The sequence below is a fragment of the Pseudoalteromonas maris genome, from assembly GCF_049257235.1.
Lineage (GTDB): Bacteria > Pseudomonadota > Gammaproteobacteria > Enterobacterales > Alteromonadaceae > Pseudoalteromonas.
In genome coordinates this window covers 268456-325945 of the sequence record NZ_JBMMUF010000001.1, presented here as the reverse complement: position 1 = coordinate 325945, position 57490 = coordinate 268456, and the positions used below count along the sequence as shown (strand labels likewise).

Annotated in this window: 51 protein-coding genes and 18 tRNA genes (1 of these 69 cut by a window edge); 27 read left to right on the top strand and 42 right to left on the bottom strand. The window is 45.5% G+C overall.

Translation table 11 applies throughout. The annotated features are described in order from the left end of the window. The 4 genes in view from nadD to leuS are tightly spaced (at most 15 nt apart) and all read right to left on the bottom strand, a layout consistent with a single transcriptional unit that may run on beyond the window. On the bottom strand, positions 1-606 hold the 5' portion of the coding sequence (gene nadD / locus AAEU32_RS01570) for a nicotinate-nucleotide adenylyltransferase (protein WP_421968774.1). It extends 39 nt beyond the left edge of the window; the window shows 606 of its 645 coding nt (coding positions 1-606); the start codon lies at positions 604-606; the stop codon falls past the left edge of the window. A gap of 15 nt (positions 607-621) precedes the next feature. After that, a complete protein-coding gene (gene holA / locus AAEU32_RS01565) occupies positions 622-1656 on the bottom strand; it encodes a DNA polymerase III subunit delta (RefSeq protein WP_421968773.1) in 1035 nt (344 codons plus the stop codon). Beyond that, positions 1656-2150 (bottom strand): LPS-assembly lipoprotein LptE, encoded by a 495-nt coding sequence (locus tag AAEU32_RS01560; protein ID WP_421968772.1) that lies wholly within the window; start codon positions 2148-2150, stop codon positions 1656-1658. Before AAEU32_RS01560 ends, holA begins: the two co-directional genes overlap by 1 nt. 1 nt (position 2151) lies before the next feature. After that, positions 2152-4734, bottom strand: coding sequence for a leucine--tRNA ligase (gene leuS, locus AAEU32_RS01555; protein WP_421968771.1), 2583 nt, complete (start codon positions 4732-4734; stop codon positions 2152-2154). Between the two features lie 281 nt (positions 4735-5015). Between leuS and AAEU32_RS01550 the strand changes: the two genes are divergently transcribed. The 3 genes from AAEU32_RS01550 (at position 5016) to bamJ (ending at position 8410) form a co-directional block, all read left to right on the top strand. Next, complete coding sequence (locus AAEU32_RS01550) at positions 5016-5474, top strand: zinc ribbon-containing protein (RefSeq protein WP_421968770.1); 459 nt, start codon at positions 5016-5018, stop codon at positions 5472-5474. A gap of 61 nt (positions 5475-5535) precedes the next feature. Beyond that, positions 5536-7944 carry a Lon protease family protein gene (locus AAEU32_RS01545; RefSeq protein WP_421968769.1) on the top strand — a complete coding sequence of 803 codons (2409 nt, stop codon included), beginning with the start codon at positions 5536-5538 and terminating at the stop codon, positions 7942-7944. Then, positions 7937-8410 (top strand): BamJ family beta-barrel-assembly machinery protein, encoded by a 474-nt coding sequence (gene bamJ, locus AAEU32_RS01540; protein WP_421968768.1) that lies wholly within the window; start codon positions 7937-7939, stop codon positions 8408-8410. The genes AAEU32_RS01545 and bamJ overlap by 8 nt, the downstream gene beginning before the upstream one ends. Before the next feature lie 106 nt (positions 8411-8516). Here bamJ and lnt read toward each other — a convergent pair whose 3' ends face one another. The 5 genes from lnt to miaB all read right to left on the bottom strand — a co-directional run bounded on the left by lnt (position 8517) and on the right by miaB (position 13978). Then, the gene (lnt, locus tag AAEU32_RS01535; protein WP_421968767.1) at positions 8517-10070 is read right to left on the bottom strand and encodes an apolipoprotein N-acyltransferase; all 1554 of its coding nucleotides are present in this window, start codon (positions 10068-10070) and stop codon (positions 8517-8519) included. Beyond that, positions 10042-10920: a CNNM family magnesium/cobalt transport protein CorC gene (gene corC, locus AAEU32_RS01530; protein ID WP_421968766.1), complete on the bottom strand. Its 879-nt coding sequence runs from the start codon at positions 10918-10920 to the stop codon at positions 10042-10044. Before corC ends, lnt begins: the two co-directional genes overlap by 29 nt. A gap of 60 nt (positions 10921-10980) precedes the next feature. Then, the gene (gene ybeY, locus AAEU32_RS01525) at positions 10981-11442 is read right to left on the bottom strand and encodes an rRNA maturation RNase YbeY (RefSeq protein WP_421968765.1); all 462 of its coding nucleotides are present in this window, start codon (positions 11440-11442) and stop codon (positions 10981-10983) included. Beyond that, a complete protein-coding gene (locus tag AAEU32_RS01520; protein ID WP_421968764.1) occupies positions 11439-12470 on the bottom strand; it encodes a PhoH family protein in 1032 nt (343 codons plus the stop codon). Before AAEU32_RS01520 ends, ybeY begins: the two co-directional genes overlap by 4 nt. Positions 12471-12541: 71 nt before the next feature. Beyond that, positions 12542-13978: a tRNA (N6-isopentenyl adenosine(37)-C2)-methylthiotransferase MiaB gene (gene miaB, locus AAEU32_RS01515; protein WP_421968763.1), complete on the bottom strand. Its 1437-nt coding sequence runs from the start codon at positions 13976-13978 to the stop codon at positions 12542-12544. Positions 13979-14245: 267 nt separating this feature from the next. Here miaB and AAEU32_RS01510 point away from each other — a divergent pair, with 267 nt between their 5' ends. After that, entirely contained in the window at positions 14246-15406 is a 1161-nt protein-coding gene (locus tag AAEU32_RS01510; protein WP_421968762.1) for an FAD-dependent oxidoreductase, read from the top strand. Between the two features lie 230 nt (positions 15407-15636). Here AAEU32_RS01510 and AAEU32_RS01505 read toward each other — a convergent pair. The 17 genes from AAEU32_RS01505 to lolB form a co-directional block, all read right to left on the bottom strand. Next, a tRNA-Leu gene (locus AAEU32_RS01505) sits at positions 15637-15721 on the bottom strand. A gap of 123 nt (positions 15722-15844) precedes the next feature. Next, positions 15845-15919: transfer RNA gene (locus tag AAEU32_RS01500), tRNA-Gln, on the bottom strand. Between the two features lie 46 nt (positions 15920-15965). Next, positions 15966-16050: transfer RNA gene (locus tag AAEU32_RS01495), tRNA-Leu, on the bottom strand. 5 nt (positions 16051-16055) lie between these two features. After that, positions 16056-16130 (bottom strand) — tRNA-Gln (locus tag AAEU32_RS01490). A 37-nt stretch (positions 16131-16167) separates the two neighbouring features. Beyond that, a tRNA-Leu gene (locus AAEU32_RS01485) sits at positions 16168-16252 on the bottom strand. Positions 16253-16292: 40 nt separating this feature from the next. Continuing rightward, a tRNA-Met gene (locus tag AAEU32_RS01480) sits at positions 16293-16369 on the bottom strand. 1 nt (position 16370) lies between these two features. Further along, a tRNA-Gln gene (locus tag AAEU32_RS01475) sits at positions 16371-16445 on the bottom strand. 37 nt (positions 16446-16482) lie between these two features. Further along, a tRNA-Leu gene (locus AAEU32_RS01470) sits at positions 16483-16567 on the bottom strand. A 5-nt stretch (positions 16568-16572) separates the two neighbouring features. Then, positions 16573-16647, bottom strand: a tRNA-Gln gene (locus AAEU32_RS01465). Positions 16648-16684: 37 nt separating this feature from the next. Then, positions 16685-16769 (bottom strand) — tRNA-Leu (locus AAEU32_RS01460). Positions 16770-16809: 40 nt separating this feature from the next. Continuing rightward, positions 16810-16886, bottom strand: a tRNA-Met gene (locus AAEU32_RS01455). A 200-nt stretch (positions 16887-17086) separates the two neighbouring features. Continuing rightward, the gene (gene ychF, locus AAEU32_RS01450; protein WP_421968761.1) at positions 17087-18178 is read right to left on the bottom strand and encodes a redox-regulated ATPase YchF; all 1092 of its coding nucleotides are present in this window, start codon (positions 18176-18178) and stop codon (positions 17087-17089) included. A gap of 28 nt (positions 18179-18206) precedes the next feature. Then, on the bottom strand, positions 18207-18791 hold the full coding sequence (gene pth / locus AAEU32_RS01445) for an aminoacyl-tRNA hydrolase (RefSeq protein ID WP_421968760.1): 585 nt from the start codon (positions 18789-18791) through the stop codon (positions 18207-18209). Positions 18792-18810: 19 nt separating this feature from the next. After that, positions 18811-19434: a 50S ribosomal protein L25/general stress protein Ctc gene (locus AAEU32_RS01440; protein WP_421968759.1), complete on the bottom strand. Its 624-nt coding sequence runs from the start codon at positions 19432-19434 to the stop codon at positions 18811-18813. A gap of 231 nt (positions 19435-19665) precedes the next feature. Further along, positions 19666-20613, bottom strand: coding sequence for a ribose-phosphate pyrophosphokinase (locus tag AAEU32_RS01435; RefSeq protein WP_421968758.1), 948 nt, complete (start codon positions 20611-20613; stop codon positions 19666-19668). Between the two features lie 133 nt (positions 20614-20746). Beyond that, complete coding sequence (gene ispE / locus AAEU32_RS01430; RefSeq protein WP_421969041.1) at positions 20747-21601, bottom strand: 4-(cytidine 5'-diphospho)-2-C-methyl-D-erythritol kinase; 855 nt, start codon at positions 21599-21601, stop codon at positions 20747-20749. Then, positions 21598-22182: a lipoprotein insertase outer membrane protein LolB gene (lolB, locus tag AAEU32_RS01425; protein ID WP_421968757.1), complete on the bottom strand. Its 585-nt coding sequence runs from the start codon at positions 22180-22182 to the stop codon at positions 21598-21600. The genes ispE and lolB overlap by 4 nt, the downstream gene beginning before the upstream one ends. A gap of 215 nt (positions 22183-22397) precedes the next feature. Between lolB and hemA the strand changes: the two genes are divergently transcribed. The 8 genes from hemA (at position 22398) to kdsA (ending at position 30596) form a co-directional block, all read left to right on the top strand. Beyond that, the gene (gene hemA / locus AAEU32_RS01420) at positions 22398-23654 is read left to right on the top strand and encodes a glutamyl-tRNA reductase (RefSeq protein ID WP_421968756.1); all 1257 of its coding nucleotides are present in this window, start codon (positions 22398-22400) and stop codon (positions 23652-23654) included. Between the two features lie 7 nt (positions 23655-23661). Next, a complete protein-coding gene (gene prfA / locus AAEU32_RS01415; RefSeq protein ID WP_421968755.1) occupies positions 23662-24747 on the top strand; it encodes a peptide chain release factor 1 in 1086 nt (361 codons plus the stop codon). Between the two features lie 10 nt (positions 24748-24757). Next, on the top strand, positions 24758-25597 hold the full coding sequence (gene prmC / locus AAEU32_RS01410; RefSeq protein ID WP_421968754.1) for a peptide chain release factor N(5)-glutamine methyltransferase: 840 nt from the start codon (positions 24758-24760) through the stop codon (positions 25595-25597). A gap of 50 nt (positions 25598-25647) precedes the next feature. Then, entirely contained in the window at positions 25648-27198 is a 1551-nt protein-coding gene (locus AAEU32_RS01405; RefSeq protein ID WP_421968753.1) for a DUF3369 domain-containing protein, read from the top strand. A gap of 9 nt (positions 27199-27207) precedes the next feature. Next, positions 27208-27579, top strand: a complete 372-nt coding sequence (locus tag AAEU32_RS01400) for a SirB2 family protein (protein ID WP_421968752.1) — start codon at positions 27208-27210, stop codon at positions 27577-27579. 83 nt (positions 27580-27662) lie between these two features. After that, positions 27663-28460 (top strand): tetratricopeptide repeat protein, encoded by a 798-nt coding sequence (locus tag AAEU32_RS01395; RefSeq protein ID WP_421968751.1) that lies wholly within the window; start codon positions 27663-27665, stop codon positions 28458-28460. Positions 28461-28477: 17 nt separating this feature from the next. Next, complete coding sequence (locus tag AAEU32_RS01390; protein ID WP_421968750.1) at positions 28478-29731, top strand: DUF819 family protein; 1254 nt, start codon at positions 28478-28480, stop codon at positions 29729-29731. 10 nt (positions 29732-29741) lie between these two features. Next, positions 29742-30596, top strand: coding sequence for a 3-deoxy-8-phosphooctulonate synthase (gene kdsA / locus AAEU32_RS01385; protein ID WP_421968749.1), 855 nt, complete (start codon positions 29742-29744; stop codon positions 30594-30596). Positions 30597-30602: 6 nt separating this feature from the next. On the opposite strand, the gene AAEU32_RS01380 is transcribed toward kdsA, so the two are convergent. Continuing rightward, positions 30603-31493: a hypothetical protein gene (locus tag AAEU32_RS01380; protein ID WP_421968748.1), complete on the bottom strand. Its 891-nt coding sequence runs from the start codon at positions 31491-31493 to the stop codon at positions 30603-30605. Positions 31494-31738: 245 nt separating this feature from the next. Here AAEU32_RS01380 and AAEU32_RS01375 point away from each other — a divergent pair, with 245 nt between their 5' ends. Genes AAEU32_RS01375 through rlmM form a run of 4 tightly spaced genes read left to right on the top strand, consistent with a single transcriptional unit; the run spans position 31739 to position 34719 of the window. After that, the gene (locus AAEU32_RS01375) at positions 31739-32638 is read left to right on the top strand and encodes a transcriptional regulator GcvA (RefSeq protein ID WP_421968747.1); all 900 of its coding nucleotides are present in this window, start codon (positions 31739-31741) and stop codon (positions 32636-32638) included. Then, positions 32639-33262 (top strand): alpha/beta family hydrolase, encoded by a 624-nt coding sequence (locus AAEU32_RS01370; protein ID WP_421968746.1) that lies wholly within the window; start codon positions 32639-32641, stop codon positions 33260-33262. It abuts the gene before it with no gap. Then, positions 33259-33624 carry a DUF423 domain-containing protein gene (locus AAEU32_RS01365; protein WP_421968745.1) on the top strand — a complete coding sequence of 122 codons (366 nt, stop codon included), beginning with the start codon at positions 33259-33261 and terminating at the stop codon, positions 33622-33624. Before AAEU32_RS01370 ends, AAEU32_RS01365 begins: the two co-directional genes overlap by 4 nt. A 9-nt stretch (positions 33625-33633) precedes the next feature. Continuing rightward, entirely contained in the window at positions 33634-34719 is a 1086-nt protein-coding gene (rlmM, locus tag AAEU32_RS01360) for a 23S rRNA (cytidine(2498)-2'-O)-methyltransferase RlmM (protein WP_421968744.1), read from the top strand. A 48-nt stretch (positions 34720-34767) separates the two neighbouring features. Here rlmM and AAEU32_RS01355 read toward each other — a convergent pair whose 3' ends face one another. The 4 genes from AAEU32_RS01355 to AAEU32_RS01340 form a co-directional block, all read right to left on the bottom strand. After that, positions 34768-35172, bottom strand: a complete 405-nt coding sequence (locus tag AAEU32_RS01355) for a VanZ family protein (protein ID WP_421968743.1) — start codon at positions 35170-35172, stop codon at positions 34768-34770. Positions 35173-35190: 18 nt separating this feature from the next. Next, entirely contained in the window at positions 35191-35916 is a 726-nt protein-coding gene (cysZ, locus tag AAEU32_RS01350; RefSeq protein WP_421968742.1) for a sulfate transporter CysZ, read from the bottom strand. 250 nt (positions 35917-36166) lie between these two features. After that, positions 36167-37180: a M48 family metallopeptidase gene (locus AAEU32_RS01345; RefSeq protein ID WP_421968741.1), complete on the bottom strand. Its 1014-nt coding sequence runs from the start codon at positions 37178-37180 to the stop codon at positions 36167-36169. Between the two features lie 6 nt (positions 37181-37186). Then, complete coding sequence (locus AAEU32_RS01340) at positions 37187-38293, bottom strand: YjgN family protein (RefSeq protein ID WP_421968740.1); 1107 nt, start codon at positions 38291-38293, stop codon at positions 37187-37189. Between the two features lie 165 nt (positions 38294-38458). On the opposite strand from AAEU32_RS01340, the gene AAEU32_RS01335 reads away from it, so the two are divergent. The 7 genes from AAEU32_RS01335 to AAEU32_RS01305 all read left to right on the top strand — a co-directional run bounded on the left by AAEU32_RS01335 (position 38459) and on the right by AAEU32_RS01305 (position 46832). After that, entirely contained in the window at positions 38459-39205 is a 747-nt protein-coding gene (locus AAEU32_RS01335; RefSeq protein WP_421968739.1) for a TrmH family RNA methyltransferase, read from the top strand. A gap of 59 nt (positions 39206-39264) precedes the next feature. Then, on the top strand, positions 39265-42660 hold the full coding sequence (locus AAEU32_RS01330) for an AAA family ATPase (protein ID WP_421968738.1): 3396 nt from the start codon (positions 39265-39267) through the stop codon (positions 42658-42660). 29 nt (positions 42661-42689) lie between these two features. Continuing rightward, positions 42690-43448: a cell division protein ZipA gene (zipA, locus tag AAEU32_RS01325; RefSeq protein WP_421968737.1), complete on the top strand. Its 759-nt coding sequence runs from the start codon at positions 42690-42692 to the stop codon at positions 43446-43448. Between the two features lie 88 nt (positions 43449-43536). Next, positions 43537-45555: an NAD-dependent DNA ligase LigA gene (gene ligA / locus AAEU32_RS01320; protein WP_421968736.1), complete on the top strand. Its 2019-nt coding sequence runs from the start codon at positions 43537-43539 to the stop codon at positions 45553-45555. A 4-nt stretch (positions 45556-45559) separates the two neighbouring features. Continuing rightward, on the top strand, positions 45560-45904 hold the full coding sequence (locus AAEU32_RS01315; RefSeq protein WP_421968735.1) for a DUF3392 family protein: 345 nt from the start codon (positions 45560-45562) through the stop codon (positions 45902-45904). After that, the gene (locus AAEU32_RS01310) at positions 45901-46395 is read left to right on the top strand and encodes a DUF2919 domain-containing protein (protein WP_421968734.1); all 495 of its coding nucleotides are present in this window, start codon (positions 45901-45903) and stop codon (positions 46393-46395) included. The genes AAEU32_RS01315 and AAEU32_RS01310 overlap by 4 nt, the downstream gene beginning before the upstream one ends. Then, positions 46395-46832, top strand: coding sequence for a hypothetical protein (locus tag AAEU32_RS01305; RefSeq protein WP_421968733.1), 438 nt, complete (start codon positions 46395-46397; stop codon positions 46830-46832). Before AAEU32_RS01310 ends, AAEU32_RS01305 begins: the two co-directional genes overlap by 1 nt. Before the next feature lie 22 nt (positions 46833-46854). Here the strand turns inward: AAEU32_RS01305 and AAEU32_RS01300 are convergent, their stop codons facing one another. Both AAEU32_RS01300 and AAEU32_RS01295 read right to left on the bottom strand, forming a co-directional pair. Continuing rightward, a complete protein-coding gene (locus AAEU32_RS01300) occupies positions 46855-47190 on the bottom strand; it encodes a zinc ribbon domain-containing protein YjdM (protein WP_421968732.1) in 336 nt (111 codons plus the stop codon). 135 nt (positions 47191-47325) lie between these two features. Beyond that, positions 47326-47826: a lactoylglutathione lyase family protein gene (locus AAEU32_RS01295; protein ID WP_421968731.1), complete on the bottom strand. Its 501-nt coding sequence runs from the start codon at positions 47824-47826 to the stop codon at positions 47326-47328. Positions 47827-47918: 92 nt separating this feature from the next. On the opposite strand from AAEU32_RS01295, the gene AAEU32_RS01290 reads away from it, so the two are divergent. Further along, positions 47919-48788, top strand: coding sequence for a LysR family transcriptional regulator (locus tag AAEU32_RS01290; protein ID WP_421968730.1), 870 nt, complete (start codon positions 47919-47921; stop codon positions 48786-48788). Between the two features lie 20 nt (positions 48789-48808). Beyond that, the gene (gene msrB / locus AAEU32_RS01285) at positions 48809-49249 is read left to right on the top strand and encodes a peptide-methionine (R)-S-oxide reductase MsrB (protein ID WP_421968729.1); all 441 of its coding nucleotides are present in this window, start codon (positions 48809-48811) and stop codon (positions 49247-49249) included. Between the two features lie 33 nt (positions 49250-49282). Here the strand turns inward: msrB and AAEU32_RS01280 are convergent, their stop codons facing one another. From AAEU32_RS01280 to AAEU32_RS01240, 9 genes are all read right to left on the bottom strand, one after another. After that, positions 49283-50566 carry a diguanylate cyclase gene (locus AAEU32_RS01280; protein WP_421968728.1) on the bottom strand — a complete coding sequence of 428 codons (1284 nt, stop codon included), beginning with the start codon at positions 50564-50566 and terminating at the stop codon, positions 49283-49285. A 355-nt stretch (positions 50567-50921) separates the two neighbouring features. Further along, positions 50922-52778, bottom strand: coding sequence for a DUF885 domain-containing protein (locus AAEU32_RS01275; RefSeq protein ID WP_421968727.1), 1857 nt, complete (start codon positions 52776-52778; stop codon positions 50922-50924). A gap of 88 nt (positions 52779-52866) precedes the next feature. Continuing rightward, complete coding sequence (locus tag AAEU32_RS01270) at positions 52867-54498, bottom strand: response regulator (RefSeq protein WP_421968726.1); 1632 nt, start codon at positions 54496-54498, stop codon at positions 52867-52869. Positions 54499-54853: 355 nt separating this feature from the next. Continuing rightward, positions 54854-54929: transfer RNA gene (locus tag AAEU32_RS01265), tRNA-Val, on the bottom strand. 120 nt (positions 54930-55049) lie between these two features. Then, a tRNA-Val gene (locus AAEU32_RS01260) sits at positions 55050-55125 on the bottom strand. A 123-nt stretch (positions 55126-55248) separates the two neighbouring features. After that, positions 55249-55324, bottom strand: a tRNA-Val gene (locus tag AAEU32_RS01255). 131 nt (positions 55325-55455) lie between these two features. Beyond that, a tRNA-Val gene (locus AAEU32_RS01250) sits at positions 55456-55531 on the bottom strand. A gap of 214 nt (positions 55532-55745) precedes the next feature. Beyond that, positions 55746-55821 (bottom strand) — tRNA-Val (locus AAEU32_RS01245). 32 nt (positions 55822-55853) lie between these two features. Further along, positions 55854-55929 (bottom strand) — tRNA-Val (locus tag AAEU32_RS01240). Between the two features lie 357 nt (positions 55930-56286). On the opposite strand from AAEU32_RS01240, the gene AAEU32_RS01235 reads away from it, so the two are divergent. Together AAEU32_RS01235 and AAEU32_RS01230 are read left to right on the top strand one after the other, a co-directional pair. Continuing rightward, positions 56287-57024: a DODA-type extradiol aromatic ring-opening family dioxygenase gene (locus tag AAEU32_RS01235; RefSeq protein WP_421968725.1), complete on the top strand. Its 738-nt coding sequence runs from the start codon at positions 56287-56289 to the stop codon at positions 57022-57024. A gap of 185 nt (positions 57025-57209) precedes the next feature. Next, a tRNA-Ala gene (locus AAEU32_RS01230) sits at positions 57210-57285 on the top strand. The last annotated feature ends 205 nt before the right edge of the window (positions 57286-57490 follow it).

Genomic DNA, 57490 nt, shown 5'->3' with positions numbered 1-57490 from the left:
GTTTACGGCATCAGGAATAAGGGCCGAGCAATCAAGCCCTGCTTTAAGACGCCCTCGAACATCAGTGGATGACTCGCTGCGCTGTGGCCCAGCTAAAAAATGCACCAAGCCTGCGGGCGTTGACCGCAATTTATGTACATCTTCGCACTGATTGCCATTGAGGTAGCGTTTAAGCGTTTCACTTACACATAAGACCTCATGAGGGCGCTGGTACACCACTAAATGGCACAGCTTTAAAATATCTTGCCACTGATACCATGTATCGAAGCTATTAAATGAGTCCATGCCCAGTAAAAAACAGATTGATTCTTGATGTCTGCCTTGCTCATCAAGTTCAGCACGTATTTCTTGTAAGCTCAGCAGTGAATAAGATGGACCTTGGCGATTGAGCTCGCGCTCATCAATAACAAATTGCGGATAGTGGGTGATTGCTAGTTTGAGCATCGCTAACTTGTCTTCGTTGCGAATACCACTGTCACGCTTGTGCGCAGGCACGCGATTAGGCATCAAATAAAGTACATCTTCACTAAAGTGTTGCAGGCATTGATGTGCCATATTGAGGTGGGCGTTGTGCACGGGATCAAAAGTACCACCGAATAACAGCATAACTATTCCTTAGACCTAGTCCTCGAAGCAAGGAGCAGCAAATTCCAATGAGCGACAAAAGCTCACACTAATGTGCGCTAGCATAGGATAGGGTGAGGTAAGTCTTCCGCTTTTGTAGGCACTGTCAAATTGCGCCAACAAATCCAAAATAGTGTGTATGTGTGCACCATTGATGCGATGCAACGCTTGGCTGTATAGCCCCTGTTGGTTTTTCCAAATGGCGAGCTGCTTACAGGCGGCATCAAATGACATGCCAGAGCTTTGCAACGACTGTAACTTTTGCAGTTGTTGCGCTTCTTTGGTCAGCGCCCACGCAATGGCCGTGGCTTCGGTGTTGTCGTTTTGCAAACGCTGTAATACCTGCATGGCTTTGTCAGCGTCACCGCTTAACACCGCATTGGCTAGGTCGAATATATCAAAGCGATTTTGATTTAATAACATACCAAGCAAGGTGCGGCCATTAATCGCGCGCTGGCCAAACAATAAGGACAGTTTTTCTAATTCTTGATGACAGGCCAGTAAGTTGCCTTCTGTGGTGTCGAGGAGGACTTGTTTAGCGTCATTATCAAGGTTGAGATTTAAGCGCCGACAATGGCCATCTAGCCAACGTCTCAGATGATTACCTGTAAGTGGATAACACGGCACGAATACGCCGTTTTTATCTAATGCCTTGAACCAGGCACTGCGTTGAATCTCTTGTGATGCTTTTGCGCCATGAATAACGATGACGCAATCAGGGTTTGGGTCTTGCGCATATTTTTTTAAATGCTCAGCACCCGTTTTGCCAGGTTTGTGGCCCGCCAAATCGATATCAATTAGGGTGAGTGCGCTGAACAATGACATGCTTTGGTAATGAGCATCCACTTCTTGCCAATCAAACTGCGCGCCTGGGGTCAGCTTGATGATTTCATCAAAACCTTGTGCTTTGGCACACTGCCTTATTTGTCCAATACATTCACTGACTTGGAAAGGCTCTTCCCCGAACACCATAAAAAAAGGAGCGAGGCCTTTTTGCAGTTGTTGTGGTAGTTGATTGGCATATATGCGCATTACAGTTGAGCTAGCTCCCGCACGATACGACGACTTGCTTGTTTACGTAACTCGTCGAGCAAAATGTTCATTTCATTTGCTTTAGCGAGTGCGTTGTCTGGGTCGTCTTGATAGTTGCGATACAACTCAAAAAATTGGTCAATCGGCTTGTCACCGGCACGCTCAATGCGATACGAGACTGAGTAAATAAGCTCATACTCGGCAACCTGACCGTTTTTAAATAACGATAATACCCGTCTATCTAGCGCATCTGACTTGAGTGTCAGCGTGGGTGAATTTGCTCTGAGGTTTTTATTCACCTGCACATTGCTGATCTCGAGCTCAGTAATGAGCCTCTCTAATAACGCTGAATTAGGGTCTGTCGCAGTGACCTCCATGACCATCAAGTCGGCCGGTAAATCTGACGCTCGTTTTAGGTGAAAGCCACAGCCGCTTAGTGCAAGCACTAAGCAACTGATTATAACCGCGAGGGTAGTGCGAGATGCGGCGAACATTTTAGTTCGCCACCACGTTAAGTACTTTACCCTTGATGTAGATTACTTTACGCACTGTCAGTCCATCCGTAAATTTCTGTACATTTACATCTGCGAACGCTGCGGCTTCAACCGCTTCTTGGTCTGCATCTGCTGGTAAAGTTAGCTTAGCACGTACTTTGCCATTTACTTGAACAACAACAAGTTTTTCGCTCTCAACCATGGCTGATTCATCAGCAACAGGCCAGCTCGCATCAAGGATATCACCGTCTTTACCCAAGTCTTGCCAAAGCTGGTGAGATAAGTGCGGCGTGATAGGCGCAAGCATAATCAACATTGCTTCGAGCGCTTCATTCGCCACGGCTTTATCACCATCACTTTCAAGCGGCGCTTTGATCAACTTGTTTGACAGCTCCATTACGGCAGCAATTGCGGTATTGAATGTTTGACGACGCTCTAAGTCATCAGTGATCTTAGCGATTGCTTTATGTAGCTCACGGCGTAGTTCTTTTTGCTCTTTAGAAAGCGAGGCTACATCCAGTGCCACAAAGCCTGCGTTTTTCACATCAACCGCGTATTTGTATACACGCTTGATAAAGCGGTGTGCACCTTCTACACCAGAGTCTGACCACTCAAGCGTTTGCTCAGGTGGCGCTGTAAACATCATGAATAAACGCACTGTATCGGCACCGTACTGGTCAATCACCTGCTGCGGATCGATACCGTTATTTTTAGACTTCGACATCTTGCTCATCCCTGCGCTTTGAACAGGTTGACCATCGTCTTTGTGCCACGCTTTAATGATGCGGCCTTTGTCGTCTTTTTCTGTTTCAACGTCGGTAGGTGAAATCCAGATATCACCGCCTTTTTCGTCCTTACGGAAGTAAGTTTCCGCAAGTACCATGCCTTGGCATAGTAGGCGCTCAAACGGCTCGTCTGAGTTCACAAGACCAAAATCACGCAGCAGCTTGTGGAAGAAGCGCGCGTAAAGAAGGTGCAAGATAGCGTGCTCAATACCACCAATGTATTGGTTTACTGGTAGCCAATAGTTGGCAGCACCAGGCTCAAGCATACCTTCGTCATAACGAGGGCTGCAGTAACGTGCGTAGTACCAAGAAGACTCCATAAAGGTATCGAAGGTATCCGTTTCATGGAAAACCGTTTCACCGTTTACTGTGGCTTTTGCCCACTCTGGATCAGATTTAATTGGTGAAGTTACACCGTCCATTACCACATCTTCTGGTAGACGCACAGGCAGCATATCTTCAGGCGCAGCAAGTTCTGAACCGTCTTCTTTGTTCAACATAGGGATTGGTGAGCCCCAATAACGTTGGCGGCTTACACCCCAATCGCGTAGGCGGAAGTTCACTTTGCGCTCACCCACACCCAGTTCACTCAGCTTGTCAGCAATGGCGTTGAATGCACCATCAAAATCTAAGCCGTCAAATTCGCCAGAGTTAACTAGCGTCCCTTTTTCTGTGTAAGCTGCTTTTGATAAATCGCACTCATCGCCTTCATTTGCTGCGATAACTTGTTTAATCTCAAGGCCGTATGCAGTAGCAAACTCAAAGTCACGTTGATCGTGCGCAGGCACAGCCATAACGGCACCTGAACCGTAATCCATCAATACGAAGTTGGCTATCCAAATTGGTACTTCTTCACCAGTAAGCGGGTGAATGGCTGTTAAGCCCGTTGCAATACCTTTTTTCTCCATAGTTGCAACGTCCGCTTCTGCAACCTTGGTGTTTTTGCACTCTTCAACGAATGCGGCAACGTCAGCATTGGCAGCAGCTGCTTCTTGTGCAATTGGGTGACCTGCTGCAACTGCAACATACGTTACCCCCATAAAGGTATCTGGACGTGTGGTGTAGACACTAAACTCGCCTTTGCCATCAGCACGCTTGAAGGTGATATCAACACCTTCTGAACGACCGATCCAGTTACGTTGCATGGTGCGAACCTGCTCTGGCCAATGCTCTAGCTTGTCTAAGTCGTCAAGAAGCTCTTGCGCGTAGTCAGTGATCTTAATGAACCACTGTGGAATTTCTTTTTGTTCAACAATTGCACCTGAACGCCAACCACGACCGTCAATAACCTGCTCGTTAGCGAGTACAGTTTGGTCAACTGGATCCCAGTTTACGGTCGACATTTTCTTGTACACTAGGCCTTTTTCGTAAAGCTTAGTGAAGAACCATTGCTCCCATTTGTAATACTCAGGGTGACAGGTTGCAATTTCGCGATCCCAATCATAACCAAAGCCAAGTAACTTAAGTTGATTGCGCATGTAATCGATGTTTTGGTATGTCCAATTTGCTGGTGCAGTGTTGTTCTTGATTGCTGCATTTTCAGCCGGTAGACCAAACGCGTCCCAACCCATAGGTTGCATCACGTTCTTACCTTGCAAGCGCTGGAAGCGAGATACTACATCACCGATGGTGTAGTTACGCACGTGACCCATGTGTAGTCGACCACTTGGGTAGGGGAACATAGATAGACAGTAAAACTTCTCTTTCGAGTCGTCCTCTGTCACTTTAAATACCTTGTTTTCGTCCCAGTACGACTGGGCTTTCGCTTCGATTTCCTGCGGGTTATATTGCTCTTGCATCTACTATTCCAGACTTCTTGCAAAATGATGACAAATTTGCCCGATAGCATACCCCAAATCAATGCTTAATCACAGCAACCAACGGGCTTTTTTATTGTTGCGACTGAGGTGCTAATGAATTGCGCGTGAGTGAGGCACAGCACAGTCTCTTTTGTGTTCACAACCGCGGTCATTGATTGTCAATAAAAGCAAAATATAAATATGGCAATAGGCGGTATGGAATTGTTCACAAGCAGTCTATAGTTAAAGGTATCAACTCGTATTTTTCACAAGGAATTCAAATGGCTGATTATCGTCAATGGTTATCAAAGTTCAGTGATTGGCTCAAAGATGTGAATGACCATGAAGTGAAAGAAATGGTGCAAACCTTTGTTGAATCTAAGCAGGCGCTAAAGGATTTAAGTAAGGATAAATATGAGCAATACAAGTTGTATTTACAGCGTGATATTGACCACTTCATTGAACATGAAAAGCACTACAATGCTCTGGCATGGGAAGAGCTCAAGGAGTCGCTGTGGTATGAATTGGCGCATATTGAGGACAAATCGCAATTGGAATGGCTTGCGCTCAGCCAAGACTTTAAACACAAAGGTGTATACCGCAGTGGGGAATGGATAGCCATGGGCACCTTAGTATGCCAGAATTGTCATTACCAAGAAGACGTTTACCATGCCAGTGAAATTAAGCCTTGCCCTGAATGTGGCGGCGTTCACTTTAATCGTCAAGCACTGCAACCATAAACCTTAAGGCAGTGTGCAAAATAACAAGGGCTCATGATGAGCCCAACATAAGACGTGTAGTATGAATAAAAAAAACTCTGTTGCTGTTAGTACTTTGAGCGCTGATGCGCTTGCACCACAAATTTCCGACAATCACATTCGCACTTGTCTTAGTCACCCGTACCCTGAAGAGCTTTCCTTTATCGGTCAGCAGCGTGCTGACAGTGCACTTGAGTTTGCACTTGGAATGCAATTGCCTGGCTATAACACCTATGTTATGGGTGAGCCTGCATTAGGACGCTTTACCTTAGTGCAGCATAAACTCCAACAACATGCCAAAGACCGCGAAACTCCGCGTGAGTGGTTGTACGTAAACAACTATCAGGATCACCGTGAGCCTATAGCCTTGTTGATGAACCCGGGCGAGGGGCAAATACTGGTTGATGATATTGATGCTATCCTCGAGGAAATTCTCGATACCTTCCCAGCTGCTTTTGACAACCCGGGTTATCAGCGCAAAAAGAAATCAATCGACCGTGAATTCGAAGATAAATATGAAGACGCACTGGCAGCGGTTGAAGAGTTGGCGAATCAGCATAACGTTGAATTAATAGAAGATGATAACAATGTTGGCTTTGTACCCATTGTTAATAATCAACGTTTGAGTGACGAGCAATTCAGCGCATTAGATGAGCAAACGCAAGAGCGTTTTATTGAAGCAATCGGTGAGCTTGAAGATGCACTTATTGATTCTTTAATTGAGTTACCAAAATGGAAGCGTGAGTCCAGCGAAGCGCTGCGTAAACTTAAAAAGGCGACCGCTGAGGCTGCGATTAAACCATTGCTCAAAGAACTTGAGCACAAGTATGCGACCCATATAGGTGTGCTGAGGTATTTGAAAGACTTGCGCTCTGAACTCGTTGATACCGTGCTTGAGTGGCTTGACGAAGAGCAAAGTAACGACAAGAACGAGGAAGAGTACGACCGCAAAGAGATGCTCACTGAGTTCTTTGCGCCTAACTTGCTGGTACCTTACAAAGAAGACGATGCAGCGCCAGTGATTTATGAGCCGAACCCAACATTTGGCAACCTATTTGGCAAGATTGAGTATTCAACATCGCAAGGCTCGCTTGTTACCAGTTATCGCAGTATTCAACCCGGAGCATTACACCGCGCTAATGGTGGTTATTTAATCATGGATGCGGAAAAAGTAATGTCTAATGCGCAGGTCTGGGATGGTTTGAAGCTATCGCTAAAAACGCACCAGATTAAGAATGACTTACCCTATCAAGACAGTTCAGTAGGCAGTAGCTTTACTTTGCGCCCGCAGCTTATTCCACTTGATGTTAAAGTGATTCTACTGGGTTCACGTGACTTATATTACGCCCTCAATGAGTATGATGAGGAATTTGCGGAGCACTTTAGGGTGTTGGCTGATTTTGATTACTATCTGCCAGGTTCGGACAAGTATCAGTACCAGTTTATTACTAAGGTTCAGGAGTACTGCAAAGAGACACTTAAAACTGAGCTTAACTGCGATGCCATGAAGCTACTATTGCGCTTTAGCCACCGTCAAGCAGAGCATCAGAAAAAGCTCTCAGCGCGTTTTGCCGATGTGCTTGAGTTGATTGCTGAGGCAAGCTTTTATGCCCGCCAAGACAAAAGTGCAGAAATTAGTGCTAGCCATGTGCAAGAAGCACTAGCGGGTAAAGAGTACCGCACAGGGCAAATGAGCGAGCACATGCTGAGCGATATTCGTGAGGGTCATATCCTTATTGCCACGCAGGGACAAGCGGTAGGTATGGTTAATGGGTTAACTGTGCTGCACGTGGGGGACACCTCCTTTGGTACACCTGCGCGGATCAGTGCATCGGTATATGCCGGCAGCGATGGTGTTATTGATATCGAGCGCGAAGCAGAGCTTGGTAAGGCAATTCACTCAAAAGGAGTCATGTTGCTTACGGGGTATTTAGGTAGCAAGTATGCGCAAGATTTTAGCCTTACGCTAAGCGCTAATATTGCCATAGAACAAAGCTATGGTTATATCGATGGAGACAGTGCCTCTCTTGCTGAGCTATGCGCTTTGGTTTCAAGTATCACTCAAGTACCTATTGACCAAGGTATCGCTTTAACTGGGTCTATCAACCAACGCGGTGAAGTACAGGCCATAGGCGGAGTGAATGAGAAAATTGAAGGTTTCTTTAAGCTGTGCCAAATGCGTGGCTTAACAGGCCAACAAGGGGTGATCATTCCACGTTCAAACTGTGTGAACTTGGTGCTTAATCAAGACGTAATTGATGCAGTTGAGCAGGGGCGATTTAATATCTATCCAGTCTCAAGCGTTGATGAGGCGTTGAGCCTATTAACAGGTAAAGAGTGTGGAGTGCTGAGCGATGGAGCGTATCCACAAGGCAGCATACATCATCTGGCAATGGAACGATTACGGGCAATAGCGGCCATTGTTGGCGGTGAGGAAGATGACAATGCTTAATGCTATTTTGATGATCATCATCGCGGTGTTGATCGTGTTAACTATTCGTGGGCATTTAAAAAATCGCGAAGTCGCAGCACAAAATAAGCAAAAAGAAGCACAATTTTTCGCTACCAACAAAGACGAAGAGGGGATTGAGGTGCTCGATTGTGGTGTGCATATGCGTTGGCACAGCCGTAATGAAGATGCACCGCAACCGAGCGCGACAGATAAAGTGCGGGTGCATTACCGCGGCACTTTGCTTGATGGGCGAGAGTTTGATAGCTCCTACAAACGTAACCAACCCCTTGATTTTAAACTCAATCAAGTCATTAAAGGATGGCAATTTGGGCTACAACATATGCATGTTGGCGATAAGGCCACGTTATATATTCCTGCGCATCTAGCTTATGGCGACAGGCGAGTAGGCATTATCGAACCTGCAAGTACGCTTGTCTTTGAAGTTGAATTACTGAGCATGAGTTAATCATACCAATCGTATTGGAAAAGCGATGACGAATGTGGTGTTTGATTATTTTAATAAGTTGCAGCGGAGCTTACGCTGAACAACGACTCATTTGAGAAGGGCGCTTTTAAGCGCCCTTTTTCTTTTTGTAGCCTAATACTGTCGCCACGCCCATAAATACAAGCACTATAGCCCAGCTTGGCCAGTGTCCGAAGCGCGAGTAAACACTGTTACCTTTGATGAGATGCACATCACTTACCAATACATCATCTACGAATTGCTCGAGGCTGACTTGAGCATGGGTGATCGGATCATACACAGCAGTCACCCCAGTGTTCGTAACTCGCACTAATGGTCGCATCAATTCGAGCGCGCGCATGCGAGATATTTGCATATGCTGATGGGGTCCATGAGAGTCACCGAACCAGGCATCATTACTTACCGTGAATAATAAGTCTGACTCGCTTGTGTAGTTTTCGCGTACTAAATCAGCAAATGCAATTTCGTAACAGATAGCCGGCAAAATGCGATAACCATTAGCAAGCAAATTATTTTGCACGCGCTCGCCGCGGCTAAAGCTCGACATGGGTAAGTTAAACAGTGGAGCGATAGGACGCAGTAGATTTTCGAAAGGGACAAATTCGCCAATCGGTAACAACTGATGTTTGCGATAGCGGTTTTTATGCAGATACACGTACTGGCCTTGTGTGCTATCGGCATTTTGCTTCCCTACGACCACCAGTGTGTTATATGCATTGCGGGTGTCATACTGATAATCCACAATCCCCGTGATCAGCGCGGTGTCGTTAAATACGGCGGCCTTATCAAGTGAGCGCAAAAAGTCCCCGGCAAAGCTCTCGAACTCGGGTATTGCTGCCTCGGGCCACACTACTAAGTCCGCACTCCAGTGTAAGCGTGTCATGTCTTGATACTTGAGCATGGTTGGCCAAAAGTTCTCAGGCTGCCAACGCATACTTTGTTTGATGTTACCTTGTACCAAGGCAACACGCATGTGTTTGTCTGCGCGTTCTGCACTATTGAGATAGTGACCCGCTAGGGCAACGCCTAGCATCACCACCGCGGTGGCTGCAGCGCTGTGCCATGCTCGTGCTTGCACCAATCTAAAGATACTGTAGGCAATCGCTGTAACGATCAGTGTCAGGCCGAATTCACCAGTTATTGGTGCAAATAGATTCAGCGGTGCATCAGTTTGAGTGTAACCAAAGGATAACCAAGGAAAGCCAGTAAGGAGTTTACTGCGCAACCACTCTGTTGTGGCAATGCTTAACAATATTGGCGCAAACCAATAGCCAATGCGCTGATGCAGCCAGTTCGCAGTGGCCATTGCTAAAGCAGGGAATAGTGCCAAATAAACAACCAGTAAGGCCATCACCAGAATCGAGGCAATGATAGGTAAACCACCAAATTGAGCGATGGATACATGTACCCAACTCACACCTGCACCAAACCAGCCTAACCCGAACACAAAGCCGTACCATGCCGCGCGTTTGGGTGGTTGCGTGTAACTACAGGAAAATAGGGTGGCGATGCTTGCAAAAGCAACGGGCCAAGCGCCGAAGGGGGCATAAGAGAAGGTCAAAACAAGGCCGGCAACCAGTGCCAGCCATGTTTTAGGGTCTGCAAGGCGGTGCTTAAGCCGCGTTAGAGTCTTCGCTATCATCCGATTTTGGCAAGGTCACTTGCAATTGCAAAATTCGGCGGTTATCCGCGTTCGTAATTTTGAATTGCAAAGGCTCTATATCGATAACTTCACCACGACCTGGCATATGGCCAAAGGCGTGTAACACGATACCGCCAATAGTGTCGGCTTCGTTAGTGTCGAACTGGGTATTGAATGTTTGGTTGAAGTCGTCAATGGAGGTGAGTGCCTGCACTGAATACACGTGTTTTGAGACCTGCTTAATTTGCTGGTTCTCTTCTTCATCGTGCTCGTCTTCAATTTCACCGACTATCAATTCAAGGATATCTTCGATGGTTACAAGGCCAGATACACCTCCGTACTCATCGATAACGATAGCCATGTGATAGCGCTGCTGGCGAAAATCATTGAGTAAGGTGTCGGCACGCTTACTCTCTGGCACAACAATAGCTGGGCGCAATAATTCGCGTAACTCTGGAAGATCGGCTTCTTTATCCATAAGTAATGGCAGCAAATCTTTCGCTAGCAAGATCCCTTCGATATGGTCTTTGTCCTCGCAAATAACCGGGAAGCGTGAGTGCGAGGACTCAATCATAGCCGGGAGTTGGTCGAACAAAGGTTGGTCAACATCAAGGGTAATCATGTGCGAGCGAGGGATCATGATATCGCGTACTTTGAGTTCAGATACTCCTAATACACCTTCAATCATTTCCTTGGTTTCAGGATCGATCAGATCGCGCTCTTGTGCGTCTGAGATCACTTCTGCCAGCTCTTCCTTATTTTGGGGCTCTCCCTGAAACATCTGGGCTATACGATCTAACCAAGATTTACCAGAAGAACCCTCTCTACTATGCGAGTTTTCGTCGCTCATTAGCTTTATGCGCTCCAAGTTGAATTAATTCCGATAATGAGAATACACTCACTATTGGGATTAACACTCATCGTCCCTGTATGGGTCGCTAATATCAATACTGGCAAGCAAACGCTTTTCCAATGCTTCCATAATATGTGCGTCATTTTCATTTATATGGTCATAGCCAAGTAAATGCAAGCATCCGTGTACCACCATGTGGGCAAAGTGGTCGTGGAAGTCTTTGTCTTGCTCAAGAGCTTCACCATATACTACTTGAGGACATATAATCAAATCACCCACCAGTGGTAATTCCACACCAGGAGGTGCATCAAATTCAAATGACAGTACGTTAGTTGGCTTGTCTTTGCCTCGATAGCTATGATTTAGACTCTGGCTCTCCTGCTCGTCAGCAATACGAATCGTGACCTCAGAGTCAGGCTTTAATTCGTCTAATACCAATGCCGCCCAGCGCTGAAATTGCGCTTCACTTGGCAGGTTGTCGAACTCACAGGCAATTTGTAAATCAACGTAAGTACTCATGAGTCAGACTCTTTTTTAGCTTTTTCTTTGTTAGCGCGTTTCACACGCTCAATTTCTTCATGATGTTCATAGGCTTCAACGATACGCGCAACCACAGGGTGGCGAACAACATCATGAGATTGGAAGAAGTTCATGCTGATTTCATCAACTTCACCAAGCACTTCAATAGCATGGCGTAGTCCAGAACGAGCACCTCGTGGTAAATCCACCTGAGTAATGTCACCGGTGATCACCGCTTTTGAGTTAAAGCCAATACGGGTTAAGAACATCTTCATTTGCTCCACCGTGGTGTTTTGGCTTTCGTCTAAAATAATAAAGGCGTCATTGAGGGTGCGGCCACGCATGTAAGCAAGTGGTGCAACTTCAATCACGTTCTTTTCGATTAAACGCTCAACCTTCTCAAAACCCAGCATTTCAAATAAGGCATCATAAAGAGGGCGCAAATAAGGGTCTATTTTTTGCGTTAAGTCACCAGGTAGGAAACCTAATTTTTCACCGGCCTCAACAGCGGGGCGGGTCAACAGAATGCGTCTAATTTCTTGGCGCTCTAAAGCGTCTACCGCTGCAGCCACCGCTAGGTAGGTTTTGCCCGTACCCGCAGGGCCAATACCAAAACAAATATCATGGTTAAGGATATTGGCTACATACTGACTTTGATTAGGGTTGCGAGGCTTGATAACACCACGACGTGTTTTGATAAACACCTCTTTCCCCCACACACTAGGTGCATCTTGCTCAAGCACGTCAGCTTCGATAATAGCCAAATGTACGTGCTCAGGTTCGATATCTTTCCCTTTGCCTTTTACGGGAGCTGTTTCCACATACAGGCTTTTGAGAATGTCACCTGCTGCTTTGGCAGTGTGCGGCTTACCGGTAATTTTGAACAGGTTCTCACGATGAGCAATCTCTACCCCCAGACGACGTTCGATGTGCTTTATATTCTCGTCAAATGGTCCGCACAAAGAAGATAAGCGTGCGTTGTCAGACGGTTCTAAATAAATCTCGATGTTCTTCAGCTGGTTACTCAAAGTTGCTTCCTGTTGTTGCCTGTCAAGGCGAGTTCAGCGCCTTGGCATATATCTCTTTATTATTTTTATACTTAGTTTGGCGTGAATGTGCCAACACCAATATCGTTGGTTTGCTCGTCACTTGGTGCTTTAGCAAGAATCTGGCTAGGCGCGATATCACGACGTAAATTCATCTCATCCTCAGTGCGGATAAGTTCACCACGAAGTGAGTTAGGTAGTGCCTCGGTGATACGTACGTCCACAAACTGGCCGATCACTGAGTGCGGACCTTCAAAGTTCACCACGCGGTTGTTTTCAGTGCGACCACGCAATTCCATTGGATTCTTCTTAGAAGGACCCTCAACAAGAATACGTTGCTCTGTACCAAACATATCGCGACTGATCTTTTGCGCCATTTGGTTAATACGGTCTTGAAGAATGTAAAGACGTTGCTTTTTCTCTTCTTCACTTACATCATCAGGCAAGTCTGCCGCTGGAGTACCCGGGCGTGCACTGTAGATGAAGCTAAAGCTCATATCAAAACCAATGTCATTGATGAGCTTCATCGTTGCTTCGAAGTCTTCGGTTGTTTCACCTGGGAAACCGATGATGAAGTCAGAGCTCATACTGATATTTGGGCGCACTTTACGCAATGCGCGAATGGTTGATTTGTATTCCATGGCCATGTGACCACGTTTCATCAGGTTAAGAATGCGGTCAGAGCCACTTTGTACAGGCAGGTGAAGGTGATCAACGAGCTCTGGTACATCAGCGTAAGCGTCAATAATGTCTTGAGTGAATTCAACCGGATGAGACGTGGTGTAACGAATGCGGTCGATACCATCAATCGCTGCTACATAGCGTAATAGATCAGAGAAGTAGCAAATTTCACCGTCATGAGTCGCACCGCGATACGCATTTACGTTTTGACCAAGTAGGTTTACTTCACGTACACCTTGCTCTGCAAGCTGGGCGACTTCAAGTAATACATCATCAAGGGGACGGCTTACTTCTTCACCACGGGTGTAAGGTACCACGCAGAAGGTACAGTATTTAGAGCAGCCTTCCATGATAGATACAAACGCACTTGGGCCTTCAGCTTTTGGCTCAGGTAGACGGTCAAACTTTTCAATTTCAGGGAAAGTGATATCAACCACTGAACCTTCTTTGTCTTGCACTTGTTTAATCATTTCAGGCAAACGGTGCAATGTTTGTGGGCCAAATACGATATCTACGAAAGGCGCACGTTGACGGATGGTGTCACCTTCTTGCGAAGCAACACAGCCGCCTACACCAATCACAAGATCAGGGTTCTTCTCTTTTAGAGGCTTCCAACGACCAAGCTGATGGAATACTTTTTCCTGCGCTTTTTCACGGATTGAACAGGTGTTAAGCAAAATAACATCCGCATCTTCAGCCTCTTCCGTAAGTTGATAACCATTTGTATCATCTAGAAGATCCGCCATTTTCTGAGAGTCATATTCATTCATCTGACAACCCCAGGTTTTAATATGCAGCTTTTTGCTCATTGAAATATTGCCTCGTTTTCAATCCGGTACTGAACTATGCACGACTAAGCGATATGAATGCTCGAACATCACTAATGAGTCTGAGCTTCGCCTAAAGGACGCGTATTTTATATGCTATCGGCCTATGAGCCAAGTATAGTTTTGATATTTGCCCAGCCCCAATGCTGTAAATCAAACAAGGAGCTCAAGTTAAGGCGAGATGCTGCCATTTGCACACGGAACTGGGTTACAATAATTTCAGTACGAAAATAACAAGAGAACCAGCCAATGAGTGTAAGCAAGGTCGTCGTTGTAGGTGGTGGTATGGTCGGCGCAGCGTGTGCATTGAAACTCGCTGAGCAGGGGCTAAGCGTCACCGTGATAGAGCAGCATGTCATCGACCCTCACAGTGTACTGGCCAGCGAGCAAGTAGATATCCGTGTTTCTGCTATTAATCGTTTTTCAGAGCAACTATTGGAAGACTTAGAGGCGATGACGTTGCTTCAACAAACGCGTCTTGCTCAATACACTCAGCTAGAAGCGTATGAAGACAAACCCGAGCAATTGCTATTTGATAGTGAAGAGCTTGGCAGTACGCACTTAGGGCACCTTGTTGAAAATAAGCTTATTCAAGCGGCCCTGTGGGCTCAATTTGAGCGGCATAATATTAAGGTGAGTTCACCGAAGGGTCATGCTAAGAAACTAATTCAAACTTCACAAGCGGCGGTGTTGGTCTATGATGACGAGCAATTCGAGTGTGATCTAGTTATCGCAGCTGACGGAGGGCGTTCGCACATTCGCACTTTATCGGGAATAGGGGTAACGGGTTGGCAATATCAGCAGCAATGCATGGGCGTGCTGATCAAATTGGATGCGCCGCAGCAAACAAAAACATGGCAGCAATTTAAACCAAGTGGTCCTATTGCTTTTTTACCAATGCATTATCCATATGCAAATCTTATCTGGTATGACGATGGCACAAAGCTCAAAGAGCTTAATCAGCTGAGTCATGATGCTCTGAAATCACTTATTACAGAGCACTTTTTCGCATTGCCGGGCGATTTTGAGGTGATGTCCTCAGCGGTATTCCCACTCACTCGCCAACACGCTAATACCTACATAGGAAATCGCTTAGCCCTTGTTGGGGATGCAGCGCACACAATTAATCCACTAGCTGGGCAGGGCGTAAATTTAGGTTTTAAAGACGTTGTAGCGCTGGCAGAGGCTTTAGATAAGCATGATGCACTGGATATTGCCTTGAAGCATTATCAACGAGTGCGACGAGGGGATAACCTGCTTATGATGAGCATGATGGATGCGTGTTATTTTGGGTTTTCAAACAATCTGTCACCACTTAAATCGTTACGAAATGCTGTCTTGTCTCTGGCTAACCATGCGGGACCGCTTAAAAAACAAGTGCTAAAGCACGCGATGGGTGGCATAACCTAGGTGCAATCAGTATGTGGTACCAACCAGCATAAATATCTGATCGTGAGCTACTCAATGGAGTGGCTTTTTTATGTCAGCAAGCACCTTGGGACCGCTATAGCGATACGGAATGAGTCGTTAGCAAGGTAATACAATTGGTATAAAAACTGATATAAGACCCGCACATTGTGTGTGGAAAGAGTGACATACTCGGTGGGGCTAACTAAGAGAAGCACAAATAGGGTAATACATGGTGCGGAAGGTGAGACTTGAACTCACACATCCGAAGATACTGGAACCTAAATCCAGCGCGTCTACCAATTCCGCCACTCCCGCGATGTATTACTTACATTTTGATATGGAACCTAAATCCAGCGTCCAATTCAAGACATCTGCCAATTCGCTCTATCGCAATGTATTATTCGGCACATTCACATTTTCTAGAATGATTCTAGAGAATGGCTGGAGTACCAGGATTTGAACCTGGGAATGGCGGGATCAAAACCCGCTGCCTTACCGCTTGGCGATACTCCAACGATACACCAAAAAGAGCTGATTATTTTAGTTCTTATCGAGAACATGGTGCGGAAGGTGAGACTTGAACTCACACATCCGAAGATACTGGAACCTAAATCCAGCGCGTCTACCAATTCCGCCACTCCCGCAATGTTGGCTGGAGTACCAGGATTTGAACCTGGGAATGGCGGGATCAAAACCCGCTGCCTTACCGCTTGGCGATACTCCAACTAAAGGGTCGATAGTTTTAGTTCTTATCGAGAACATGGTGCGGAAGGTGAGACTTGAACTCACACATCCGAAGATACTGGAACCTAAATCCAGCGCGTCTACCAATTCCGCCACTCCCGCATCAATTAAAAGATTTCACATTTTCCTTGGTAGTGGAAAATGGTGGCTACGCCCTGATTTGAACAGGGGACCCCATCATTATGAGTGATGTGCTCTAACCAACTGAGCTACGTAGCCATGGCTGGAGTACCAGGATTTGAACCTGGGAATGGCGGGATCAAAACCCGCTGCCTTACCGCTTGGCGATACTCCAACTAAAGGGTCGATAGTTTTAGTTCTTATCGAGAACATGGTGCGGAAGGTGAGACTTGAACTCACACATCCGAAGATACTGGAACCTAAATCCAGCGCGTCTACCAATTCCGCCACTCCCGCAATGTTGGCTGGAGTACCAGGATTTGAACCTGGGAATGGCGGGATCAAAACCCGCTGCCTTACCGCTTGGCGATACTCCAACTAAAGGGTTGATAATTTTAGTTCTTATCAAGAACATGGTGCGGAAGGTGAGACTTGAACTCACACATCCGAAGATACTGGAACCTAAATCCAGCGCGTCTACCAATTCCGCCACTCCCGCATCAATCAAAAGTTTTCTCATTCTCCTTGGTAGTGGAAAATGGTGGCTACGCCCTGATTTGAACAGGGGACCCCATCATTATGAGTGATGTGCTCTAACCAACTGAGCTACGTAGCCAACTTTTGTTTGTCATCATCGCTGATGCGGGGCGTATTATGCTGATATGCCGAAAGCGCGTCAACACCTTTTTGCGAAAAACATATTCAGGATGAATCGTTTGCCTGAAAAACAAGCTAAGCGCATAAAAATTGGCTCGCATTGTCGTTTTATTCAACAAAAAAGCCCGCATGCAGCGGGCTTTTAAAGATAGTAATTTTTTACACGTTGAACAAGAAGTTCATTACATCGCCATCTTTTACGATATATTCTTTGCCTTCTTGACGCATTTTACCCGCGTCTTTGGCGCCATTCTCACCTTTGTATTGGATGTAGTCATCAAACGCAATCGTTTGAGCACGGATAAAGCCGCGTTCAAAATCGGTGTGAATTTTACCCGCAGCTTGTGGTGCGGTTGCACCTACAGGAATAGTCCACGCTCGTACTTCTTTTACGCCTGCGGTGAAATAAGTTTGTAACTTAAGCAGCTCGTAACCACCACGGATAACGCGGTTAAGGCCTGGCTCTTCTAATCCTAAGTCAGCCATAAACTCATCGCGATCTTCGTCGTCAAGCTCTGAAAGTTCGGCTTCAATGGCAGCACATACTGGAATTACAACCGCATCTTCCGCTGCTGCGATTTCGCGCACTTTGTCTAGATGTGGATTGTTTTCAAAACCATCTTCGTTAACATTGGCGATGTACATCGTTGGCTTGATAGTTAAAAAGTTAAGGTAGCTGATAGCTGCTTTTTCTTCTTTTTCTAAGCTCAATGAGCGAAGTGTTAAGCCTTCATCTAAATGCGCTTTTACTTTTTCAAGCACTTGGATTTCAAATTTAGCGTCTTTGTCGCCGCCTTTCGCTTTTTTAGCTTGGCGTAGCACTGCACGGTCCGCTGTATCCATATCAGCAAGTACAAGCTCTGTGTTGATAACGTCGATATCATCAGCAGGATCAATAGTGCCTGCTACGTGAACAATGTTGTCGTTCTCAAAACAACGTACAACGTGACCAATCGCGTCAGTTTCACGAATATTTGCAAGGAATTGGTTACCAAGACCTTCACCTTTCGATGCGCCTTTTACTAGACCTGCAATATCCACAAACTCCATCGTTGTAGGTAGGATACGCTGTGGGTTTACAATCTCTGCCAGCTGATTTAAGCGCGCATCTGGAACAGGAACTACACCTGTGTTTGGTTCAATCGTACAAAACGGGAAGTTTTGTGCTTCAATACCTGCTTTGGTTAGTGCATTAAATAGAGTCGACTTACCAACGTTTGGTAAACCAACGATGCCACATTTAAAACCCATATTATCTCTACCTATTTAATCTTTAAGCCTAAGGCTTAAATGAATGGAGTCTGTTTTGTGCTTTGAGCACACCATCTTTCGCCAAAATGTCCATACAGCGCACCGCCTCGTCTACTGCGGCATCAATCTTTTGTTGATCAACAGCAGGGGCTTTGCCCAGTACCCATCCAGTCACTTTATCTTTGTGCCCTGGGTGGCCAATACCTATACGTAAGCGCATGAACTCTTTATTGTTAGCCATTTTAGCAATAATGTCTTTTAAACCATTATGGCCGCCGTGGCCGCCACCCTTTTTCAATTTAGCAATTCCCGGGTCTAAGTCCATTTCATCATGGGCGACCAAAATATTCTCAACAGGGATTTTGTAAAAATTCGCTAAACTCGCCACAGCTTTACCGCTGAGGTTCATGTAGGTCGTGGGAATAAGGAGTTTAAATTCAGAGCCACCGATGATCACCTTACCGGTTAATCCATGGTGTTTGCTATCAGGCTTGAGTGTGCAGTTGTAACGTGCGGCGAGTTCTTCGATAAACCACGCACCTGCATTATGGCGAGTATCTTTGTATTCGGGGCCTGGATTAGCCAGGCCCACAAGCATTTGAATAGTATTCAAGGTGCTAACACCTTAAATCTTATTCTGCGTCGCTTTCAGCTGCTTCTTCTGAATCGTCAGCAGCAGCGCCTTTAGGAGCAGCAACAGTTACAACTGCTTGGTCGTGGTCTGCACCTTTAGCAAGCTCAACTGAAGTAACACCAGCTGGAAGCTTAACGTCAGATAGGTGAAGTGTGTCGCCAACGCTTAGTGAAGCAACGTCAACTTCGATGAACTCTGGAAGCGCTTTAGGAAGACACGTGATTTCGATTTCAGTTAGTTGGTGGATAACTGTCGCGCCTTTCTTCGCTACTGCTTCTTCGTTGATGAAGTGAACAGGGATGTTAGTGTGGATCTTAGAGTTAGCATCAACACGTTGGAAGTCTAAGTGAGTGATCTTAGGCTTGTACGGGTGACGTTGAACGTCTTTAAGGATAGCTTCAACTGACTCACCACCAATGTTAAGAGTAAGGATGTGAGTGTAGAAACCTTCGTGCTCTTGCGCTTGGATGATCTTGTTGTGATCAAGTGTAAGTGATACAGCGTCTTTGTCCGCACCGTAAAGGATTGCAGGAACTTTGTCTGCACGACGTAGGCGGCGGCTCGCACCAGTACCTAGCTCAGCACGTAATTCTGCATCAAATGTGTAAGTAATGTTAGACATGAATGTCTCCAATTAATTTTAGTTTAAAGTTTTAAGACCTTCGCGACCAAAAGTCTTAGCCGATTGACCGACGATGAACGCCCACCAATCAAAAAAGGCGCGCTATAGTACCACCGCCCCTAGGCAAAAGAAACATAAGATACAAAAAAACACCACAATTGTGGTGTTTTTGTTTGTCGGTTGGCTTAGTCAACCGCACATCTATGAATTGTTTATCAATTCACTGTTCGCTTAGTGCTCAAACATCGCAGAGATTGACTCTTCGTTGCTGATGCGGCGAATTGTTTCAGCCATCATGTCAGCAAGGGTCAACACTTTGATGTTATCTAGCGCTTTTAGCTCATCAGACAATGGAATTGAGTCAGTAACAATTACTTCGTCGATTACAGAGTTGCGTAGGTTCTCTGCTGCTTTGCCTGACAATACAGGGTGTGTCGCATAGGCGAATACACGCTTAGCACCATGTTCTTTAAGCGCTTCAGCTGCTTTGCAAAGCGTGCCACCGGTATCAATCATGTCATCTACGATGATGCAGTCGCGACCTTTCACGTCACCAATGATGTGCATTACTTGCGATACGTTCGCTTGTGGACGACGTTTGTCGATAATCGCAAGGTCTTTGTCATCAAGTAGTTTGGCAATTGCGCGAGCGCGCACAACACCACCGATGTCTGGAGACACAACAACAACGTCTTCAAAGTCACGTTGCTTCATATCTTCGATAAGTACTGGGCTACCAAATACATTATCTACTGGCACATCGAAGAAACCTTGGATTTGTTCTGCGTGTAGGTCAACAGTCAATACGCGGTCAACACCTACGCTTGAAAGGAAGTCTGCAACAACCTTTGCTGTGATTGGTACACGAGCTGAACGAACACGACGGTCTTGGCGGGCGTAGCCGAAGTATGGGATAACGGCTGTAATACGACCTGCTGATGCACGGCGAAGGGCATCAACCATCACGATTAATTCCATTAGGTTGTCGTTTGTCGGAGCACAGGTAGACTGCATAATAAAAACGTCCGATCCACGGACGTTCTCATTAATAGATACACTGATTTCACCGTCGCTAAAACGACCAACCACGGCATCGCCTAGTTCGATATATAAACGCTTTGCAACTTTTTGAGCAAGTTCAGGTGTTGCATTACCAGCGAAGAGCTTCATGTCTGGCACGGTAGGGGTCCTCGGGCACTGAAATTTTGGACTAACATGTAAGTGAAGCACATAAGCTGACGCAATGCACGATAAGTGTATTACTACAGCGTGTATGTGTTATTACAGGCTAACTTAAACACTTTACTTCTATTTAGACTAAATCAAGTCCTGTATGAGTAGGTGACTTGTTTAGGCTCTTGGCAACAAAGCCTTGCCATTTACTTGGCAGCTTTTCTAGAACATCTTGTGCGGCTTGTTCGTTATCGAACGCAGCAAAACAACATGCACCAGTGCCAGTCATTCTCGACGGTGCGTATTTTAACAACCACTGCAGTGTTTTTTCAACCTCGCTGTATAGCTTTTTCACTAGCGGTTCACAGTCATTGCGATGTTGAGCTTGTTGCCACTTCGGCGGAAGTTTTTCACTATCGCGTTTTAATTCGGGATGAGTGAATACCTTTGCTGTACTTATATGTACTTGAGGATGAACGACAACGTACCAACATTCAGGCACCTCAACCGGCGTTAATTGCTCGCCAATACCTCGGGCTAGGGCACTATGGCCGTGTACGAATATAGGCACGTCGGCCCCTAAACTTACGCCAAGCTTAGCCAGCTCATCAGCTGTTAAGTGTTGCCCCCAAAGTGTGTTAAGTGCTAATAAAGTAGTGGCTGCATCAGATGAGCCTCCACCTACGCCACCTCCCATCGGCAGACACTTGTCTATGCTAATATTGACGCCTGATGTCGTTAAACCTAGCTCTTGGTAACGTTCTTTCAATTTAATAGCGGCACGATAAATGAGATTATCTTCTTTGGCGATGCCATCCATTTGGGCCAAAGTGATTTGGGCATCATCACGCAGTGTAAAGTGCAGCGTGTCGCCGTAATCTAAAAATGTGAATAGTGTTTCTAGTTCATGGTAACCGTCATCACGGCGACCGGTGATATGTAAGAAGAGATTTAGCTTAGCCGGGGCCAATAAGCTTAAGGTGTCGCAGTTCATTGCACCTGCCATTGATTGATTAATAGTTTTATCTTGAGATTGTCCTGCACCAACGTGATGCTTTTGGGTAGCCACACTCCGAATTGGGCTTGGTAGTCGCGGTACTGGATTTGCCACTGACGATTATCAGGGCTTGTCCAAGAACTTGATATCACTCGGCCTAATTCGTCCAATTGTGCGTTTTCAGTCATTGTCGCTAGCAGCCAGCGCTCAGGTTGTGACAACGGCAGCAGCCAGCCTGTTAATTGATAGACCAATCGTTGCGGGTCGTCACCTTGGTAATACTCGCCATCTACTTCTATATCGACCGTTGTCGCGTGTTTATTTAGACGCAACACATTAGTTCCAATAAAGGTATTTAAATCTAGCCCGTAGTCATCGTTTTGCTGCTGCCATACGAAATTTGCTGATTGGCGTTTTTTTGCAGAAATAAATGCCATTTTACCTTGGGCAGAGAATTGTTCGACACGTTGCAGACGCTCTCGCCAGTTGTTATCGGGCGGCGTTGTTTTTTGGATTTGTTGTGCGCAGCCAGTGATAAACAAAAAAAACACCAGCAAAATCAATCGAAAGTTAATCAAATGTCTTTCCTGCCTTTCCTTATCGGCTTGATTTTCGTAAAATTATTCGCTTGTAGCAGGTATTAACCAATGTTAATTGCAAGCGATGAGCAATTAGCGCCATTTTTATCGTAAGCATCAATCGGAAAAATCCTTTGGTACTGATGGTTTTGAATGCGCTAATGTGAGCGTTGGTAGTATTTAATAAATTTGGTTGTTAAGCAATAGTAGTCACCATGACCATAGTCGCACTGGGTATTAATCACAAAACGGCCTCCGTAGATTTACGGGAGAAGGTTGCGTTTTCGGCTGAGCAATTAGACAGCGCATTGCAACAATTGACGATGCATGATGAATTTGCTGAGTCGGTTATTGTTTCTACCTGCAACCGCACAGAGATCTATTGCTCCCTAGATAGTGGCACACCAGAGCAAGTATTGCAGTGGTTAGCTCAGTTTCATGAGCTCAATATCGATGAGCTTAGCACTAACACCTACAGTTATGCTGACGATAAAGCCATTTATCACCTTATGAAAGTGGCCTGTGGTCTTGACTCGCTGGTGTTGGGTGAGCCCCAGATTCTTGGGCAAATCAAACAAGCTTATGCCAGCGCGAAGAAAAACGGTGGCGTAGGGGTGTTGTTTGAGCGTTTATTCCAACGCACTTTCTCTGTTGCAAAACAAGTGCGCACTGAAACGAATATAGGTGCCAGTGCAGTATCTGTGGCCTATGCAGCTGTGAACTTAGCGCGTCATATCTATGGCCAGTTGCACAGTACCAGCGTGTTATTGATAGGTGCTGGTGAAACCATTGAGCTAGTTGCTAGGCATATTCATCAACACTCACCAAAATCAATGACGGTGGCAAATAGAACAATCGATCGGGCGCGTAACTTGGCCGATGAATTCGCCGCCGGGGTTATCTCTTTAGCGCAGTTGCCAGAGCAGCTTGCCAATGCAGATATCGTTATCAGTTCAACTGCCAGTACTTTGCCAATTATCGGTAAAGGGGTTGTTGAGCAGGCGCTGCGCACACGTAAAAATAAGCCCATGCTGTTTATTGATATCGCTGTACCGCGTGATATCGAAAGCCAAGTCGCTGAGCTTGATAATGCGTATTTGTACTCAGTGGATGACTTGCAAGCCATAGTTAACGAAAACATGGCGACGCGCGAAGAAGCTGCTAAAGAAGCACAGGGCATAATCAGCCAAAAAGTAGATGAATTTTCAAACTGGCTCAAGTCGCTTGATTCAGTCGATATTATCCGTGACTACCGCAATGAGGTAGCGCAAACCAAAGAACAACTTCTTGAACGAGCAATGAGTCAACTTGCCAGTGGTAAAGAGCCCGAGAAAGTGATGGTTGAACTCGCCAATAAGTTAACCAACCGTCTAATGCACGCGCCAACTAAGGCCATTAAAGATGCCGCTGAGAAAGGCGAAGTTGGTCAACTTGCACAAATGAAGAAGATGTTAGGCATTAATCAGGAATAACAAATAGATGAAAGAGTCTGTATACCGTAAGTTAGAGTCCTTAGTAGAGCGCTATGAAGAAGTTCAAGCGTTGCTTAGCTCACCAGAAGTGATTGGCAATCAGGACCGATTTCGGGCGTTGTCAAAAGAATACTCTGAGCTTGAACAGGTTGCGAAAACCTTTACTGCTTATCAGCAGGCGCAAGATGACGTAGCAACAGCAGAAGAAATGCTCAAAGACACAGACCCTGACATGCGTGAAATGGCGCAAGAAGAGTACAAAGAAGCAAAAGCGCAAATTGTTACATTAGAAGATGAATTGCAAGTGCTGATGCTGCCAAAAGATCCAAAAGACAATAACAACGTGTTCTTGGAAGTGCGTGCTGGTACAGGTGGTGATGAAGCCGCTATTTTCGCAGGCGATCTATTCCGTATGTACAGCCGCTATGCAGAATCACAGAAGTGGCAAGTTGAAATCGTCAGCGCCAATGAAGGCGAACACGGTGGATATAAAGAAGTCATTGCCAACATCAAAGGTGATGGTGTGTACGGTAAACTTAAGTTTGAATCGGGCGCGCACCGCGTTCAACGTGTGCCAGAAACCGAATCACAAGGCCGTGTCCACACCTCAGCGTGTACTGTAGCTGTGATGCCTGAAATTCCTGAGGCTGAAGCCATCGAAATCAACCCTGCTGATATCAAAGTAGATACTTTCCGTGCATCAGGTGCAGGTGGTCAGCACGTTAACAAAACGGACTCTGCAATTCGTATCACTCACTTACCAACGGGTGTTGTGGTTGAGTGTCAGGATGAGCGTTCACAACATAAAAACCGCGCAAAGGCGATGTCGGTGCTTGCTGCACGCTTAGAGCAGGCCGAAACTGAAAAGCGCCAAGCGGAAGAAGCGAGCCAACGTCGCAACCTAGTAGGTAGTGGTGATCGCTCAGAGCGCATTCGTACATACAACTACCCGCAAGGGCGTATTACCGACCACCGTATCAATCTGACCTTGTACCGCCTTAATGAGATTGTAGCCGGCGAACTAGGTGCGGTTATTGACCCGTTATTACTTGAACATCAGGCCGATCTACTGGCTGCGATGGGTGACGAGTAAGTTGACGGCAATGCCCACTATCGAAGCGGCATTGAAGTCAGCCACAGTGACATTATCAGCATCCAGTGAATCTCCAAAACTGGATGCTGAAGTGTTACTTCTGCATGTACTGCAAAAACCTCGAAGTTACTTATTCGCTTGGGGCGATCAGCCTCTAAGCGAGCAGCAAGACGAACAATTTTCCCAACTCATAGCCAAGCGCTCAAAAGGGCACCCTGTTGCTCATCTTACCGGTGTTAGAGAATTTTGGTCGTTGCCCTTTTTTGTCAATGACAGCACCTTGATCCCGCGCCCAGACACAGAAACGCTTGTTGAGCATGCTCTGAGCTTATCTTTACCAGAAAACGCCCGAGTTTTGGACTTGGGAACCGGCACAGGTGCGATTGCGTTGGCGTTAGCATCTGAGCGTTCGAAGTGGCAAATTGATGCTGTTGATGCCAGTGCCAGTGCGGTGGAGTTGGCGCTAAAAAATCAAAAAAATCTCATGCTAAACAATGTACGCATTTGCCAAAGTGATTGGTTTAGTGCGTTGGATAATGTTAAATATGAGCTAATAGTAACTAACCCTCCGTATATAGATGAAACCGATCCACATTTGTCCCAAGGAGATGTTCGTTACGAGCCTCTGAGCGCGTTGGTTGCGCCTAACAAGGGGCTTGGTGATATTGAACACATTATCGTTCATGCCAGAGCTTATTTGAGCACACATGGCGTGCTGATATTCGAACATGGGTATGATCAAGGCAGTGCGGTGCGTGAGTTATTCGCGAAATATGGTTACATCAAAGCGCAAACCGTCAAGGACTTAGGCGGTAATGAGCGCATAACTTTGGCCGAATTAGCATCTTAAGCCTATGCTTAGTATGTGACCTTGGTTGTTGATTTTTAAAAGGAACTGAAATGTCCGAAGACTTTCTATTCAGCAATGAAGAAGTGCAAGAGGTGGAGCAACAGATCTCTGGCAGTTGGAAAGTACTTATTGTTGATGATGAGCCCGAAGTTCATGCTGTAACTAAATTAGCGTTGAGTGACTTTGAGTTTCAAAATAGAAAACTTGAATTCATTAGTGCCTATTCAGGAGAAGAGGCTAAACGCTTAATACAACTGCACGAAGATGCAGCGATTGTGCTGCTCGATGTAGTGATGGAGACAGACGACGCAGGCTTACAGGTAGCTGAATTTATTCGTACTGAAGCGAACAATCAGCACGTGCGCATTATCTTGCGTACAGGACAACCCGGCCAAGCGCCAGAGCGTCAAGTGATCATCAATTACGACATCAACGACTACAAATCTAAGACCGAACTTACAGCACAAAAACTGTTCACTGTAGTCATGGCTAGCTTACGTTCTTATCGTGACATTCTATCAATTGAACAATCTCGCCAAGGTTTAGAGAAAATTATCACCGCGTCACGGGATATTTTTTCAGTGCATTCACTAGAGAGCTTTATTCAGGGGGTAATACAACAACTGAGCTCCTTGCTTGGCTCTGTAGAGCAAGCAGTGTACGCAACAACACTTGTTGCCAGCACGCCAACGCAAAGCAATACAGTAAATGATGAGCTGATAGTGTTTGCTGGGCGTGGTGACTTTGAGCAGTGTGAAGGGAAACCGCTCAAAGATGTGCTAAGCGATGAGCAGTATCAAGCCTGCTCTCAAGCGTTGAATGAGCAGGGTATTATCTACAAAGAGAATTACCTATTTGCGCATTGCCGCAGCAAGTGCAACAACAGCGCGATGCTCTTTATGTCGGGCGTGCCTAAAGATTTGAGTCCTACGCAACGGCACCTGATCGAAATTTTTACTCAAAACGTGCAAATTGCTTTCGAAAATGTGCAGCTGCAAAGAGAAATAGAAAGCACCCAGCAAGAATTAGTATGGCGCTTGAGTGAAGCACTCGAGCAACGTAGCAACGAAACGGGAAACCACGTGCGTCGCGTGTCGCATATATGCTTTGAGTTGGCCAAAGGATACGGTTTGAGTGAACACGATGCTGAACTTGTTCGTGATGCGTCGCCATTGCACGATGTGGGTAAAGTAGGAATTCCCGATAATATTTTGAACAAACCAGGGAAGTTAGACGACAAAGAATGGGAAGTTATGAAAAGCCATTCTATGCGCGGCTTTAAAATACTTGCCAACTCACAACGTCCACTGGTTGAAGCCGGAGCAATTATCGCCAAAGAGCACCATGAATGGTGGGATGGTAGTGGATACCCTGAAGGTAAAAAAGGTGAAGATATTCATGTGTTTGGCCGCATCGTAGCATTAGCTGATGTGTATGATGCGCTGCGCCATCGCCGCTGTTACAAAGAGCCGTGGGACAAAGATGATGTTGTTGCAGAAATTAAGCGCTTGAGTGGTATTCAATTTGACCCTAAATTGGTTGAGATATTCGAAAGTAAATTACAAAAGTTGGAAGACATTGTGTCTAGCCTACCAGATTAAAGGAAAACTATGGATTACATGGCATTGAAGCACACTCATGTGTTGTTTGTGGTATTGAGTGTAGTGCTGTTTTACACCCGCGCATTTTCTCGTTTAGGTAGTGGTAAAATTGCCGCTAACAAAGGCGTGTTTATCATCAGTCACATCGTTGACACGCTGTTACTTGTCAGTGCCGTTGGCTTACTCGTAATGGCCAGTATGAATCCACTCACCGTCCCTTGGTTGTGGCAAAAAATAATTCTTGTAGTGGGCTACATTGTTGTTGGGTTTAAGCTACTTAAAGCTGATTCACAGCAGCAAAAATGGCTGTGGCTTGGCGTGAACACCTTCATTTTACTGGCAATCGGCCACCTTGCTGCGAGTAAAGCCGCCTTTTTCTGAGTGTCTTTTTGTCATAATTGGTAACTTTGTCTGATCCTAGGTAGAATAGACGCCATTTTATTGCGCGCGAGATGTATCTATCTATGTCCGATGTTTGGCTAGATGACCAATTTGATTTAGAGCACACCTACACAGTCAGTGCTGTCAAACGTTGTATTGGCGCACAGGCTCATTGGCAAGCTCAGGCCGACATTCAGCAGGCCACATCACTATATGAAAGCTTGCTACATGAAGCTGTGGTGATCAATCAACGCTTTGACGATAAGCATCAATCTTTGAATGCTATCTTAGACTGTTTCTACGGCCAGTGGGGCTTTAGTGGTTCACAGCAAGACGTACCCGAGTTTAGGCTCAACAGTGTGTATTTCACGCTCTTGTATCGCACTGGTAACAGTTTGGCACTCGGGATTGTGTTGCACGGTATCCTCGCAGATCTTGGTTTTGACGCTGATATGGTGTTGGTCGATCATGCTGTAATGGTGCAAGTGAACTTTAGTGCGCAAGAGCATTACCTCATTGAGCCTACGTCGGGGCAGCAGTTATGGCACCTTCAACCTGAGAATGATGAACCCGAGCAAGGGCATGAACTTTTGGTTGATGAAGAAATATACAAGTTGTATTTAGCGCATCAAAAGTGGGCATTTATTGCAGCTGAGCGCTTCGGTAGTGCCTTTGCGTGTGCTGAGTTATTACTTGAAATCAGTGGTGACGACCCATATGAAAGGCGCGATCGTGGGTATTTGCTTAATCAGATTAATCGCCCCGAGCTTGCCAAAGAAGATTTGCGCTTTTTCGTAGACGAGTGCCCTGATGATCCTGGTATTGACATTGTGCGTCATCAAATCGACGAACTAGAAAATAACAACAATACACTTCACTAAGTTAGGAAGGACTTTTTATGACTCAACCTCATGAGGGTTTGATCACCAACCCTGCAGTGACGATGGGCCTACTTGCCATCATCCTCGGGCTGATTTTTAAAACGGCGCACAGCCAAACGCATTTCTGGCGTACGTTCTACAAATACGTACCCGCCTTGCTGCTTTGCTACTTTGTACCTTCATTGCTCAATACCTTTGGTATTGTTGACGGAAAAAGTGCCGATGCTGTTTACCACGTGGCCTCGCGTTACTTGCTACCAGCGTGTTTAATCTTGCTCACCATTAGTATCGATTTAAAGGCGATACTTAACCTTGGCCCAAAAGCGTTGATAATGTTCCTGACCGGGACCGTGGGCATCGTTATCGGTGGTCCATTAGCTATTTTAGTAACCAGTGCAATTAACCCTGAGATTGTCGGCGGTCATGGTCCTGATGCGGTGTGGCGCGGTATGACCACGATTGCCGGTAGTTGGATTGGTGGCGGCGCTAACCAAGCATCAATGAAAGAAATGTTCGAAGTAGGCGGTGACATATTCTCAGCCATGGTGACAGTGGATGTGATTGTCGCGAACCTATGGATGGCGGTGTTACTATTTATGGCAGGTAATCATAAAGCCATTGATGCACGCACAGGGGCCGATACATCAGCCATTGAAGACCTTAAAAAGCGTGTCGAAGCGTATCATGCAGAGCATGCGCGTATGCCAACCTTGAACGATTACATGACCATCATTGCAATCGCCTTTGGTATCACCGGCTTTGCGCACTTCTGTGGGGATATTCTTGCGCCATACTTCAATCAGTTCGCTTGGGCACAAGAATACAGCCTAAACAGCAAGTTTTTCTGGCTTATTGTGATTTCAACCACCATTGGTATTAGCCTGTCTTTTACTCGTGTTCGCCATATTGAAGCATTTGGTGCGTCAAAAGTGGCATCGAGTTTCTTGTATATTTTAGTGGCGTCAATTGGTTTGCACATGAACATCACAGCCATTTTTGACACCCCATGGTACTTCTTCATCGGTGCTGTGTGGATGCTTACTCACGCAGCGCTCATGTTGATAGTCGCAAAAGTGATTAAAGCGCCATTGTTTTATATGGCGGTTGGCTCACAAGCGAATGTCGGCGGTGCGGCGTCAGCGCCCGTGGTGGCATCAGCATTTCATCCATCGCTTGCACCGGTAGGTGTTTTGCTAGCGGTACTAGGTTATGGCGTTGGCACGTACATGGCCTATATTTGTGGTCTTATCATGCAGTCAGTTGCTCCTTAAGGAATAGAAAATGACGATTAAACAAATCAATATTGGCGCCATAGAACTGGCAAATGACAAGCCATTTGTACTTTTTGGCGGTATGAACGTGCTTGAATCCCGTGATTTGGCCATGCGCATTGCTGAGCATTACGTTGAAGTGACGAGCAAGCTCAATATTCCTTATGTCTTTAAAGCGTCGTTTGATAAGGCGAATCGCTCATCAATTAACTCATATCGCGGTCCAGGTATGGAAGAAGGCTTAAAGATTTTTGAGGAAATCAAAAACACCTTCAATGTGCCTTTGATCACCGATGTACATGAACCTTATCAAGCCGCGCCAGTTGCACAAGTAGTGGATGTAATTCAATTACCAGCGTTTCTTGCTCGCCAAACTGATTTGGTAATGGCAATGGCGAAAACAGGTAATGTTATCAATGTGAAAAAGCCGCAGTTTTTAGCTCCCCATGAAATGCGTCATATCATCAAAAAGTTCGCAGAAGCGGGCAACGAGCAAGTTGCATTGTGCGAGCGAGGAACAAGCTTTGGTTACAACAACCTTGTGGTTGATATGCTTGGTATGGATGACATGAAAACCATGGCGCCAGTTATTTTTGATGCGACTCATGCATTGCAGCGTCCGGGTGGACGGAGCGACAGCGCTGATGGGCGTCGCGCTCAAGCAGCTGAACTTGCTCGAAGCGGAATGGCGTTGGGCATCGCCGGTTTGTTCATTGAAGCGCACCCGAATCCAAATGAAGCAAAATGTGATGGTCCGTGTGCATTGCCTTTGGCGAAGTTGGAAGGCTATTTGTCGCAGATGAAAGCGATTGATGAATTAGTTAAGAGTTTTGCGCCGTTAGACACAAGCGCAAGCGATGTGTAACTCACATCACTTATCCTGATTATCCGAAAAGCCAGTCCCTGTTACTGGCTTTTTTATTAGGACATGCTCGTCATACAGCCCCTCAAAATCGTCGAAGTAATGTCCAAGCCATTGCTTTTGATGTTGTTTGTAACGCTCGCTCGGCAAAATGTCTTTGGCAAGCACGCGGTTAATCAGTTCAATACTTGAAGCTGCAAAGTTATCGGGCGCTTTTTGTGCACATCCCACCGCACCGAGTATCGGTTGGCTGTTTGTGTTATGGATTTTGGTGGTAGCCAACAAAGCTTGGTCATGCTTGTTGTTGTAGTACTGGGCGATAAAAGGATAATCAATCCCATAGTCAATACGGTTAGCGACTAACATATCGCCAAGTACATTAGCTTGATCACTAGAGCGATGACTGGCCGTAACATCTTCTCTACTTTGAATATTGTTCATCAAGTTTTGAATGGATTCACTGTATTTTCTACCAAGGCTTTGTCCGTATCTGAGCTGGTCATCGAGCAACAGAGATTGCAGATTTATTGGCTCTTCGTGCTTTGCTGTTATTTGTACTTTCTTTTGTACCGTTGATATGACGACTTGATCAGGATACACACTGGTAGCAACGGAATACTTTATCAAAGGGGTGTCTGGCCTTTTAATAAGGCAAGGCACACACACATTATCACCTTGGGCTAAATAGTGATCAGTGCGAGCTTGAGGAATGGTCAACACCTGATGGTTAATGTGCGGCGCGTGGCGAATAATTTCAGTTAATACCAGATCGCACACACCTTGCTGCGAGTCATTTTTAGGCATGCTAAACGGTGGTGCGTCTGTGCGCAGCCATGTGATGCTTGCGCTATGTATGGCGCAGCTGAAAAAGAGTAAAAACACACTAGAAACACACTTCATTATTACACTGTAGGTCAAAGCGTTAGGGTTTATAAATATAGACGAACATTATGTTGATGTTATCGTGGAACTTCCTGTAATTGGAATAATGAATTTTTCCTAAAGATAAATTTATTGGTGCGTGTTGCTACCCAAATATTTATCGCCAGAGGTACATGCACCATGTTCCAGAATATGAAGGTCATTGGTTTGTAAAAGCGCTTTGTATATAATCAATTCAAATTAAAAAAACTAATCGATGAGTTATGGCGCGCAGACTTCCACCTCTAAACTCGCTCAAGGCGTTTGAAGCCGCGGCGAGACATTTAAGTTTTACCAAAGCCGCTGAAGAGCTGTACGTCACGCAGGCCGCTGTAAGTCATCAAATAAAATCACTTGAAGAGCACTTGGGGCTCAAACTCTTTCTGAGGAAAAACCGTTCTTTACTGCTTACTGAAGAAGGTCAGGGTTACTTTCTGGATATCAAGGAAATATTTTCTCAGCTTGTGGATGCGACAGACAGGTTACTTGCGCGTGGCGCCAAAGGCTCTCTAACTGTGAGTTTAACTCCAAGTTTTGCTATTCAGTGGTTAGTACCGCGCTTGAGCCTTTTTCACGAGCAGCACCCTGATATCGATGTGCGAATTAAAGCACAAGACCAAGATGAAAACTCACTCCAAGATGATGTAGATGTAGCCATTTACTACGGTCGAGGGCACTGGAGTGGTGTGGAAACTCATAAACTGCATACTGAATACCTAGTGCCTCTTTGCAGCCCTATGCTGTTAACAGGGCCCAAGCCATTAAATGAGCCAACTGATTTAAAGAATCACACTTTGCTGCACGATAGTACCCGCAGACCTTGGAAGGTGTGGATGAAAACAGCAGGGGTGAGAAATGTGCAAGTTAATCAAGGGCCAATCTTCTCGCACTCATCTATGGCGATGCAGGCAGCAGCGCACGGTCAGGGGGTGGCGCTTGGGAACTTGGTGCTAGCAAAGCCTGAGATTGACGCGGGGCGCTTAATTGTACCTTTTAATCATTCGTTAGAGAGTAAAAATGCGTACTACTTGGTATTTAGAGAAGCGCAATCAGAGCTCGGGAAAATCGTATCTTTTAAAGAGTGGATGCTAGGTTTGGTTGAAAAAGAACAGGAGCAGTTATAGATGCAGTGGTTTCATGCAGACAAACCTGTAGCGCAATTTGTTTTTGCCCATGGCGCAGGGGCGGGGATGGACAGTGAGTTTATGCAAGAAGTGGCAAAACTTATTGCGAAGCAAGGTGTTTCCGTCGCCTTATTCGATTTTCCCTACATGCAAAAGGCAAAGGCCGAGAATAAACGCCGCCCTCCAGATCGTGCAGATAAGTTGTTAGCGCACTTTGAGGAGGTTATTGCCCAAACCGAGAAAGCGTTACCGCTATTCATAGGTGGCAAATCTATGGGCGGGCGCATGGCAAGCATGCTGGTGGCCAAGGCGACTGGGCTTGAGTCGGTGCGTGGTGTCATTGCGTTTGGCTATCCGTTTCACCCCCCAGGTAAAAAAGACACATTGAGAGTTGATCATTTTGCCGATATCACGGTGCCATTTTGTGTCATTCAAGGACAGCGTGACACCTTCGGAAAGCAAGATGAACTAAGTACGCTTGCTGATACCCGGCCAGCAGTTATTCATTGGATAAATGATGGCGATCATTCGCTAGTGCCACGCAAAAAAAGTGGCTATACCCAAGCACAGAACTGGCAACAGGCAGCAGATATTGCCGTGGCGTTTATTGAGGAGCAGTTATGAGTCAGATATTTTTGCTGTTTGGCGCGATTTTCGCCGGTCTGAGTGTTATACTCGGCGCCTTTGCCGCTCACGGCTTAAAAAATCGCCTCAGTGAGTATGCCCTTGGAGTCTTTCAAACAGGGGTAGAATATCAAATGTATCATGCGCTTGGCCTTATTTTAATTGGCATTCTTGCAAAGTTAGGAATGCAATTTAATCTCAGTGGCTACTTTATGATCGCCGGTATTCTATTATTCAGTGGTAGCTTGTACGCCCTTGCCCTCACAGGTATTAAGTGGTTCGGGCCCATTACTCCCATTGGCGGCTTGTGCTTTATTGTCGCTTGGGCGGCGATGATCGTTAAACTTTTACAAATGAAATAAGTCATTACCATGTCCTGTATCGTTATTTATTGTCGCGCTGGTTTCGAAAACGACGCCGCTGCAGAAATTACTCATCATGCTGCTAACTTAGGTGTTGGTGGTTATGTGAAAACCAAGCCTAATTCTGCGTTGGTTGCTTACCATTGCTATAGCCATGATGATGCTGAGTTTTTAATTAAAAAGATCCCATTCAAGGACATGGTGTTTGCACGTCAATGGTTTGTTGGCACACAAGTGTCAAAGATGCCAATTGATGACCGCGTTGGCAGTATCTGCGAAGCAGCAAAGGATTTCCCTCTGTGCGGTGAGTTACGTGTAGAGACGCCAGACACCAACGAAGGCAAAGAGTTATCGAAGTTCTGTAAAAAGATCAGTAACCCATTAGCTAAAGCTTTAGAAGGTCAAGAAACCCTTCTGCGCCAACAGGTTAAAAATCGCCCAACGCTACACGTGTTGTTTATCGCCAATGATACCGCGTATATTGGTTACTCGTTTAGCTTTAATAACTCAGCGCTATTTATGGGTATCCCACGCTTACGTTTTCCTAAAGATGCTCCGAGCCGTTCGACATTGAAGTTAGACGAAGCCTTTATGGTATTCGTGCCAGAAGATGAACGTGAAGATCGTGTCGCCTCAGGTATGAAAGCCGTTGACCTAGGGGCTTGCCCAGGCGGTTGGACATATCAGCTGGTGCGTCGCGGTATGTTTGTTCAAGCAATCGATAACGGTCCTATGGACGATGCTTTAATGGAAAGCGGGCAGGTAAAACATTATCGTGAAGATGGTTTTAAATTCCGTCCTGAGCGTCGTAACATTAATTGGTTAGTGTGTGACATGGTTGAAAAACCAAGTCGTGTTACTGAACTAATGATTGACTGGGCCGTCAATGGTTTCGCCAAGGAATTGATATTTAACCTTAAATTACCAATGAAGAAACGCTTTGATTGCGTCTATGAAAACTTACAGCGTATTCGCGATGAACTTCATGAGTATGGCGTGAAATACAATTTGCAGGCCAAGCACTTATATCATGACAGAGAAGAAGTCACTGTCCATATTCAGGTGCTGAGAGTTCCACAAAACGTCTACAGTTAATTAATACCAAGCAATTGTTTGGTGTAATAAATTTAACGAAAAGCCAGATTAACTCTGGCTTTTTTTATAGGTATTAACCAGTAATGATACGAAGTAGCTGGCAGTTGCGATACCTAACACATCCGCAGTTAAATCAACCAAATCAAAAGTACGTGTAGCCACAAACGCTTGGCTGACTTCTTCAACTAAGGCGAAGCTAAACACGGCAATTGCGCCAAAGTACAGCTTCACCGTGCCTAGGTAAGTATGCCTTGCTTGCAAAGCGAAACTGGCCAACACGGTCATCATACCGAAAAGTAGGAAATGCCCTAGTTTATCGCCATAAGGTATTCTACGAACAACTTCAAAGAAGACGCTCGACTGACCTGTATTAGCAAGGTAGATGATCCAGACTAAAAAGCAGGCAAAAGCGAATGCCAATATGCTCATAAGTGGCACGAAATTCCGTTTCATTTTGGCACCCTTCATCAGTTAGCGGTAGTTTGTACGGTAGTTTTCAACCCACAGTTTAGTTGCGCCACAGACCGCTACAGGCATGATTATCATGTTTAAAATTGGGATCATGGCGCACAGCATCACTCCGGCGCCAAAACCGTAGGACAACCCTTGGTGAGCTTTTAAATCACGCTTCATGTCGCCAAAGCTCACTTTATGGTTATCAAAGGCATAGTCTTTATACTGCACCGCGAACATCCAACACGTGAATAGCGCCCAGAGTATTTGTCCGATGACTGGAAGCAGCCATAACAAAATGAAAAACACCAGTGCTCTTGGTAGGTAGTAGCACAACTTGGTCCATTCACGACCTAGCATGCGTGGTACATCACGCATGGTATCGAGTAAACCATCGTCATTCACACGTTGTCCTGTGAGGTGCAGCTCCACTTTTTCACTCAATATGCCGTTAAATGGTGCGGCTATAAAATTGGTGATCACCGTGAAAATCATTGAATAACTGAAAAGCACCACAAATAAAGCCATAGGCCATAACAGCCATTCTAACCAAGAGAGCCACTCAGGGAGTTGTGCATTTATCCACGCGAACGCATCCGTCAGCCAGCCATAAATGAAAAATAGCGACGTACCAAAAATCACGAAGTTGATTAATAGGGGGATCAAAACGAAGCGCTTAAGACCTTTTTCTGTGATCATTGAGAAGCCACTGAAAAAGTACTCAAATCCGCGACCTAACTGCATGCTTTACCTCGAGGTTTAGTTTTTACTGATAGCAGTATATCTAAGGTGAGTGGTTTTTAAAGCCCTTAGTGGTAAGCAAATATTGCAACAGGCTCAAGGGCGCAGCCCAAAGGCGTACACTGCGTTGTCATGGGTCATGAACATAGTTCACTATGCACCATGACCCATTCCTAGCATTGAAAGCCTTTGATTTGAACAAAATTCATACCTCAAAGGTCAACATGCCTAAGAGTGTTGGGCCAAACGCACTTTATTGACTGTCCTCGGCGCGCTTGATGCGCTCTTGCATCGAAGGGTGAGATGATAAATAGCGCATCAGATGGCTACTGTTTTCGTCTTCCACGTCGTGTGCTTGAGCAAGTGCCCGCATGGCATCAGCGAAAGCCGCAGGCGAGTAGCCCAACGCTGACAATTGTTCGAGGGCATAAGTGTCTGCTTGGCGCTCCATGTCACGTGAAAACTGCTGCTGCAATACGGTGGAACCCGTGCCTATGATGACTTCTGCAAAGCCCTCTAAATCGCCAAATAGTAATGCTAGAGCTACAGAAGCGCCCGCTGATTGTGCCGCAAGGGTGATACCATGCTGGTGTTCAACATGACCGATTTCATGCAGTAATACACTCAACAAAGCAGTGTCGTTATCTTCTAGCAGAAGCGCTAATTCATCGGTAAGGATCACCTGGCCATCAGGTAGTGCAAAGGCATTTGCGCCAATATCAGGGGCACTGTAGAAGTGCAATTTGAGGTTAACCGGTGGGTCTTGTATTAACGCAATGTGATCGTCCCACATTGCGTTAATGTGTTGCTGATGCTCAGATTTCAGCTGGCTTGGTTCAAGATACGCCCATTCAATCGCTTTTAAGGATTGCTCCGACATAGATTGAACTACGGAGTCAGGTAACGCCTTTGCCGTAACCGTTGCTGCGCCGGGGATCACTTTAAAAAATAACGCCCACACTAAGAAGACGCTGGCAATAACACACCCTAATAGCGCCACTTTATGTTTTTCGACAGACTCAATCATCGCATCTATCTTCGACTCACACGGCCACCTGTGAGTGGGGTCATGAGGGACAAAACGGCTGCCATCTTCAAAGTTCAAATCAACAGGAAGACCAGAGATTTGTTGCCCTTGCTGATAGCGTGAATACTGCGCTAGTGTCTTGCCGCTTTCGTAAATAGTCACGCCGAAATCGCTGAGCCTAAGCGTCACCTCTTTGCTAAGGCTCTGGTTTTTTGCATAGTAGATACCATCAACTTGCATGCGTGATTATCCTAAAGATAAGTCTATATCGAACAAATCAGCTGCTTCTTCTGCAAAGGAAGAGTCTTGCTCACCTAACTGGTCTTCTAAGCGTTGTGGGTCAATCAAAAACGTAACTTCGGTCGCTTGAGTGAGCATACGGGCTTTACGTATTTTCGCCCAAGGGTAGGCAAGCCCCAATGAGCACACAATGGCAATGGCGTTTGTCAGTAATAACAGCGTGTAATCAACAATTTGTAAGTCAGATTTAAAGTCAGCGATGTCATCAATCTCACTACTATTGAACAGGTGATTGCGGATCACAGTTTGATATATCCCTGATGCAACAGCCAAAACGAACATGTAAACGACCATAAAGGTGAAAAAGGCGATGCCACTGGCGACATTTACAGCGTCAGGTGAAGAATCATGAGTGCCAAAAGCAGCACCAAAAATAGAACTCAATGATGTGCCTATTGCCATAAATACCGCAAACAGAATACCTGACGCCACAGAAGCCATGAGTGCTGCTAGGTAATATTCACCCCCTTTGGTTTCCACACTGACAGGTTCACCTGCATATTCAATGTTACTGTGTAAGTACTGATCAATACGTTTGAATACATATGGCAGTAACAAATAGAGCGTAAATGGACTCAACACAGGCAATAAAATAAATACCACAAAGGCTTCACCATATGTGCCATTAAAACTAAAGCGAATATTGCGATAACGGCTCATCCGCATGTTAAAGCGCATGCCCTGATTGACGACCCAAGGCATTAAAAAGGCGAAAATGAACATGATTAACAGCCCCAATCCAGGGTTGAAATGTCCTGTAATCGCGTAAAGTGCAAAGAAGAAGAACGCTAAAATTCGTCCTTTTAAAATCTGTATCGGGTTAGCTAGATAGTCAAAGCGATGGCCATCTAATTGGGTGTGCCCATAAAAATAGCGCTTCGTTCTGACTTTTGCCCACGCTGAGTATATGCCGAGGGTCAGTAACGTCAGCACGATATTAACAATCCAAATAGAGAAAAACTCATTCGCTCTACCGCTAAAATCAAGACGACGTGAATAAGGTACAAAACTGCTGGGTTGCGCTGATTCTACTGAGGGGGTGTGTAAGTCCATTTGACTGTATCCATGTTCTTGTTTTTTAAACAAGGGTTAATTTAACGTTAACTCATGGCCATTGCAACAGACTCTAGTGAACAACTTTATTTACCCTCTGTTTTGCCTAAAAGCATGTGTATAATAAAGCTCATTCACTCTGTTTTATCGCTAAGGCATCGCTCTATGCTCTCTAAAAATCAGCAAAAATTGCTGCGCCAGTTGGGTCAAAAGAAATATCGCAAGCAACAGCGGCAGTTTTTAGTGCAAGGCGCCAAAAATGTTCAAGAGTTGCTGCAAAGCGAGCACCCTGTCGCACAACTCTACGCCAGCGCTGATTTTATTGCTGAACATAGTAAATACATCACCGCACGACTTGATAGCCGAGATGTCCATCACTGCGATGAGGCTGAACTATCAAAAGTGAGCACTTTGGTGACAAATAACGATGCGATTGCCGTGGCGCCCATCGCAGAGTCAACGCTCGACGATACTCCGTGGCAGTTAGCTCTTGATGGTGTGGGCGACCCGGGCAACTTGGGTACGATTATTCGTCTGGCTGATTGGTATGGGTTCTCGCAAGTCTTGTTATCAGACAACTGTGCCGATCCAACTAACCCTAAAGTGATCAGTGCAAGCATGGGGTCGTTTACGCGAGTGTCGTGTCACCATGTTGATTTGCCAGCATATTTAGCGAACACAGATAAGCCTGTGTATGGCGCATTTTTAGGTGGCTCAAACCTTCATACCACCGAATTCGCTGAGCAAGGGATTCTGGTAATGGGCAGTGAATCCCATGGTATCAGTGAACCTGTGGCTGAGCATGTTAGTGAACGCATCACCATTTTAGGTTATGGAGGCGCTGAATCACTCAACGTAGCTATTGCCAGTGGCATTATTTTAGATAATATAAAACGTTGTTGCGGTGCATAAGCCGCTTCATATCGACCGTAATCGCTAATTATAAAAATAATCATAATAATGAGGCGTGAATGCGCTTAAGCAGCATAAAACTGGCAGGGTTTAAATCGTTCGTTGATGCCACTAAAATCCCTTTCCCCGACGCAATGACGTGTGTCGTTGGGCCAAATGGGTGTGGTAAATCGAATGTCATTGATGCTGTGCGTTGGGTGCTTGGCGAAAGCTCGGCGAAAAACTTGCGCGGCGACGCCATGACAGATGTCATCTTTAATGGTGCGGCCACGCGAAAGCCTGTCTCTCAAGCCTCGGTTGAGCTGGTTTTTGATAACACCCAAGGTCGCCTTCCAGGCACGCTTGCTTCGCGCAACCAAGTGGCTATTAAGCGTGTTGTTACGCGCGACGGCCAATCTCTCTATTACCTCAATGGCAGTAAATGCCGTAAACGTGATATCACCGATATCTTCCTAGGGACGGGGCTTGGACCGCGCAGTTATGCCATTATCGAGCAAGGCATGATCTCTCGCTTAATCGAGAGTAAACCCCACGAGCTTAGGGTATTTATTGAGGAAGCCGCAGGCGTTTCAAAATATAAAGAGCGCCGCAGAGAGACACAAACTCGCATTCGTAGCACCAAAGAAAATTTAGAGCGTTTGTTGGATGTCCGTGCAGAGCTACAAAGCCAGCTTGATAAACTAGAGCGTCAAGCACAGCAGGCCAGTGAATATCGTGAACTCAAAGCACAACAGCGTAAATACAAAGGTGAATTGGCCGTTTTGAAATGGCAAAAGTTACACCAACAACAAGTGCAGCAGTCACAGCAGTTAAGCAAATTAAAAGACGAGCTGAATTTCTTTAAAGATGCTCAGCGTGGCGAACAAGATGTGCTTGGAGCGTACCAGCAGCGTCTCGATGACACCTCCGCTGCATTGAGCCATAACCAACAACAGATGTTCCAAACCGACAATCAACTTGCACGTTTGGAGCAACAACAAATACATACCAAGCAGCGTTTACATCAGTTGCAAACATCTATTGCCCAGTATCAGCAACAACTTGCACAGTTGCATGATGCCCAGCTGCAACAAAGTGACTATGTAAAAAGCCATGAATCTCGTTGTGAAGAGCAAGCGATGCTCACCGAAGAGCTCAGTGCCATGTTACACCAAGCGCAAGCGGTGCAAGATGAGGCCAATGAGCATTTTGAGCAATTGCAATTGCAACAGCATGAAAATTCACAGCGCGTGTTTCAAAGTGAGCGGCAATTGCAACAAAGCCGCCATGAACACCAAACTGCGGCTGCAAGGCTGCGCAGCCTGCAACAACAGGCACAAGAAAATCATGCAGCGTTGAGCAGACACAACGACGCGTCCATTAACCAACAACTGCAGGACTGTGAACAACACAGCAAAGCACTGACAGCGGCCGTTGCCAAAGCACAAAGCGAGCAGCTTAAATATGAACAGGCGTTGCAAGCGAATAATGAAGATTTAGCCCTTGCTAATGACCACTGCCAGCAAGCAAAAAGCACCGCAGCGCAGTTAAGAGCAAAACGTGATGCGATAAAATCGGTATTGCAGGATGAAGACGCTGCGCAAGCAGATAACATTTTATTTCAGCTTGAAGTGCAAAGTGGTTTTGAGCACATCGTTGAAGCTGCGCTAATGCAGTTACGTCAACTACAGATAAACCTAGAACAAAGTGGCAGTTGGTTGCATGAGTCAACAGAGCAAGCGCCCGAAGGTAGTGTGGCTCAATATGTTCTCAGTGGCGCTTATCCAGACTTATTGCACCGTATTGCCTACAGTGAATCAGCAGATATTGCCATGCTTGAACAGCCACAATGGTTGGCTGTAGTTGATAGCCAAGGTGACTTACATGGGCGTCATTGGCGTTTGCAAGCCAATCAAGAACAGCTTGGTGTGTTGGCACAGCGCCAGCAGGTGCAGGATTTAGACACTCAATTACATGCGTTAGAGGCGAAGCTCCCTGGGTATGAGCATGAACTTGCCGATCTTAACGCTGAGCGAGTGGAGATAAAATCAGCGCTGGAGCAAGCCAAGCAAGCAGTGCATGAGCACTCTAAAGCGTTTGCTAGTATGCAGACGCGACAAGAGCTACTTAAAGAGCAGGAGCAACATTGGCAGCGAGAACTTGCGCGTTTGCACAGCAAAGAACAAGCGCTCGACGAGCAGCTAGAGCTCGCTCATTTAGAACTTGAGCAGCTTGATGCACGTATCGAACAAGCGCAAGAAACACTTGATTCAGCTCAACACAGTACGGCGGCGCACAAAAGTGCCTATGAACAAGCTCAGCAAGCATTCAAACAAGCGCAGCTGCGAACTCAAGAGCTGCAACATCAGCTCAGCGATGCCAAGGTAACTACCGAGCGTTTAAACAGCGAACTCAGCTTAAGTCAAAGTAAGCAAGCCAATATTAAGCGTGAGCTTGAGCAAGCTGAGCAAGCGATTGAGGATGCGCAAGCACAACAAATGGAACTTGCCGAGCCCGTAGAAGTTCAAAGTGAACAAATAGAGCAGCTGCTAGAGCAAAAAGAGCAATTGAGCGCGCAGCAACTTGAGCTTCAAGGGCAACTCGAGCAAGCGCAAGCACAATTTCAACAAAACAAAGAAAAATTGGCTCAAGGTGAGCAACAGCGCGAATTGCTACAAGAGCAAATTCAACAGGCCCTGATTGAAGAGCAAGCATTAACACTCAAGGCACAACAAGCGCTTGCACCGTTAGACGAGCTCAATACTACCTTGAAGAGGGTGCTTGATAATTTAGAACAAGATGCAGCAGTCGGGCGTTGGCAAGCGCAACTGACAACCATAGATAAAAAGCTCGATGGCTTGGGCGCGGTAAACCTTGCCGCGATTGAAGAGTTCGCCAGTGCCAAAGAGCGCAAGCAGTATCTTGATGAGCAGCTTGAAGACTTAACCAATGCATTGGATACACTCGAAAGTGCGATTGCTAAAATAGACAGGCAAACTAAAGCGCAATTTAAAGAGACCTTTGAGCAAATCAATGATGATCTCAAAGAGTTGTTCCCGAAAGTGTTCGGTGGTGGCTCTGCGTACCTAGAGTTAACCAGTGATGACCTACTTGAAAGTGGTGTTGCCATTATGGCAAGGCCTCCAGGAAAGAAAAATTCCACAATCCATCTGTTAAGTGGTGGAGAAAAAGCGCTGACCGCATTATCATTGGTGTTTTCGATATTCAGACTCAATCCAGCCCCGTTTTGTATGCTTGACGAGGTGGACGCACCATTAGATGATGCCAACGTTGGCCGTTTTTGCCGTCTAGTGGAAGAAATGTCGCAAACAGTACAATTTGTGTATATCAGCCATAACAAGATAGCCATGGAAATGGCGGGGCGTTTGACCGGTGTTACTATGGCAGAGCCCGGGGTGTCACGCATGGTCGCGGTGGATATTGAGCAAGCAGTAGAAATGGCTCAAGCCAGTTAATTGAATAAACTAAGAATAAAGGTGAGGGGATGGCCGAAGATCTCAGATGGGTATTAATTCTAATCAGTGCGTTAGTCATTGGTGGTTTACTGATTCATGGCCTTTGGTCAGTGCGTAAAAGAACCAATGCAGTTGAAAACCAACCTGCACACAAGCAAGCCCCTGACATAAAAGAGCCTGCAACAGAACAACCGCCAGCAAGTGCACAGCCCCAGTCTGCGCCAGCCCAGCCGAGCATAGATACCGAGCGTGAAGAGCCGAGTTTCAGTGCCTTGGATGAGAATGAGCCAAGCATTGGTAGCTTCGACTTTGACGAGGATGCAGGTGATAACTTAGAGCCTGCTCAAGCCACGTCGTCAGAGTCAGAGCCCGAAGTGCAGCCAGAAGATTTTGTGATCATTCACGTTCATATGCCTGAAGGCTTACAAATGCAAGGCGCTAAGCTTTTACCACTGGTGCTTACATTGGGTTTTAAATATTCAGATGATGGTTTTTTCCATCGCCATGAACAAGCCAGTGGTCAAGGTCCAATCCTGTTTCGTATGGTGAACATGTACAATCCAGGCACATTCGATATTGATAACATGGAGCAATTCTCAACAGCGGGCGTAAGTTTATTTATGACCTTGCCTAATGAGGGGGAAGCTATGGCAACGTTCAACATGTTACACAGTGCCGCGAAAAAATTAGCGGATGAATTTGGCGCGCAACTGCTAGATCATCAACGCGAACCGTTAAGTGTAAACACGGTGCGCGAATACGTGGAGAAAGTCCGCGAGTATGCATAAACCCGATAAGTGCGTGCACAGCGCAGTTATCAACGGTAAACATATTTGAACTAAGCCACCAAAGGGTGGCTTTTTTATCGAGGTAGATATGAGTCTCACGCCTGAGCAAACTATTGCACAGCTTCGTGCCAGTTTAGAAGAGCATAATTACAACTACTACGTGCTAGACAACCCAAGTATTCCTGATGCTGAGTATGACCGCCTGATGCGAGAGCTTCAGGGCCTTGAGTCCCAGCACCCGCATTTAATCACAGCAGATTCTCCCAGCCAAAAAGTCGGTGGCGCGGCGCTTAGTAAGTTTTCACAGGTGACACACCAAGTACCGATGTTGTCGTTGGATAATGCCTTTGATGAAGATGAATTCAATGCCTTTAATAAGCGCATTCAAGAGCGTTTATCGTCAAGCCAAGAGCAGGTGTTTTGTTGTGAACCAAAGCTAGATGGTTTGGCTGTTTCTATTTTGTATCGTGATGGTGTGCTGGTTCAGGCTGCAACTCGGGGTGATGGTCAAGTAGGCGAAAACATCACTGAAAATGTAAAGACCATACGTAACATTCCATTGAAGCTACGTGGTGATTATCCACACGAGTTAGAAGTGCGCGGTGAAGTCTTTATGGATTTAGCAGGTTTTCATCGCCTCAATGAGCAAGCCAAAGAGAATGACTCTAAGGTGTTCGCGAACCCACGTAATGCTGCAGCGGGGAGTCTGCGTCAATTAGATTCTAAAATTACCGCAAAGCGCCCACTGATGTTCTATGCCTACTCAATGGGTCAAGTAACGGGAGCAGAGCTGGCAAATGGCCACTTTGAGCAACTCCATCAGCTAAAAGATTGGGGCCTGCCTTTGTGTCCTGAGACCAAATTAGTCAATGGTGCGGCCCAAGCGATTGCTTACTATCAAGATATCTTAACTCGCCGTGGCGAATTAAAATATGAAATCGATGGTGTAGTGATCAAAGTGAATGACAAGGATGCCCAAGCACAACTGGGTTTTGTTGCTCGAGCGCCACGCTGGGCCATTGCCTTTAAGTTTCCTGCCCAAGAAGAAATCACAGTACTTCAGGATGTGGAGTTCCAAGTTGGCCGAACTGGCGCGATTACGCCGGTGGCGCGACTTGAACCGGTTTATGTTGGTGGTGTGACTGTTTCAAATGCAACCTTGCACAATGGTGATGAGATAGCACGTTTAGGCGTAAAAGTGGGTGATACCGTGGTGGTGCGCCGTGCGGGTGATGTGATTCCGCAAATCACACAAGTGGTGTTGCAGCGCCGCCCTGCAGATGCCAAAGATATTGTTTTCCCAGAGCACTGCCCGGTGTGTGCATCACATGTTGAGCGCATTGAAGGCGAAGCCGTGGCGCGTTGCAGTGGCGGTCTTGTGTGTGCGGCACAACGTAAAGAAGCAATCAAGCACTTTGCTTCACGCAAAGCCATGGATATCGATGGTCTTGGCGATAAAATTGTTGAACAGCTGGTGGAGCGCGAGCTTATTCATACTCCTGCAGAGTTATTTCAGCTGCGTCAAGGTCACTTTGAGAGCTTAGAGCGCATGGGGCCGAAATCGGCTGCTAACTTAGTTGCTGCGCTGGAGGCTGCAAAAACAACGACCCTCGCTAAGTTTATTTATTCTCTTGGTATTCGCGAGGTGGGTGAAGCGACAGCGCAAAATCTAGCGAACCATTATCTAACATTAGATGCCATCATGGCTGCGAGTATTGACAACTTGCAAGAGGTCAGTGATGTCGGCGAAATAGTTGCGAAACACATTCACAGCTTCTTTAGTGAAGAGTCCAATCAAAAAGTGGTTACCGCTTTGCTTGCAGAGGGGGTGAATTGGCCAGCTTTAGAAGTAAAAAGTGAAAGTGAGCAACCACTTAGTGGTTTAACATACGTGGTTACCGGTACGTTGAGTAGTTTAAGCCGAAACGATGCCAAGGCGCGATTACAGGCGTTGGGAGCGAAAGTCGCCGGCAGTGTATCAGCGAAAACGCATGCGCTTATCGCAGGTGAAAAAGCAGGCTCTAAGCTCACCAAAGCAACAGAGTTAGGTGTTGATGTACTTAGCGAAGACGACTTAATCGCGCTGCTTGAGCAACACGGAGGCTAGGACGATGGATGGCTTTGTATCTTGGCTACAGTCGGGGCTTTACCGTCTAGGTCAATGGCTATCTCCGTATCTAGGGGATATTGCTCTGGTATTTGTAGTGTGTATTATCGGCCTCTATGCGGGTGATGTGATTAAGGCCATCAAGAAAATTGTGGCAGGTAAGCACTTTTTGCTGCGCACATTAGTGTTTGTGCTAGTGAGCGCTTTTGGTCTCGGTGTACTGACTTTGTGGGTAAGTCCCTTCATGGCTCAGGCGCTGATGCTCTTTGGTACAACGTATTTACCACTTACTGCGCTGGCAGCGTTCATCTTGGTAGGGGTGTTAGCTGATAGGAAGTCACAGCTGTGAAAGTGTACGGGCCAGAGTATTGGGATAAGCACGGGGCGTATCGCACGCCTATAGGCTTTACCTTAGCCTTGATTGTGTTGCTTAGGCCTTATCTGATTTGGGTTTTTGCGGCGATATCGCGTCGTCCAGAATTAGACTTAGTAGCCCTAGTCTATGCTCAAAAGAGTGACTTCTTTATTGCTCTTGGTATTGCCGCAGTCGCCATTTTACCAGCAACGGTTTATTCATTTCGCCGCCCTGGCGCAAAACCATTATTCAAAGCGATGTGGCCGGTTATGCGCTGGCCGCTTATCATCTGTGCGCTACTCGATTTGGGGTGGTTAATTTTGCAAGCATCTCAGCAGCATTATAAATTTTCGTTTTATATTGCGATTCAAGCTGTTGGCGTTGCGTGGGTGCTATTGTTTTTACTGCGCAGCCGATATTTAAAAGTGTTTTTCGCTGATTGGCCAGATGAGCTTGAGAGCAAAACTCAGTCTAAGGAACCTTGATGTCATCGCCGCGTGCTGTGGATGTTTTATTATTTAAAGTAACCTTGATCGCATTACTGCCCACAATCGCTTTGGTGTACCTAGCGCAAGCATGGGGAGTTGTGGCTCTAACAATAGCGAGTGTGTATACGTTGGCACTGAGTTCTTGCTTATATCGGTTAACCCCAATATTTCGCCATAGAAACCACGTTAGCCGCTTCGTTTTACGAGAGCAAGGACAACTTCGTGTGTGCTCGTTGGCGGGATTGTTTGATTTCCAAGGTAATTGGCAGAGCATCACACTTGCGGATATTGATTCGGTATCACTGAGCGAGCATCGTATCGACATTAATACGAAAACCGTGAATTATTCGCTAAGTGTAGTGGGGGAGGCACAGCAATTGCGCCAACACATGCAAAGTGTGCTGGCAGACACAAAAGTAAAGGTAATCAACTGATATTGATTACCTAGGGCGTGTTTTAGGCTTTTTTAACGAACGCTGCGGTTACCATCATCTCGCCTACACCATCCACTTTACAATCGAGTTCATGGTCTTTTTTATCAAGAATTCGTCGAACTAGCGCTTTGGTGCCTATTTTAATGACTTGTGAGCTGCCTTTCACTTTGAGGTCCTTAGCAACCGTCACTTTGTCACCTTCACTTAATACCGTGCCATTTGCATCTTTGACGATAACGGTATCCTCATCAGCAACTTCGTTCGGGTTCCATTCGTAGGCGCACTCTGGGCAGACCAAGTTTGTTTGGTCTTCGTATACGTATTCAGAGTTGCATTTAGGGCAAGGAGGAAGCGACATAATAAAATTCTCGTTAGCAAAAATGAGCAAGCATAATAATGGTATCACAGCGAGATAGCGAGTTTTCGTGTGAGGTATTACAAAAATGCTGTGCAAGATCAAAAAAGGGCGCTTACAACAGCACCCCTTTTGCGTTTAATATGCGCCTTCGCTGTAGATTAATTCGTAGCTGTGGCTGTAAATTTCTAAAATATTTCCAAATGGGTCTTCCATATAAATCATGCGGTATGGCTTTTCACCTGGATAGTAATAGCGAGGCTTTTCCATGCGTTTTTTACCACCGGCAGCAACGATACGCTCAGCAAGTTCTTCAACATTCGGGTCCTGCACGCAGAAATGGAAAATGCCTGTTTTCCAATATTCGAAGTTATCTTCAGGGTTTGTTTGATTTTTAAATTCAAATAACTCTACGCCAATGCGGTCACCCGTTGATAAGTGGGCAATACGAAAGCGTTGCCAACCTGCACCAAACACGTCTGTGCACATTTCACCAATGGCACTGTCATCTTCTTCGATTTGTGTTGGTTTCATGATCAAATACCAGCCAAGCACTTGCGTGTAAAACTCTACTGCTTTTTCTAGATCTGGAACGGAAATACCAATGTGCGAAAAGTTGCGTGGGTAAACGTGACTCATAATTTGTCTCCTGTGTATCAATAACATCAGAATACAAAGTGGAGTAAATTATGTACAATTATCAAAATTCATTATTCTAATCATATTATGTAATGATCAATTTAACTTGGTTGAAAACATTTTGTACGCTTGCCGAAGTGGGGCACTTCACACGCACTGCTGAACGTTTGTACATGACTCAGTCTGGTGTTAGTCAACATATTAATAAGCTTGAAGAGCAGTTGGGGGTGGCCTTAATCATCCGTGCTAAAAAGCAGTTTAAATTAACTGATGCAGGAGAGCGGTTACTCGAGCAAGCCGATTCAGTCTTTTTGGCATTGACTAACTTAGAGCAAACTGTTGTTGCCGACCCTCCTTTTGAAGGACTAGTTCGCATTATGTCACCGGGCAGTGTGGGCCTGAAAATATACCCGCACTTGCTCGAGTTACAACAGCAACACGCCAAGCTTGCTGTTGATTATCGTTTTGCTCCAAATTCGAGTATCCAACAGGCACTTGAGCGAGGTGATGTTGATGTTGGCTTTATGACTCGGCCATCAACCTCGGCGCAGGTGTGCAGCGAGGTCATTGCCAACGAGCCTTTGCTATTGGTGACGCCTGTCGATATTGAGGAACCAAGTTGGCCGGTTCTATGTGAACTTGGCTTTATTGATCACCCCGATGGTGCCCATCATGCCCATTTGTTGTTGAGTGCCAACTATCGGCAGTTCAATCACAGTGACTTATTCCATAAAAGCGGCTTTTGTAATCAAATACATCTCATTTTGGAGCCAGTGAGCCGCGGATTAGGCTTTACCGTATTGCCAGCACATGCTGTGAATGCATTTGCGCAACAACAAGGGATCCGAGTGCATCACCTAACTCATGAGGTCTGTGAAACACTGTATTTGTGTTGGCAACGCGGGAAAGTAATGCAAAATAGGGTAAAGTCTATTATTGAACAGGCTCGCAAATACCTATAGCCGTTCTTTTGGAGAGAGATATGCTTGATTGGAAAACTATCCTTCACTATAGCGCCAAGGGTAACCTTGCACCGGATAGGCGCGTTGAAAAAACACTCGAGCAGTGGCGCGAGATTTTAACTGAAGAGCAGTTTTACGTGACCAGAATGAAGGGCACTGAGCGGCCATTTAGCAGTGAGTCTTGCACTGTGTTTGAACCGGGGCGATATCATTGTGTATGTTGCGACAACGTGTTGTTTGACGGTGATGAAAAGTTTGACAGCGGCAGTGGTTGGCCGTCTTTTACCCAACCAGCATCAGACAATGCCATTGCCTATATTGGCGATATGAGTCACGGTATGAGCCGTGTAGAGACAGTATGTAGTGTATGCGATGCGCACTTAGGGCATGTATTTCCAGATGGTCCTGCGCCGTCATATTTGCGTTATTGTATTAACGCTGCTGCAATCAAGAAGGCATAGAAGATAGGCACTTTGGCAAGCATTTGGCGTTAATTAAGCAAACACGATAGTGCGATTACGCCCTGTTGCTTTGGCTTCGTAGAGAGCTTTATCAGCTTCTTTAAGGGCGTGTTCAAACGATTTAGTGTGGCTGTCGATATAGGTCAAGCCAATGCTCAGTGTTATACGTGTGGTGTGTACATCACTGAGTTTTAAAGTAGAGTCGGCGACCATCTGCCTAAACTCGTCCAATTTGATTTGGCTGTCGGCGAGCTTGGCATTGGGCAACACAACTACAAATTCCTCACCACCAAAACGGCATAATAAGTCACTGCCACGAAATGAGGCTTTGAGCTTCTTAGCGACTAACTGTAATGCTCTGTCACCACATTCGTGACCGTAGGTATCATTGACACGTTTAAAGTGATCCAGATCTATCATCGCGACGCTTGCTGTGCCGTGGATCGGATGCAGGCCAATAACTCGATTTACTTCATCGTAGAAGCCTCTGCGATTGAGTAAATTAGTGAGTTGATCTTTGGAAGCGATATCTCTGAGCTCAGCTTCCATAAGCTTTTGCTCGGTAATATCACGTTCAACAGCCGCAAAGTGAGTGAGTTCACCAACCGCATTCTTCAATGGGAATATATTCATATCAAGCCAGTAGCCAATTCCCGACTTTGAGTAGTTGTAGATAGACTCGCGAACAGATTCCTGATTAAGCAATGCATTTCTCACCCGCTTTCTCGTTTCAGGGCAGGTCTCTTTGCCTTGTAACATCCGCGGTGTTTTACCGATAACTTCTTCAGGCTCATAGCCTGTAAGTTCAGTAAAAGCTTGATTAACATAAACAATTTTTGGCCCGCCTTCGGCTTTTTCAATGGTGTTAGCTTCGGTAATGACAATGACATCATTGGCGTTGGCAAAAATAGCTTCAAAGGGCAGCAAGAACTTATCTGCTGCTAACTCCCAAAATGTAACAACAACATACTCCACCTCATTATTTTCATTCATGTGCGGATAAGCATCACATAACACCCACGTAGTTTTGGATTGTGAACTGTCACAGATCCCCACCTCAATATTTGACACAGGCCCCTTTTGGGTGATTGCCTTATTTACTGGATATTCTTCGAGAGGGAGGGGTTGCTGAGCGGTATTGATAAATCGCCATTTGGGATCCAGAGCATCTTTGCCCATGGCTTGATCTTCACTTAAGCGCAGGAGAGTCAGTGCGCGAGAGTTGGCGTAGAGGATTTCAGTATTAGCATTGTGAACAACGACACCTTCTTTAAGTGACTCTATAATTTTTGGGGCGTCGATGTTTTTTAGCTTCATATTTACCTTGGATACTTTGCTAGTGCTATGTGCACAACTAACAGCTGCCAGTAAAGTCCATCTTTACTTGTTATTTCAGGACGATGAATTCACTCGTGCCCTAAAATAAAAGTAGCATAAATAATAACGATATAGCCATATTAACCTTACTATTTATAGTGATTTAGGTACTAAATCGTGGAGAATGTTGACCTTTGGTTGAACCCGATGACTGCTGCAAAAGTACATAATACCAAGAATTCACATGCTCGAATTTGCAGCGACATGTAATACACCACCTTATATGCGCTGGGCGAGTGCTTTACTATCGGTGTGACGAACAAGGAAAAGGGCTCCAAGGAGCCCTTTGTCATTATTAGTGTGCGCTTATCCAAGCGTTTACGTCCTGTTCAACAATTGTCATAGGACGTGCACCAGATAACAAGATGACATCATGGAAGGCCTTGATGTCGAATTTGTCGCCTAGGGCTTCTTTGGCTCGTTCACGAAGTTCTACCAATTTAATCATTCCGAGCTTATAGCCAAGCGCTTGCCCAGGCCATGCTATATAACGGTCAATGGCTGGAACCACATCACCCATTGGGCTGCCTGTTGCTTGGGCGAAGTAATCAATCGCTTGTTGACGAGTCCACTTTTTATGATGCAGACCCGTATCAACGACTAAACGTGCCGCTCTGTATACTTCTGCTTGGAGACGACCAAGATCCCCAAATGGATCATTTTCATACATGCCCATTTCGTAAGCGACCAGCTCAGAGTAAAGAGCCCAACCTTCGACATACGCATTGAAAGAAGCGTTTTGGCGCATCAAGCCGATGTCTTGTTGCAACATATTCAAAGCAATTTGGAAATGATGCCCCGGTACAGCCTCGTGATAGGTCAAAGTTTTCATGCCAAAGCTAGGCACGGCTTTCATGTCTTTGAGGTTAATATAAAACACCCCAGGACGAGAGCCATCGAGTGACGGTGGATTGTAATAGCCGCCCGCAGAGCCTGCTTCAACAGCGACAGGAATACGACGTACCTGTACTTCTTGTGGTGGTAATGTTGAGAAATACTCAGGCGCTTTTTCGTTAATATGAGTGATCTCGCCACGTAAAAATTCCAACAGTTCAGCACGGCCTTCATCACTATCTGGGTATAAAAAGCGCGGATCTTCATTGAGTTGCTGTAAACGCTCATTCACAGTGCCTTCAACGTAGCCATTAGCTTTGAGGATCTCATCCATGCGTGCAGTAATGCGTTTAACTTCATCCAATCCTACTTGGTGTATTTGTTCTGCGCTCATTGAAGAGTCGCCAAGGTAGGTTATTTCGTGCTGATAAAATGCTTCGCCATTGGGTTGAGCCCAAATCCCTACTTGTTCTGGCGCCTGTTGCTCAAGTTCTTGCATATCTTTTAGTACAGCGGCAAAAGCAGGGTAGATTTTGCCACGCACAATTTCTTGTGCTTGCATAATAAAGCTTTGACGTTGTTGCTCATCAATTTCATCAAGTAGCGCTAGTTTCTCTTTGAATGAGCTGACAAGTGGGTGTTCACTCGGTAAATCTGCCGTGAAATTTTGCAAGTATCCAAGGGTATTTGGAAACAATGCTTTGGGTAATATCACACCTAGTTGCGCATCTGCATTTACTTTCTCTTGTACTTGCTTGGCAACAGTGCTGAGTGCCTCGAGTCGTGCTAAATAATCTTTAGCATCTTGCTCAGATGCAACTTCGTGTTGGTCTTTAAGAATATTAGGTAAGTCAATGAGTGGCCCTGACAACTGATTGACGATATACGGCAAGTGGCCGCCCCATGTATCGATATAACCTGCTGCAAACTCACTATCGCCCGCGTAATAGTTGGCAATAACCTCATTTATTTTTAGGTGAAGTGCGTCTTTGTCATCGAGTTTGTCATGCTGCAATGCCTTTAGCTTGCTGGCTGCTTGAGCCATATCTTGCTGTAGGCGTTGCATACCAACAACTGAGTAATCCGGCAATTTAGCGCTGTAATGGCCATATTGCTCAACTGGCAGCTTTAAAGATGTAGCGAGGGCACTTTGATGTGAAATGAATGTGTTAGTGTATTCATCTACCGCAGCGTGCACTTGTTCATGTCCAGGCAGTTGTTGTTCTAACACAGGTTGCTGCTCAGATGTACTTGGAGCCTCTTGGCACCCAGCAAGCGCTAAGGCAACGCCAAGCGCGAGAGCGTTGATTTTATTCATATAGGACTCATTTATTTTGGGCATGTTGATGGCAACAATATACAGGCTTTGTCGATGAATGCTAGGTTGGTCAGCCTATTGGCTCAAGTTAACTCGCTTGAGGGTGCTTACTGATGTACTTTTCTTTAATTTTGTCGTATCGCTGTGCCATTTCTCCATCAAGCTCTGAGGCATCTAACAGATCAATACAACGTTTTGCCAATTGTTGGTTAAAAGTCATGCCTTGTCTGATACTTCCTTCATATAGGCATTGCAGTAGGTTCAATGCAATGCTGCGGTTTTTTGGCATGACTCTAAAAGCTTGCGTAAAGGCTTCCAAAGCAAGTAAATAGTTGCCTTGCGAAAACTTTTCAACAGCGTGGTTATTAAGTTCCCGTGGGCCCATCCGTAGCTCTTTACGTTCAGTTTGCTGCTGAATGGCGCTTTTAAGTTGTAGCTCTGAGCTGCGCTCAGGGTAGCGCTCACAATGCTCAATAATTTTGCTGTACAAAGCTTGCGCCTGCGTATGAAAACCAACTTCATGATACGCTTTTGCTTGATCCAAAGATGCGTCAATAGAGCGAATAGGGGTATCGTCTGAGGCAAGTTGCTCTAGCAGCATTTTTGCCTTTTGATGCTCATCGTTTAAGTAATGAAGACGAGCGGTGAGTACATCTACTTGCTCTTGTTGATGGGCATCGGGAAACTGTTGCTTTAAATCATTGAGATATTTGGTAGTTTGTCGAGTAACGCGAGTAATACTATCGGTTTGATCAGTAGTGAGTGCATAATCGATACTTGCTCTTGCAGCGTTAAGATACACATCTGGAGAATCGTGTACTGAGTGTTTGGCGTACTTAGCAATGTCTCTACAAGTCAGGTAATTTTGCTCATAATCATGATTAATTTGAGCTACTTGCGAGAGGTTTTCTTGGCGGTCAAGGTTGCGAGGAGCCATTGTTGTTGCTGCTACAAGATATTCTTGAGCTTGGTCATATTGATTTAGTTTAATCTCTAATTGAGATAATAAGTCATAAGCCACTAGTCTAGTCTCTGGGCGCTCCAACATGGCCTTTAACATACGATGTGCAAGGTTATGCTCATTATTGCCAATCATCGCTTCCACTAAGCCAATTCTTGCCCAAGTGAATTTCTGTATGTCTAACACTGATTTAAAGAAGGTTTTTGCCTCTTCCCAGTGTTTTTGTAGTAATAAACTGTCGCCCTTTAACCTGAGTAAAACAGCTGCATAGCCTTGGTTCGCAACCAGCTTTGTATCAATCGCTCTAATTGCTTTTGAATAATTTTCGTCATCAATGAGTTGATAAATGCTTTTAAGGGCATGTTTACGTTTGACGATTCTCTCAATACGACTTTTAAGCTCGAAGGTGTTAAATGGCTTAACCAAGAAGTCATCGGGATGAAGTTCTAAAACACTGTGTACCAATTCACCTGAAGTCTCAGCCGATATAAAAATAAACCCTGTCGACCCTTTAATTAATTTTTTAACTTTGAGTTCTTCGTAGAGTTGGTAACCATCTTGGTTCTTGCTGAGGTTGAAAGCGCATATGATGAGATCAAACTTTTGGTCTTTGCACAGCTCTTTGGCCGCATTTGCACTTTCTGCAAAGCGCAACGCTTTGTAACCCAAGCGTTCAAGAGACTGCTTCATGTAGCTCAGGGCTAAGGGTTGTTCTTCAACAATTAATATATGTGCAGAGCCAGTTACTTGTTGTGACATACCAAGGCAGAGAAATATCCATTTCGATTGACTATATAAACTAGTCTAGCTGCTGACAAGTAAATCGCGAATAAAGCTTCTAATTGCCTGTTTTTAATACGTTAATCACTAAGAGGGCAGGAGGGGATCTGTTGCTATAACAAATGGCTTTGACTTTTTGCGTGCTAAGCCGCCATTTAATTGATATTTGAACAATAAATTTACAGTTGCCAGTCTTTATAAAAGTTATGGCTTATTGAGAGAAAATAGAATTATCACGTAGGTAGTGGGATGTACTGGCTTTGAACCAGCGAAATTCGTCTTGTTAGGGCAATAGTGCGATGCTGAGCATCGTAGAAACATATTAAGAAGTAGATGGTGGGTTGTACTGGACTTGAACCAGTGACCCTCGCCTTGTAAGGGCGATGCTCTCCCAACTGAGCTAACAACCCGCAGATATGTACGTTTTAGTAGATGGTGGGTTGTATTGGCTTGTTACCAATAAACCTTGCCTTGATAAGGGTAATAGTGCGATGCAGAGCATCGAATTCACTTTAACTCCATCTAAATGATGGTGGGTTGTACTGGACTTGAACCAGTGACCCTCGCCTTGTAAGGGCGATGCTCTCCCAACTGAGCTAACAACCCAAAACGTATTTTTCGACTCTTCTATATGGTGGGTTGTATTGGCTTGTTACCAATAAACCTCGCCTTGCTAAGGGTAATAGTGCGATGCAGAGCATCGAATTCACCTTAACTCCATCGAAATGATGGTGGGTTGTACTGGACTTGAACCAGTGACCCTCGCCTTGTAAGGGCGATGCTCTCCCAACTGAGCTAACAACCCATATAGAGTTTTTAAGGACATTGAATAAAGAATGGTGGGTTGTACTGGACTTGTTACCAATAACTCCCGCCTTGCTAAGGGTAATAGTGCGATGCAGAGCATCGAATTTTACCTTAACTCCATCGAAATGATGGTGGGTTGTACTGGACTTGAACCAGTGACCCTCGCCTTGTAAGGGCGATGCTCTCCCAACTGAGCTAACAACCCGAGTCTTCGTGCTTCTATATGGTGGGTTGTATTGGACTTAACCAATAAACCTCGCCTTGATAAGGATAATAATGCGATGCAGAGCATCGAGTTCACCTTAACTCCATCGAAATGATGGTGGGTTGTACTGGACTTGTTACCTATAACTCCCGCCTTGCTAAGGGAAATAGTGCGATGCAGAGCATCGAATTTCACCTTAACTCCATCTAAATGATGGTGGGTTGTACTGGACTTGAACCAGTGACCCTCGCCTTGTAAGGGCGATGCTCTCCCAACTGAGCTAACAACCCATATAGAATATTCAGATGTGTCACTTAAAAAGTGGTGGGTTGTACTGGACTTGAACCAGTGACCCTCGCCTTGTAAGGGCGATGCTCTCCCAACTGAGCTAACAACCCACATCTGCACAACACTGTTCTTTAACTTTGTTAAATCACCGCGTTGCTGTGGGGCGCTATTATAGATAGAGAGAAAAGACTGTCAACACTTGAATTATACATTTTGTTTCATATGCAGGATTTATAGCCAATCAGTGGGTGATTTAACCAGTTATCGGTTGATTTGTGAGTAACCGCGTACTCGTGCATCTTATAACAGCCGCTGTGCGCGTACCGCATGGTATTGGAAGGTGATTAGCTTAACAATGAGCTTTAACATTAACAGCGAATTTTAGCGGGTAGGTTATGAATTACAGTGCGTTTATTTCACATGGGGGAGGGCCGTTGCCTTTATTAGGACATGAGGGTCACACCGATATGGTGAATACATTACAAAAGCTGGCGGCTTCTATAGCTAAGCCAACAGCAATCATTGCTGTTAGTGCCCACTGGGAAACCCCCGGTATTTTTGTAAATACACGAAAGCATCTTGAGTTACTCTATGACTATTATGGATTTCCAGAACAAGCGTATGCAATTGAGTACCCGCTTTTTGGTGAGTCTCACGTTGCCCAGCAAGTTATAGATGCGCTGAATAATCTCGATGTACCCGTGGAGGCTGAAACACACCGAGGTATCGATCATGGTGTATTTGTTCCACTTGCCATCATGTATCCATCAGCAGATATCCCGTGTGTGCAAGTGTCAATACATCAAGATTATGATCCGCAACTTCATATAGAAGTAGGGAAGCGTATAGCTGCAGCAATTTCACATCTAGATAATGTACTTGTATTGGGATCTGGATTTTCGTTTCATAACATGAAGGCGTTCTGGCAGCCGGATGAACCTCACGCTAATAATGCCAACCGCGCATTTGAAGCCTGGTTGGCTGAATTGTTGACAGGGCCAATCTCAGAGCGCGAACGAATAGAACAACTTATAGCATGGGACAAAGCCCCTGGAGCAAGACTTTGTCACCCTACTGAAGAGCACCTTTTACCTCTGCATGTAGCCTATGGTGCTGCTCAATCAACACCGACAACCATTGAACAGGTAGATGTGGTAGGTAAATTGGCAACGTTCGCACTGTGGTCAATACCAAATCAATGCTGAAATAGAACAATAAAAAACCACAAATACCAGTGCCTTGAACAAGGTTTGTTCGCTTTGGCTAAAATTGCTTCGGTCAGTAAAAAGTTACTGAAAAAGTGTTGACTTATTTTAGGGGGCTGCATAGAATGCGCCCCGCACTAAACGAGATAGCGACTTCAAGTTGCTAAGCGTTGATGGCTAGGTTTGGGGCTATAGCTCAGCTGGGAGAGCGCTTGCATGGCATGCAAGAGGTCGGCGGTTCGATCCCGCCTAGCTCCACCAAATCAATTAGTGTAAAATGCAGTCCTACCGCGTAGGCTAAACCTCGAGTGTTTAGTTGCAATTAACTCGTATGGTAAGAGTTTAAATAACCAGTCCTAGTGACAAAAGCATGTGTTTTTGTAATTAGGCCGCTTAGCCTCGCCGGCTCGGCTGTCGCACTTACAAAAATTACTCGAAGCAATGCTTCGAAATGCAAATTTTTGTC

Coding starts and splice junctions, on each gene's coding strand:
- ybeY (WP_421968765.1), bottom strand. CDS start 11,442: ATGAGTACTTACGTTGATTTACAAATTGCCTGTGAGTTCGACAACCTG.
- AAEU32_RS01345 (WP_421968741.1), bottom strand. CDS start 37,180: ATGCAAGTTGATGGTATCTACTATGCAAAAAACCAGAGCCTTAGCAAA.
- ychF (WP_421968761.1), bottom strand. CDS start 18,178: ATGGGTTTTAAATGTGGCATCGTTGGTTTACCAAACGTTGGTAAGTCG.
- AAEU32_RS01300 (WP_421968732.1), bottom strand. CDS start 47,190: ATGTCGCTTCCTCCTTGCCCTAAATGCAACTCTGAATACGTATACGAA.
- AAEU32_RS01440 (WP_421968759.1), bottom strand. CDS start 19,434: ATGTCTAACATTACTTACACATTTGATGCAGAATTACGTGCTGAGCTA.
- AAEU32_RS01400 (WP_421968752.1), top strand. CDS start 27,208: ATGGATTACATGGCATTGAAGCACACTCATGTGTTGTTTGTGGTATTG.
- hemA (WP_421968756.1), top strand. CDS start 22,398: ATGACCATAGTCGCACTGGGTATTAATCACAAAACGGCCTCCGTAGAT.
- AAEU32_RS01305 (WP_421968733.1), top strand. CDS start 46,395: ATGTCATCGCCGCGTGCTGTGGATGTTTTATTATTTAAAGTAACCTTG.
- prmC (WP_421968754.1), top strand. CDS start 24,758: ATGCCCACTATCGAAGCGGCATTGAAGTCAGCCACAGTGACATTATCA.
- AAEU32_RS01270 (WP_421968726.1), bottom strand. CDS start 54,498: ATGTCACAACAAGTAACTGGCTCTGCACATATATTAATTGTTGAAGAA.
- ligA (WP_421968736.1), top strand. CDS start 43,537: ATGAGTCTCACGCCTGAGCAAACTATTGCACAGCTTCGTGCCAGTTTA.
- AAEU32_RS01335 (WP_421968739.1), top strand. CDS start 38,459: ATGCTCTCTAAAAATCAGCAAAAATTGCTGCGCCAGTTGGGTCAAAAG.
- leuS (WP_421968771.1), bottom strand. CDS start 4,734: ATGCAAGAGCAATATAACCCGCAGGAAATCGAAGCGAAAGCCCAGTCG.
- AAEU32_RS01390 (WP_421968750.1), top strand. CDS start 28,478: ATGACTCAACCTCATGAGGGTTTGATCACCAACCCTGCAGTGACGATG.
- lnt (WP_421968767.1), bottom strand. CDS start 10,070: ATGATAGCGAAGACTCTAACGCGGCTTAAGCACCGCCTTGCAGACCCT.
- miaB (WP_421968763.1), bottom strand. CDS start 13,978: ATGAGCAAAAAGCTGCATATTAAAACCTGGGGTTGTCAGATGAATGAA.
- AAEU32_RS01275 (WP_421968727.1), bottom strand. CDS start 52,778: ATGAATAAAATCAACGCTCTCGCGCTTGGCGTTGCCTTAGCGCTTGCT.
- AAEU32_RS01355 (WP_421968743.1), bottom strand. CDS start 35,172: ATGAAACGGAATTTCGTGCCACTTATGAGCATATTGGCATTCGCTTTT.
- AAEU32_RS01280 (WP_421968728.1), bottom strand. CDS start 50,566: ATGAAGCTAAAAAACATCGACGCCCCAAAAATTATAGAGTCACTTAAA.
- AAEU32_RS01340 (WP_421968740.1), bottom strand. CDS start 38,293: ATGGACTTACACACCCCCTCAGTAGAATCAGCGCAACCCAGCAGTTTT.
- AAEU32_RS01545 (WP_421968769.1), top strand. CDS start 5,536: ATGAATAAAAAAAACTCTGTTGCTGTTAGTACTTTGAGCGCTGATGCG.
- AAEU32_RS01370 (WP_421968746.1), top strand. CDS start 32,639: ATGCAGTGGTTTCATGCAGACAAACCTGTAGCGCAATTTGTTTTTGCC.
- AAEU32_RS01290 (WP_421968730.1), top strand. CDS start 47,919: ATGATCAATTTAACTTGGTTGAAAACATTTTGTACGCTTGCCGAAGTG.
- AAEU32_RS01235 (WP_421968725.1), top strand. CDS start 56,287: ATGGTGAATACATTACAAAAGCTGGCGGCTTCTATAGCTAAGCCAACA.
- rlmM (WP_421968744.1), top strand. CDS start 33,634: ATGTCCTGTATCGTTATTTATTGTCGCGCTGGTTTCGAAAACGACGCC.
- holA (WP_421968773.1), bottom strand. CDS start 1,656: ATGCGCATATATGCCAATCAACTACCACAACAACTGCAAAAAGGCCTC.
- msrB (WP_421968729.1), top strand. CDS start 48,809: ATGCTTGATTGGAAAACTATCCTTCACTATAGCGCCAAGGGTAACCTT.
- ispE (WP_421969041.1), bottom strand. CDS start 21,601: ATGAACTGCGACACCTTAAGCTTATTGGCCCCGGCTAAGCTAAATCTC.
- cysZ (WP_421968742.1), bottom strand. CDS start 35,916: ATGCAGTTAGGTCGCGGATTTGAGTACTTTTTCAGTGGCTTCTCAATG.
- AAEU32_RS01295 (WP_421968731.1), bottom strand. CDS start 47,826: ATGAGTCACGTTTACCCACGCAACTTTTCGCACATTGGTATTTCCGTT.
- corC (WP_421968766.1), bottom strand. CDS start 10,920: ATGAGCGACGAAAACTCGCATAGTAGAGAGGGTTCTTCTGGTAAATCT.
- AAEU32_RS01560 (WP_421968772.1), bottom strand. CDS start 2,150: ATGTTCGCCGCATCTCGCACTACCCTCGCGGTTATAATCAGTTGCTTA.
- AAEU32_RS01380 (WP_421968748.1), bottom strand. CDS start 31,493: ATGAAGTGTGTTTCTAGTGTGTTTTTACTCTTTTTCAGCTGCGCCATA.
- prfA (WP_421968755.1), top strand. CDS start 23,662: ATGAAAGAGTCTGTATACCGTAAGTTAGAGTCCTTAGTAGAGCGCTAT.
- AAEU32_RS01365 (WP_421968745.1), top strand. CDS start 33,259: ATGAGTCAGATATTTTTGCTGTTTGGCGCGATTTTCGCCGGTCTGAGT.
- AAEU32_RS01550 (WP_421968770.1), top strand. CDS start 5,016: ATGGCTGATTATCGTCAATGGTTATCAAAGTTCAGTGATTGGCTCAAA.
- bamJ (WP_421968768.1), top strand. CDS start 7,937: ATGCTTAATGCTATTTTGATGATCATCATCGCGGTGTTGATCGTGTTA.
- kdsA (WP_421968749.1), top strand. CDS start 29,742: ATGACGATTAAACAAATCAATATTGGCGCCATAGAACTGGCAAATGAC.
- AAEU32_RS01375 (WP_421968747.1), top strand. CDS start 31,739: ATGGCGCGCAGACTTCCACCTCTAAACTCGCTCAAGGCGTTTGAAGCC.
- AAEU32_RS01315 (WP_421968735.1), top strand. CDS start 45,560: ATGGATGGCTTTGTATCTTGGCTACAGTCGGGGCTTTACCGTCTAGGT.
- AAEU32_RS01510 (WP_421968762.1), top strand. CDS start 14,246: ATGAGTGTAAGCAAGGTCGTCGTTGTAGGTGGTGGTATGGTCGGCGCA.
- AAEU32_RS01395 (WP_421968751.1), top strand. CDS start 27,663: ATGTCCGATGTTTGGCTAGATGACCAATTTGATTTAGAGCACACCTAC.
- AAEU32_RS01405 (WP_421968753.1), top strand. CDS start 25,648: ATGTCCGAAGACTTTCTATTCAGCAATGAAGAAGTGCAAGAGGTGGAG.
- zipA (WP_421968737.1), top strand. CDS start 42,690: ATGGCCGAAGATCTCAGATGGGTATTAATTCTAATCAGTGCGTTAGTC.
- AAEU32_RS01330 (WP_421968738.1), top strand. CDS start 39,265: ATGCGCTTAAGCAGCATAAAACTGGCAGGGTTTAAATCGTTCGTTGAT.